This window comes from Ruegeria sp. AWH4_226, from assembly GCF_056159225.1.
The window spans coordinates 1-47,293 of sequence record NZ_JBSWUU010000006.1; the positions used below are offsets into that span (position 1 = coordinate 1).

General features: G+C 50.9%; 54 protein-coding genes. 29 read left to right on the top strand and 25 right to left on the bottom strand.

Translation table 11 applies throughout. The features are described from left to right. From ACXAET_RS22255 to ACXAET_RS22275, 5 genes are all read left to right on the top strand, one after another. On the top strand, window positions 1-792 hold a 792-nt coding region (locus ACXAET_RS22255), incomplete at its 5' end, for a hypothetical protein (RefSeq protein ID WP_475190858.1). Window positions 793-878: 86 nt separating this feature from the next. After that, on the top strand, window positions 879-1,916 hold the full coding sequence (locus tag ACXAET_RS22260) for a hypothetical protein (RefSeq protein WP_475190860.1): 1,038 nt from the start codon (window positions 879-881) through the stop codon (window positions 1,914-1,916). A gap of 493 nt (window positions 1,917-2,409) precedes the next feature. Next, window positions 2,410-3,708, top strand: a complete 1,299-nt coding sequence (locus tag ACXAET_RS22265) for a hypothetical protein (RefSeq protein WP_475190863.1) — start codon at window positions 2,410-2,412, stop codon at window positions 3,706-3,708. Window positions 3,709-3,867: 159 nt separating this feature from the next. After that, a complete protein-coding gene (locus ACXAET_RS22270) occupies window positions 3,868-4,179 on the top strand; it encodes a hypothetical protein (protein WP_475190866.1) in 312 nt (103 codons plus the stop codon). Then, window positions 4,169-4,414 (top strand): hypothetical protein, encoded by a 246-nt coding sequence (locus ACXAET_RS22275; RefSeq protein WP_475190871.1) that lies wholly within the window; start codon window positions 4,169-4,171, stop codon window positions 4,412-4,414. The genes ACXAET_RS22270 and ACXAET_RS22275 overlap by 11 nt, the downstream gene beginning before the upstream one ends. A gap of 44 nt (window positions 4,415-4,458) precedes the next feature. On the opposite strand, the gene ACXAET_RS22280 is transcribed toward ACXAET_RS22275, so the two are convergent. From ACXAET_RS22280 to ACXAET_RS22370, 19 genes are all read right to left on the bottom strand, one after another. Next, window positions 4,459-6,351: a type IV secretory system conjugative DNA transfer family protein gene (locus ACXAET_RS22280; RefSeq protein WP_475190875.1), complete on the bottom strand. Its 1,893-nt coding sequence runs from the start codon at window positions 6,349-6,351 to the stop codon at window positions 4,459-4,461. Further along, the gene (locus ACXAET_RS22285) at window positions 6,344-6,502 is read right to left on the bottom strand and encodes a hypothetical protein (protein ID WP_475190878.1); all 159 of its coding nucleotides are present in this window, start codon (window positions 6,500-6,502) and stop codon (window positions 6,344-6,346) included. Before ACXAET_RS22285 ends, ACXAET_RS22280 begins: the two co-directional genes overlap by 8 nt. 12 nt (window positions 6,503-6,514) lie before the next feature. Beyond that, window positions 6,515-7,528 carry an ATPase, T2SS/T4P/T4SS family gene (locus ACXAET_RS22290; protein ID WP_475190881.1) on the bottom strand — a complete coding sequence of 338 codons (1,014 nt, stop codon included), beginning with the start codon at window positions 7,526-7,528 and terminating at the stop codon, window positions 6,515-6,517. Between the two features lie 101 nt (window positions 7,529-7,629). Beyond that, window positions 7,630-8,463, bottom strand: coding sequence for a TraB/TrbI/VirB10 family type IV secretion system protein (locus ACXAET_RS22295; RefSeq protein WP_475190884.1), 834 nt, complete (start codon window positions 8,461-8,463; stop codon window positions 7,630-7,632). 11 nt (window positions 8,464-8,474) lie between these two features. Then, window positions 8,475-9,158 (bottom strand): hypothetical protein, encoded by a 684-nt coding sequence (locus ACXAET_RS22300; RefSeq protein WP_475190885.1) that lies wholly within the window; start codon window positions 9,156-9,158, stop codon window positions 8,475-8,477. Next, window positions 9,155-9,973, bottom strand: a complete 819-nt coding sequence (locus ACXAET_RS22305) for a TrbG/VirB9 family P-type conjugative transfer protein (protein ID WP_475190888.1) — start codon at window positions 9,971-9,973, stop codon at window positions 9,155-9,157. The genes ACXAET_RS22300 and ACXAET_RS22305 overlap by 4 nt, the downstream gene beginning before the upstream one ends. After that, a complete protein-coding gene (locus ACXAET_RS22310; RefSeq protein ID WP_475190891.1) occupies window positions 9,973-10,725 on the bottom strand; it encodes a VirB8 family type IV secretion system protein in 753 nt (250 codons plus the stop codon). The genes ACXAET_RS22305 and ACXAET_RS22310 overlap by 1 nt, the downstream gene beginning before the upstream one ends. Then, a complete protein-coding gene (locus tag ACXAET_RS22315) occupies window positions 10,634-11,686 on the bottom strand; it encodes a TrbL/VirB6 family protein (protein ID WP_475190894.1) in 1,053 nt (350 codons plus the stop codon). The genes ACXAET_RS22310 and ACXAET_RS22315 overlap by 92 nt, the downstream gene beginning before the upstream one ends. Beyond that, on the bottom strand, window positions 11,683-12,183 hold the full coding sequence (locus ACXAET_RS22320) for a hypothetical protein (protein WP_475190896.1): 501 nt from the start codon (window positions 12,181-12,183) through the stop codon (window positions 11,683-11,685). Before ACXAET_RS22320 ends, ACXAET_RS22315 begins: the two co-directional genes overlap by 4 nt. Then, window positions 12,180-12,926 (bottom strand): type IV secretion system protein, encoded by a 747-nt coding sequence (locus tag ACXAET_RS22325; RefSeq protein WP_475190898.1) that lies wholly within the window; start codon window positions 12,924-12,926, stop codon window positions 12,180-12,182. Before ACXAET_RS22325 ends, ACXAET_RS22320 begins: the two co-directional genes overlap by 4 nt. 133 nt (window positions 12,927-13,059) lie before the next feature. Continuing rightward, entirely contained in the window at window positions 13,060-15,426 is a 2,367-nt protein-coding gene (locus tag ACXAET_RS22330) for a VirB4 family type IV secretion/conjugal transfer ATPase (RefSeq protein WP_475190899.1), read from the bottom strand. Then, on the bottom strand, window positions 15,419-15,697 hold the full coding sequence (locus ACXAET_RS22335) for a VirB3 family type IV secretion system protein (RefSeq protein WP_475190902.1): 279 nt from the start codon (window positions 15,695-15,697) through the stop codon (window positions 15,419-15,421). Before ACXAET_RS22335 ends, ACXAET_RS22330 begins: the two co-directional genes overlap by 8 nt. Window positions 15,698-15,700: 3 nt before the next feature. Continuing rightward, the gene (locus tag ACXAET_RS22340; RefSeq protein ID WP_475190905.1) at window positions 15,701-15,982 is read right to left on the bottom strand and encodes a hypothetical protein; all 282 of its coding nucleotides are present in this window, start codon (window positions 15,980-15,982) and stop codon (window positions 15,701-15,703) included. Then, window positions 15,979-16,623, bottom strand: a complete 645-nt coding sequence (locus ACXAET_RS22345; RefSeq protein WP_475190908.1) for a lytic transglycosylase domain-containing protein — start codon at window positions 16,621-16,623, stop codon at window positions 15,979-15,981. Before ACXAET_RS22345 ends, ACXAET_RS22340 begins: the two co-directional genes overlap by 4 nt. Then, window positions 16,620-17,045: a TSCPD domain-containing protein gene (locus ACXAET_RS22350; RefSeq protein ID WP_475190910.1), complete on the bottom strand. Its 426-nt coding sequence runs from the start codon at window positions 17,043-17,045 to the stop codon at window positions 16,620-16,622. The genes ACXAET_RS22345 and ACXAET_RS22350 overlap by 4 nt, the downstream gene beginning before the upstream one ends. Beyond that, the gene (locus ACXAET_RS22355) at window positions 17,042-17,689 is read right to left on the bottom strand and encodes a hypothetical protein (protein WP_475190912.1); all 648 of its coding nucleotides are present in this window, start codon (window positions 17,687-17,689) and stop codon (window positions 17,042-17,044) included. Before ACXAET_RS22355 ends, ACXAET_RS22350 begins: the two co-directional genes overlap by 4 nt. A 102-nt stretch (window positions 17,690-17,791) precedes the next feature. Next, a complete protein-coding gene (locus ACXAET_RS22360; RefSeq protein WP_475190914.1) occupies window positions 17,792-20,110 on the bottom strand; it encodes a beta strand repeat-containing protein in 2,319 nt (772 codons plus the stop codon). Window positions 20,111-20,238: 128 nt separating this feature from the next. Beyond that, window positions 20,239-20,673 carry a thermonuclease family protein gene (locus ACXAET_RS22365; RefSeq protein WP_475190917.1) on the bottom strand — a complete coding sequence of 145 codons (435 nt, stop codon included), beginning with the start codon at window positions 20,671-20,673 and terminating at the stop codon, window positions 20,239-20,241. Between the two features lie 159 nt (window positions 20,674-20,832). Further along, window positions 20,833-21,174: a hypothetical protein gene (locus tag ACXAET_RS22370; RefSeq protein WP_475190920.1), complete on the bottom strand. Its 342-nt coding sequence runs from the start codon at window positions 21,172-21,174 to the stop codon at window positions 20,833-20,835. 339 nt (window positions 21,175-21,513) lie between these two features. On the opposite strand from ACXAET_RS22370, the gene ACXAET_RS22375 reads away from it, so the two are divergent. The 4 genes from ACXAET_RS22375 (at window position 21,514) to ACXAET_RS22390 (ending at window position 26,031) form a co-directional block, all read left to right on the top strand. Further along, window positions 21,514-22,323, top strand: coding sequence for an acyl-homoserine-lactone synthase (locus ACXAET_RS22375; protein WP_475190923.1), 810 nt, complete (start codon window positions 21,514-21,516; stop codon window positions 22,321-22,323). A 1,194-nt stretch (window positions 22,324-23,517) separates the two neighbouring features. Further along, window positions 23,518-24,795 (top strand): helix-turn-helix domain-containing protein, encoded by a 1,278-nt coding sequence (locus ACXAET_RS22380; RefSeq protein ID WP_475190924.1) that lies wholly within the window; start codon window positions 23,518-23,520, stop codon window positions 24,793-24,795. A 202-nt stretch (window positions 24,796-24,997) separates the two neighbouring features. After that, complete coding sequence (locus ACXAET_RS22385; RefSeq protein ID WP_475190927.1) at window positions 24,998-25,660, top strand: helix-turn-helix transcriptional regulator; 663 nt, start codon at window positions 24,998-25,000, stop codon at window positions 25,658-25,660. Window positions 25,661-25,785: 125 nt separating this feature from the next. Next, window positions 25,786-26,031 (top strand): helix-turn-helix transcriptional regulator, encoded by a 246-nt coding sequence (locus ACXAET_RS22390; protein ID WP_475190931.1) that lies wholly within the window; start codon window positions 25,786-25,788, stop codon window positions 26,029-26,031. Here ACXAET_RS22390 and ACXAET_RS22395 read toward each other — a convergent pair. Further along, complete coding sequence (locus ACXAET_RS22395; protein WP_475190933.1) at window positions 26,028-27,080, bottom strand: replication initiator protein A; 1,053 nt, start codon at window positions 27,078-27,080, stop codon at window positions 26,028-26,030. The genes ACXAET_RS22390 and ACXAET_RS22395 overlap by 4 nt on opposite strands. 933 nt (window positions 27,081-28,013) lie before the next feature. Between ACXAET_RS22395 and ACXAET_RS22400 the strand changes: the two genes are divergently transcribed. After that, window positions 28,014-28,682, top strand: coding sequence for an AAA family ATPase (locus ACXAET_RS22400; RefSeq protein WP_475190937.1), 669 nt, complete (start codon window positions 28,014-28,016; stop codon window positions 28,680-28,682). After that, window positions 28,663-28,992, top strand: a complete 330-nt coding sequence (locus ACXAET_RS22405; protein ID WP_475190940.1) for a hypothetical protein — start codon at window positions 28,663-28,665, stop codon at window positions 28,990-28,992. The genes ACXAET_RS22400 and ACXAET_RS22405 overlap by 20 nt, the downstream gene beginning before the upstream one ends. 276 nt (window positions 28,993-29,268) lie before the next feature. Here ACXAET_RS22405 and ACXAET_RS22410 read toward each other — a convergent pair whose 3' ends face one another. From ACXAET_RS22410 to ACXAET_RS22420, 3 genes are read right to left on the bottom strand one after another with little or no spacing between them, the layout of a single operon-like run. Next, window positions 29,269-29,754 carry a hypothetical protein gene (locus tag ACXAET_RS22410; RefSeq protein ID WP_475190942.1) on the bottom strand — a complete coding sequence of 162 codons (486 nt, stop codon included), beginning with the start codon at window positions 29,752-29,754 and terminating at the stop codon, window positions 29,269-29,271. A 12-nt stretch (window positions 29,755-29,766) separates the two neighbouring features. Continuing rightward, window positions 29,767-30,234, bottom strand: coding sequence for a GIY-YIG nuclease family protein (locus ACXAET_RS22415; protein ID WP_475190945.1), 468 nt, complete (start codon window positions 30,232-30,234; stop codon window positions 29,767-29,769). A 40-nt stretch (window positions 30,235-30,274) separates the two neighbouring features. Then, window positions 30,275-31,297: a hypothetical protein gene (locus ACXAET_RS22420; RefSeq protein ID WP_475190947.1), complete on the bottom strand. Its 1,023-nt coding sequence runs from the start codon at window positions 31,295-31,297 to the stop codon at window positions 30,275-30,277. Between the two features lie 696 nt (window positions 31,298-31,993). Between ACXAET_RS22420 and ACXAET_RS22425 the strand changes: the two genes are divergently transcribed. Genes ACXAET_RS22425 through ACXAET_RS22440 form a run of 4 tightly spaced genes read left to right on the top strand, consistent with a single transcriptional unit; the run spans window position 31,994 to window position 34,455 of the window. Beyond that, the gene (locus tag ACXAET_RS22425) at window positions 31,994-33,340 is read left to right on the top strand and encodes a DUF3560 domain-containing protein (RefSeq protein WP_475190950.1); all 1,347 of its coding nucleotides are present in this window, start codon (window positions 31,994-31,996) and stop codon (window positions 33,338-33,340) included. Further along, window positions 33,337-33,645: a hypothetical protein gene (locus ACXAET_RS22430; RefSeq protein WP_475190954.1), complete on the top strand. Its 309-nt coding sequence runs from the start codon at window positions 33,337-33,339 to the stop codon at window positions 33,643-33,645. The genes ACXAET_RS22425 and ACXAET_RS22430 overlap by 4 nt, the downstream gene beginning before the upstream one ends. Next, window positions 33,642-34,250, top strand: a complete 609-nt coding sequence (locus ACXAET_RS22435; protein WP_475190958.1) for a hypothetical protein — start codon at window positions 33,642-33,644, stop codon at window positions 34,248-34,250. Before ACXAET_RS22430 ends, ACXAET_RS22435 begins: the two co-directional genes overlap by 4 nt. Window positions 34,251-34,260: 10 nt before the next feature. Next, complete coding sequence (locus tag ACXAET_RS22440; protein WP_475190962.1) at window positions 34,261-34,455, top strand: hypothetical protein; 195 nt, start codon at window positions 34,261-34,263, stop codon at window positions 34,453-34,455. Between the two features lie 514 nt (window positions 34,456-34,969). On the opposite strand, the gene ACXAET_RS22445 is transcribed toward ACXAET_RS22440, so the two are convergent. Then, window positions 34,970-35,341, bottom strand: a complete 372-nt coding sequence (locus ACXAET_RS22445; RefSeq protein ID WP_475190964.1) for a hypothetical protein — start codon at window positions 35,339-35,341, stop codon at window positions 34,970-34,972. A gap of 780 nt (window positions 35,342-36,121) precedes the next feature. On the opposite strand from ACXAET_RS22445, the gene ACXAET_RS22450 reads away from it, so the two are divergent. The 7 genes from ACXAET_RS22450 (at window position 36,122) to ACXAET_RS22480 (ending at window position 40,912) form a co-directional block, all read left to right on the top strand. Then, complete coding sequence (locus ACXAET_RS22450; protein ID WP_475190967.1) at window positions 36,122-36,343, top strand: hypothetical protein; 222 nt, start codon at window positions 36,122-36,124, stop codon at window positions 36,341-36,343. Between the two features lie 240 nt (window positions 36,344-36,583). Beyond that, window positions 36,584-38,461, top strand: a complete 1,878-nt coding sequence (locus ACXAET_RS22455) for a ParB/RepB/Spo0J family partition protein (protein WP_475190969.1) — start codon at window positions 36,584-36,586, stop codon at window positions 38,459-38,461. Window positions 38,462-38,576: 115 nt separating this feature from the next. Continuing rightward, window positions 38,577-38,870: a type II toxin-antitoxin system RelE/ParE family toxin gene (locus ACXAET_RS22460; protein ID WP_475190973.1), complete on the top strand. Its 294-nt coding sequence runs from the start codon at window positions 38,577-38,579 to the stop codon at window positions 38,868-38,870. 5 nt (window positions 38,871-38,875) lie between these two features. Then, window positions 38,876-39,166 carry an addiction module antidote protein gene (locus tag ACXAET_RS22465; protein ID WP_475190976.1) on the top strand — a complete coding sequence of 97 codons (291 nt, stop codon included), beginning with the start codon at window positions 38,876-38,878 and terminating at the stop codon, window positions 39,164-39,166. A 22-nt stretch (window positions 39,167-39,188) separates the two neighbouring features. Beyond that, entirely contained in the window at window positions 39,189-39,731 is a 543-nt protein-coding gene (locus ACXAET_RS22470; protein ID WP_475190979.1) for a hypothetical protein, read from the top strand. Window positions 39,732-39,768: 37 nt separating this feature from the next. After that, a complete protein-coding gene (locus ACXAET_RS22475) occupies window positions 39,769-40,014 on the top strand; it encodes a hypothetical protein (RefSeq protein ID WP_475190981.1) in 246 nt (81 codons plus the stop codon). Window positions 40,015-40,714: 700 nt separating this feature from the next. Continuing rightward, a complete protein-coding gene (locus ACXAET_RS22480; RefSeq protein ID WP_475190983.1) occupies window positions 40,715-40,912 on the top strand; it encodes a hypothetical protein in 198 nt (65 codons plus the stop codon). Between the two features lie 187 nt (window positions 40,913-41,099). On the opposite strand, the gene ACXAET_RS22485 is transcribed toward ACXAET_RS22480, so the two are convergent. Continuing rightward, the gene (locus ACXAET_RS22485; RefSeq protein ID WP_475190984.1) at window positions 41,100-41,735 is read right to left on the bottom strand and encodes a hypothetical protein; all 636 of its coding nucleotides are present in this window, start codon (window positions 41,733-41,735) and stop codon (window positions 41,100-41,102) included. Between the two features lie 726 nt (window positions 41,736-42,461). Here ACXAET_RS22485 and ACXAET_RS22490 point away from each other — a divergent pair. From ACXAET_RS22490 to ACXAET_RS22520, 7 genes are all read left to right on the top strand, one after another. Then, the gene (locus ACXAET_RS22490; protein WP_475190986.1) at window positions 42,462-43,334 is read left to right on the top strand and encodes a DUF932 domain-containing protein; all 873 of its coding nucleotides are present in this window, start codon (window positions 42,462-42,464) and stop codon (window positions 43,332-43,334) included. A 58-nt stretch (window positions 43,335-43,392) separates the two neighbouring features. Continuing rightward, complete coding sequence (locus ACXAET_RS22495) at window positions 43,393-43,950, top strand: hypothetical protein (protein WP_475190987.1); 558 nt, start codon at window positions 43,393-43,395, stop codon at window positions 43,948-43,950. A 102-nt stretch (window positions 43,951-44,052) separates the two neighbouring features. Next, window positions 44,053-44,409 (top strand): hypothetical protein, encoded by a 357-nt coding sequence (locus ACXAET_RS22500; RefSeq protein WP_475190990.1) that lies wholly within the window; start codon window positions 44,053-44,055, stop codon window positions 44,407-44,409. 60 nt (window positions 44,410-44,469) lie between these two features. Next, the gene (locus ACXAET_RS22505; RefSeq protein WP_475190993.1) at window positions 44,470-44,757 is read left to right on the top strand and encodes a hypothetical protein; all 288 of its coding nucleotides are present in this window, start codon (window positions 44,470-44,472) and stop codon (window positions 44,755-44,757) included. Between the two features lie 41 nt (window positions 44,758-44,798). Then, window positions 44,799-44,957, top strand: a complete 159-nt coding sequence (locus ACXAET_RS22510; RefSeq protein WP_475190997.1) for a hypothetical protein — start codon at window positions 44,799-44,801, stop codon at window positions 44,955-44,957. Between the two features lie 876 nt (window positions 44,958-45,833). Next, entirely contained in the window at window positions 45,834-46,253 is a 420-nt protein-coding gene (locus tag ACXAET_RS22515; RefSeq protein ID WP_475191000.1) for a hypothetical protein, read from the top strand. Next, the coding region (locus ACXAET_RS22520; RefSeq protein WP_475191005.1) for a relaxase/mobilization nuclease domain-containing protein at window positions 46,250-47,293 on the top strand (1,044 nt) is incomplete at its 3' end. The genes ACXAET_RS22515 and ACXAET_RS22520, both read left to right, overlap by 4 nt.

The following is a 47,293-nucleotide window of genomic DNA, read 5'->3' on the forward strand; positions in this document are numbered from 1 at the left end:
CAAGACGAGGAAACAATCAGCCCTGATCTTAAAGCCCGCGTGATCCAGCATATTGATGATCATCAACACATTGAACAGGGCAGCGGAACGCTCTCAGCGATGGCCGATATAGTCGATCACAAAGCCTATCAGGCGTCAGAAAACTACTCGCTGCCAACAGAGCGTTACGAGGTCTATATGCGGGACACTTTAGGTGACGACGTGACCGACAGTTGGGTGTCAAAGTCAGCTACAATAATGCAGTCCATCGACAAGATGGAAGCGTTAGCGCGCGAGGTAGAAAACCCTCATTTGCGCGTCTCAATGGATATTCGGATAGGTGAACTAAAAGGCGAGGTAGCCAATATGCGGCCTAACGATCCCGAGCTTACAAACTATATCATCGAGGATAACCGCTATTCGACAATGATGGGTATGGGCACCAAGCAAATGGACGCACTAGATTATCCGGAAGCCGGAAAATGGGCAGCTATCCGCAATGACCTCAATAATACGGCCGAAAGTTATGGCCTGGACGGTGAAAAGTTTATCGCTCGCTTCGGCGATCATCATAACATTAGCCTGGGAACAACACTAAGCTGGCGAGCCGAGGATATCGAGACAGCATCCGCTCACTTTAAAGCTCAAGGAATGACTGACAGTCACAGACATGCTGAGGATGTCGTCACTCAACTGCATCAACATGCTTCTTCTCGCATCATTGAAATATCTGAAGAACTCTCGCAGGTTCATGCCCGAGAAACGCACCCGCTTGTACAAGGGCGCGGTGACGACGACGGACACAGTTTGTAAGATCACAACCGGTCTGCTCGATAAGCGCGCCAACGCTCAGAGCAGAACCATCATTGAGTTATCCATCAACTCGCAAAGGAAAAACTATGGTTTCTCGTACAGAATATCTCTTGGATGAAGTCGAGCATTTCGCGCCTTACTCTCGCTTCGATCAATCCAAACCCCGCGAAGATCGTGTATCCGATCAGCTAGCCACCATCATGCAAGAATATAGGGCCATGGGCTATGACAACGCTGCAATCGGTAGCCGACTAACTGAAATAGAAGAACAGGCATATAGCCGCGTAGACGAACATTCAGCGCAAAAGCAACTGGTTGAACAACTACAGGCGCAGATAAGCACCGCAGAAAGGGCAGGGGAGACGGTAGATCCAAGCCAACTACAAGCGTTGGTTTCACAACATATGAGCGATGCCCAGCATTACGAGCTGCATCATCCTTACTATTCGTCCCTTGCAGACTTGTCGGGCGATAAAAACTTTCAGGATTCCGACGATTACCAGTCTCCGGTGGAACGCTATACGCAATACATGCAAGTAACTCTGGGTCCCGACACTTTCGAAACCTACGAACATCATACAAAGGAAGTCGTAAACTCAATCGAGACCATGGAACGGTTGGCACAAGAGGTAGATAATCCCCATTTGCGCGCCGCTATGGACGTCCAGATCGGAGAGCTAAAGGCGGATGTCGCCAAGCTACGCCCTCATGATAACGACCTGCAGGCGTACACTCTGGCCGACAATAGTTTCACTACACCTATAAATGCGGCCGAGCTGAATAACCTGGACCCGACAGAAGCGGAAAAATGGTTAGCAGTCCGCGACGACATTGTTGCAAGCGCCAATAGCATCGGACTCAACGGCGAACAGTTCTTAGCTCGATACAATAGTCATGACGCCATTTCGGCCGGCACAACCGCAACTTGGCGAGAAGCCGATGTTTCTACCGTAGCCGCACATTTAAACAGCCAAGGAATTCCCGACAGTTACAAACGCGCCGAAGCTGATGTCGGAGAGCTACACCAGGTTTCATCAAGGAAGATAGCCGCTGTGGTGCAAGACATCGTTCACACCCGAGAGCAAGCGACGCATGTCCACGAAAACGACGGTCACAGTCTCTAGTTACGAGGGATTATGAATGCAAATCGATCAGTGTAACCACGACAAGCAACCTTTCATCCGAAACACTTCAATGATCGGCCATAATAATCCTCCACCAGAGAAGACTATAAGGCCCGACCCTGAAACCGTTTTTGGGCTGCGAGCTGCATGGCTTCGCTTTGCTGAAAAAAGGGAAATAGTGCGTCTTGCGCGGTTACACGTGCGTATCAATCGCAAAGAACAAGCCTTGAAAGACTTGCGAGCCGAACGAACAACAATCATGAACCGGTGCATTCGAAGAATGCGCCGCGCCTCTGGCAAAAATTAAGTGTATTGTACTTGAAGTAGCGACCAAAAATGACATTCTCCAACAGAACACAACGGGAAAACTGCACCCTCTGTTGAGGCTAAGAGGAACCATTTCTCCAATCACCATAGCCCAAAATTGCGCCTTGGAGGCGAGTCATAACTCGCCTATATATTGTGCTTGCTGCAATATCGGAAGGAAGTGATTGTGTCCCGTTGGTCTGATGAATTTCACAAACACCCCATCCATCAACTACTGATTCAAGCTGTTGAACACTTAGAAGTTGACGTTGCGGCGACAAATGCCGCTTTTGAGGATGAAAGACGGCGACTCAAGAATGTAATAGGTAACTTGCGCGCCGTGGTGGCCGAGTTGGATCCTGAGTTTTATCCTCAGCAGTGGCTGGACCAGATTTACCAACATTTTAACGCAAAAGTGTTGAATCAGCTACAAGCATACTCCACCCAGAAAGATATTGGTCCATTACGCGCAGCGAATGACGCAGCAACACACTACACGCCACATATCTTCCACCTGGCGGCAATGTCCCGACCTCAGGAAGTACAACAAACAATCGATAATGCTCAAACGGCGTTCACATCATTTACAGCATCAATAGAATCGAACGCAAAAGAGATAAAAGAAAGACTCTCATCACTCGACACACAGTTATCTGAAGTCAATGAAAAGGCAGCAAATCTAGAACAAAAACTCACCGATCTAGATACATCTCTAAGCGAAAAGCTAACAGAGTGGCAACAAGACTTCACTGAAAACCAAACGACACGCGCCGAAGAGTATTCCGAGACACACATCAAACGCGAAGAAGAATTCTCAAAACATATAGCCGAACAACGTGAGAAATTTGATCGTCACCGAACTACGATCGTTGCGGAGCAACAGCAACTCTTCGATACCGAACTGGACGCTTTCAAGCTAGTAGCGAAGACTGCCAATGAAGACATGCGCGAAAAACAGGAAACCATTCGCAATCTGCATAATTTGGTGACCGACGAAACGGTCACGGGTGGATATCATAGGAGCGCACAACATGAGGCATCAGCTGCAAACTTCTGGCGGTTCGGATCTATCGGATGTCTCATAGCCACAGCAATATGGCTTGGTATCAAAACCAAGACCGGTTTTCCGCCTCTTGAGGATGGTGGCTTGAATTGGCCGGACATGATTACGGCGTCATCACTCACAGCCATCTTTCTCTACACGGCAGGATACATGTCTCGCCAGTCGAAGATGCACCGCCAAAATGCGACTTTGCTGCGTTCTTATGCGCTTGAAACACAAGCCTTAGACCCATTTATTTCCAGCTTGGAACCAAAAGAACAACAGACAATCAAAGCAGAGTTGGTGCGGCGCATGTTTGGACAGCAGAACGTGAACGGTAGTACAGAACCAACTCATCTGGATGACGGAACGGTCAAGACTTTAGTTGACAAGGTATCAGATAACGTCGTCGACGTAGTGCGTAAGCTCATGGACAAGAGCTAGGCACTCTGTCGACCGTTTTAACTGTCATTAAAAAAAGGTTCAAACAAAGCCAAACGGACGCCCTGATAAATTACAACTGGCAGCTCACGGACTATTCAAATGTGTACTAACACCAGCAACTGTATGCTGAACCTATAGGCGACGAACAGGTACGTTTACTTGAATCGAGATACCGAAATCCTAGGCTTCCTAATCATCCTTGGCGCATTTTGTTGGTTTGTTTACATGATTGCTAAGGTGATTTTGCAACAAAACGAACGCAAGGAAGCCATCAGATCAATGCGGAAAAACTTAAAAGAACGACCAATCGATTTTACCCTAGAAGTTATTCAAGGAATTGCTCTGATGTCACTCTTCGGAAGCATTATCCTCTCAACCTTCAATTTAGTTAACCTTGAGAACGAACTCCTCTGGATCGGCGGGGTAATGACGGCATGCTTCATCCTCGGATTTTTTACGCATGGAAAATAGCACGAAACAAGGAACAAAGATGAACACACTCTCATATTTAGTGATCGAGTACGCCCCGTCTTTATTAAACGACCACAAGCCTACGCCCGTTAGGATGGACGGTCACTACTCTGAGCGTGGAGATGCAGAATTAATTGCAAAGGGATGGGCTAAAAACTCAATTGCTCCCGGAACACGAATAGTGGTTGTAGAGATCGTTGCTGAAACGAAGATTCCCGACTACTGGAAAAGCTGACAGTAGCGAAGCTTAGCATAACTATCGTCGTCAGTTATACCGACTCAAGCGGCGGTATTTCGCCTTACAGGCGACGTCTTGGTCTTCCCTCGCAACAAATCTTCTGCTGATCGGATGTTATCTTTAGCAACCTGATCCTGATCACTAAAAGAACTCATGACATCCTTATCCTCGTCAGTGAGTTCTTCTCTTGGAACAGATACCGGCGTGGTTTCGGACAGTGATTTTGCTGTATCCTGCGCTTGCTCATAAGAAATATCACGGTGCGAACCCCTAATTTTAGGAGCTTCACCACCTAAAAATTGAGTAAAATACGGGTCATCGAAGTATCGAATTTTCTTCGCTATCACTGGCATCTTGCCTTCTCGGATCAGTACAACCTCATCTTCTGGCAACCGACCGACATGTTCCGGACGAAGTAGGCGAATACCTTCCTCTCGCTCCGAAATGCTGCCCATTTCCATTTTACCAAGTGCCCGCGACTTCGATCTACTCATTACAGTTTTGTCACCGATCGATCTGGACACGTGTTCTCGTACCTCTGAATCTTCCGAGGCTGCGAACATCTGTGTGCCGGCATTGGCCAGCATCGCCCGTACACCTTCATGTCCATAAATGTCCTGAAGGCGCGACAGTGTTTGCGAAATCACGATGATGCGCCCGCCGAAGGATCGCATGGTGTCATATGCTTCCACGACACGCTCAAGATGGCCTAACCGTTGAAACTCATCGAGCAGAATCAAAACCTTGAACGGCTCATCCTCGCCCGGTTCGTGGGTTTCGATAGTGTTGACCAGATCGAGGAAGAATAGGCGAATGAGCGTCCGGAACTCTTTTACCTTTTTTCCTGGCACAGAAAAATAGATCGAGGTGGGGCGCCGACGCAGATCTTCAAAATTTATGTCATTGCCCTGCGTGGCCCTTGCAACAGATGGGTTGCGCCAGAGCTGAAGACCGGAGTTGTTCATAACCGAAATCGTAGACCGCAAAATTTTGGATTCTTCGGCTGCAAGATTCAGAAACTCATCTGCTGCCCGGGCATAACCTACTTCTTCGGCCATCTTTTCGTATTCCCTCTGCTTGGTCGTTTTGACCAGGCGCAGAACCTCAGAAACATACGGTCGATTTCTCTTAATCGCCAACATCGCCATCGCGCAGAACATACCTTCGACACCGCCCAAAAAACTCTGTGCCGACGAGCTGGGCGTGTCGAACATTTGTGTCGCGACCTGAATTACTTCTTCCCATCGCCTGTCCAGGTCATTGGTACGGGCTGCACGGCGTAGCGGATTATAGCTATGACTTTTTTCCGGATTTTCCGGATCGAACACAAAGACCTCATCGCCCATTGCCGCCCGTCGTGCGCCAGTTGTCTGGAATATCTCACCTTTGATATCCAGAACCACACAGGAGCCATTGAATCGAAGGACGTTCGGGATCACAAAACCGCTGGTCTTGCCGGAGCCAGAAGGCGCAATGAACATCGCGTGCGGCTTTTGAACGTCCGGGCCGGGTTTATAATAAACAGCGTTTTTGTCTTTGGGCTGACCAAATTTCGCAAATACGATTTCACTATCCAGCCGATCTTTCAGTTTTAACACCGAGGCATATCCCTCTTTGACGAGCTGAGGGGCCTTAGCGAATGCGGCATCACCATACTTTGTGGAAGGACCACGCAGCGCAGCCGCTACGAAAGCAAAAGTCAAAACACCCACGACCAACACAGCAACCCCGCCCATGACCTGTTGAGTCAATGCGGGTTGAGCCAGGAACTTTTCTGGGATTGACCAAATATCCAGGCCGCGAAAGCCTCTGGTATTGATGTATTCCAATGACAGGCCGATTACCAAAACCGCGCAAGAAGACGTAGCTATGAAGGCCATAGACCCAGCTATCGCTACCTTCTTATTCTTAGGTAACTCCTGAAAATCAGCCATCTGTCAGCTCGCGCTTAAAAAAACACCGGATGCCGAACGCCACTCGTACAACTCCAACCATTTCCCACCCCTGCTGCCCAAAGTTAGCCAAGGCATCAGATGCGCTATCTCTTTCCGAAAGAAACGCATCCCTGTACTCAAATTTTTTCATATCGCTTCCTCTTTATGTAAGCTGTTCCGCAGTCATCAGCGGCGGGAAGATCACCCCGTTCACCTTCCGCTCGTCCCCAATTTTTTTCATGTGAACGATCATGTGAATAGTTGATCGGATATCATCGACCACTTCTGCTTTTTGCACGGTTGGAGATCCGCGACGGACCATCTTGCTCAATCGTCCAACAGCATCGATCGGCGAGTTCGCATGCATAGTGCATATCGAACCGTCATGCCCGGTGTTCACCAATTCCAAGAACATATTGGCATCGTCACCACGGATTTCTCCGCAAATAAGACGGTCCGGCCGCAACCGAAGCGCTGATTCAAGCAGCTTTGTTGGCGATCGAGGTCCGTTGTCCTCCGATCGATCAGCTAACAAATTGACAGCGTTCGGTTGCTCAATGTCCAATTCGGCTACTTCTTCGATGGTCACAATCCGTTCTCCATGATCGACATTCTTTAACATCGCATTCAGCACGGTAGTTTTGCCCGAAGACGTGCCGCCGGCTATAATCACGTTCCATTTATTGTTCATCGCGAAGTCGCACAATTTCTCGAAGCTGATGTCATCGAGGATAACCGCTCCTCTTATTTCCTCTAAAAAACTGTGATCGTTCGTCTCTGACAGCGCTCCTTTGCCTTCAGCAAAACTGAATGCATCCAGATCTACCGACTTAACGCGGAGCAAGCGGATTGCTACACACCCAACGCCAGTCGTCGCTGGTGGAATAACAACCTGTACCCTTGCTTTGCCCTGTTGGGTCGGCACATTAGCCGTCGCAATGGGTTTCTTTTCCCCGAAGGTCACGCCACTGAAACCAGCTACGCTTCGCCCGATATTCTCTACATCGTCTCTCGTCAGAGTAATATCGGTCTTTGTCATCTGAGTTTTACCCATTTCTTCTACCCAGACTGTTCCATCAGGATTTATAGAAATTTCGCTAAGATTTTCAGCAAGTAGCAGGTGCCTAATCTTGCCAGTATAATGTTCCAGGAGGGTCTTGCCGTTCTGCACGTTCATTCATCAGTCCTTGATATCGGATAAAAAAAAGCCGCCACCACACTTAGAAAAGCTGGCAGCGGCCGGAAAAGATGCTGTCGTGTTCGCCTTACACTCACGCATTAAAAACTATCGAAAACAACGTCCCGTTGCAGGATCGCACTGATACGACTGCCTTGATCAACAAAGATAGTTGGAGTGATACGAAGGTAATCTCCAAGAACAGCCGACGTTGAGTTCTGCAGGTTCGATCCTACCTGAGTAGCCAAATCTGTCTGCACCGAGTTGTTGCTATCGTTATCCGCAACCAATGCCACAGGGGCAATTCCGATCACAGACAGTAAGGCCGCGGTGCCAAAACGCTTACCAAAATGTGTGTTTACGATACCAGTTGCGCCAGTCCTGCCTTGACCATCTGTAGCCGCCGACCCGATTTGCGCAGATAAACCATCAGGAGTGATAACCCGGCTCCAAACAATCAAGATACGTGTTTGGGCCAAAGTCGTGTCAGCGCGATACTCACCGTACAACTTTGTTCCTCGTGGAAGCAAAAGACGCGACCCGTCCATTGAATAAACCCCACGCGTGATCGTAGCAATCACACTACCGGGCAATTCTGAACTCACTGCTCCGCCAAAAACCGCTGACAGCACCGTCCCTTGAACAAGCGTCCTGGATGGATCGTCAATTACTGAAGCCCCGACAATTGGCGGGAATTCTTCGACCAGATTGTTTTGCCACGTCGTGTTTGGGTTTTCTTGATACCCACGCTGTTCTTCAGGCAAACGTGTGTCATCAACCTGACCTTGAAACGATTGCGGCGCAGTAGGGAAAGGTTGGAAAATTACTGGTTGTGACGCGCCGTTAATAGGCTCGTAGGCTTGTCCCGATCCATCCTGCGCAAACGCTCCTGAGGTCAAAGAGACCAGCGCAACGGAAAGTATAGATTTCTTCATCCTCAGCTCCATTAGTTCCTGCCATATGGGTTTTCGTCGAACACAATACCGTCCGATTGATTTTGCCGCTGGCGCAGCCTCTTAAGTTCTTCGAGTCTTATACGTTCATCTTCGGTTAACCCTTGCGCCTGCAGATGGCTTACACTCGCAAGAGCACGAGCTTCCGCATCGGCAACAGCCTGCGCCAATTCGGTTTGAAACTTCCTTTCACGTTCATCAAATCTTACTTGAAGGCGTTCGTTGCTCAGTTTGAGCATCGCAATTTCACCGTCTTTTTCCGAAATAGAAACCTTTGCCTTCGTTACTTCATCCTGCAATTCGGATATCCGGCCGTTCTGAAGCTCGATGGTTTTCAAAGCATCCTTCAACCCCTCTGAATCGATCTGCACTGGCACCGTCGCCGGCGTAGCTACCGCAATCGTTTCGGGCAATTCCTCTGACTCAGGTTCATCAACTTCAGGTCCTCTGGCCGTCACCAGCCCGTACCGCTCACCACCGTCTCGTTGCAATGCATCTACTCGGACCCCTGAACGGGTGTTTTCGCTATCGTTGCCAAGGACGAACCACGCAAAACCAGCGAACACCGCACCCGCCATCGCAACCGTCAAAAGTTTCTTCCCGTCAAACTTTTTACGATTACGACTGACAGGGCTTTCGGCCGCGGCGCGCGCCTTTACCAAATCATCGCGGTTCATTTTACACCCGACCCGTTATTTCCAACGGTTTGGACCGAAACCGGCCGACCAGCAGCAGACGCTTGCTGAAATTCGTCGCCATCATTTCGAACACAGATCGACGTATCTTCGATGCGCAAAGTCCAAAGATCCGACAAACCTTGAACTTGGATTACACCGCGCTCCTTTACCGTCGTGTTTACCAACAGTTCACGCCCATCAGGCAGGACACGAAAGATGCCGGGTAGCTCAGCTTCCTGGGGAATTTGCATATAAGTATGAACGCCATCATCCCATACGGCAGTGGGGGCAAAGTCGGCCTTCCCCGACCGTGAGTAATTTTGGTTTACGAACCGGCCTGTTGGTTTGGGTTCACTCCTGGCAACCAAGCCACGACGCGATGAAGCTCCTCCACTATTATTGGAATAGAACGTGACCCGAAACGGTACCTTTCTACGTTCAGCGTCACTCTCGGCCGGTACCAAATAAAAGTTGTACGTCCCACGGTTTGTCAGAACGGTCAGGTTTGAGTCCGAGTTCAAGATTTCAGGCTTGAACGCAATTACGCGACCCTCCTGCAAGCGCGTGATTTGAAAACTTTCAGTATCGCCCGCACCGATGCTGCGCACGGTTTCGCCCTGCGGAAAATGAACATAGGTAATAAGTCTTTCACCAACCGGAATGCGATACACTTGGTTCTCAACATAGCGGAACTGCGTAATACGATGATCTGCATTTCTGCCATCAGGTTGAGGTGTAATTTCGGCCGCCAAAGGCGCAGATAAAGATAGAGTAACAGCGCCAGCGACAGCGAAAGTATTGAGAAAGTTGAGCATCAGAGGTTCCCTACTGCATCTACGCGATAATTGGTGACGATGAAGCCGAACGGATTTTCAAGTAGCTCATCCATCGACGTTACGATTTTTTCCTCAAACCCATAGGTAACAGTGACAACGTAGCGAGCTGAGGCAGTAGCTTGGTTAGGCGTGATCAGTGACTTCCGAATCTCAACCTGAACCGTCTCATCATTGACAGCCGAAACACCCAGGATATCGGTCAGAACCTTTGTTTTCGGGGTATAGATTTCGTCTGGATGGCTGTCATTCGAAGCGTCCCATAAATCACGATAGGACGTTTCTGCTAGGTCATCAGAACGACGCAGAACGGATTTCAGCCGTTCATTGTTATCCTGGACATCATAGGTTTCCCGATCGCGCACATAGTTCGCAACTTCCCGAAACGCCATCGCTTCCGACGGTTCAAGTTTTTCAACCTTTTCCGTCAGCAAAACCGGCAATTTGGTTTCAGGATCAATGGAGAACGGTACCGCCCGAATTTCCTTCAAAGGAAGGAACATTGCCCAGCCAATCATTGAGGCTACACCCATGGTCATTCCAACCATTCCAAAGACCTGCCATTTAAACGCATCGCGGCGGGCACCCAGAAAGAGTTCTTTTTCATGATCCGTTACATGTGACACTTGCTCTATCCCTCGCTTATGAAGATTTTTCTCGCGCAGTCCGAATACTCTGCCTGTAGCGATCAGCAGCGTAGCTTTGACGAGCAGCAGAATCCTGATTGCGCGCATTATGCGCTATATTTCGACGCGCTTGCATGGCTCGCGATGCGCTATCACGCAATCCGCTTCCATCGCGCGCTGCCGAAGCCATCGCAGCCGCCGTCTTACCGGCCGCTACAGTCCCACGGCCACCGTCAACAGTAGAACCCAATGCGTTTCTTGCGGCAGACACCGCGCCGGTCGCAACGGCCAAACCTGAAGAAGCAGCCACAATTGCACCCGACAAACCCCCCGCAACAGAGGGTATCTGCGTCAGCATAACGATCGAGATTATGCAAACCGCCAAGAACCGGCCACTGGCTGTCATATTATTTACGTTCTCAACGTTGGTCAGCTCGGCAGCAAACAACGATTGTATAAGTGAGACGATACCCGTCAGAACAACGATAACCATGATCAGACCCACGGTCGTTTTCGCCCAGGCCGCAAAAATGCTGGCAGTCGCAGAACTTAACAGCGTTGCAATAAAGACAGGCGCAAGGCCTAGAAGCACTGCAATTCCACCTTTCGCTATTAAGGCGAGCCCCGTGCCAAAAGCCACAATAATAGCGCCTACAACCCACAGAACCGCACCTGTGATACTCAATCCCCATGTGGCGTTTTCTATGGCTGTTTGTCCAAGTGTGAAGCACTGATCCGCAATGTCATCAAGAGCTTGCCAAACATTCGTAGTGCCAGTCAGCGCCCCGGCAAGGCTATCAGGCAGGCTTTGAATGCCGTTGTAAATCGGTTGGAAATACGACCAGCTAGACGCCATGCTAATGATAATTGTAATGCGGATCGCCCATCCGATATATCCGCCTAAGCCGATTTCTCTGATCTGAAGTACACCGTTAATCAGCATCGCGACAAACAGAAGACCAGCAATCGACCATAACGCTATCTGAAGATCAGACGATAAATTGCTGAATGCATCTTGCGAAAAACTACCAATAGCCGTCTCAATCGAACTTACAAAATCCTGGATCATGAACCACACGCCTCCAACAAGGCTGAACTCATGCTGTTCAATCTGTGTTTCTGCTCAACTTTGACATCAGACAAATGAGAAGACGGAAGGCTCCAAAAGACAGAACTATCAGCACCAACAGCTTCCATAGCATCACGCCGGCTCATCTTTTCTAGCGGACACTCGTCGTCAAATACTTCACCTGCCTTACGCAAAACGCATTGTTCTAAGGTGTATTCATGAGCAGCGATGATTTGTTCGTTGGTGATCGCAACGGACCAGTTATCCACCAGGTATTGCTTATCGCGTGACTGGCCCGCTTCGGCCATACGAGACTGATCATCTTCAACGAATTTCTTAGCCACGTTGTTGATCGCAGAATTGCCGAAACACACACGATACTCACCAAACGGCCACATAACATTAGGCGTTGGACGCAATTTTACTTGCGCAACTGAAGCATTGCCAAAACTACAAGCCAAGCTTAATGCCGCTAGGAAACCCGTCGACAACCTCATTGCGAGCCTCCTCTGACATAATTACTAAGTGTTGATTGATCAGCCGCATTCGAAGCAAGATCAGTGCCGGCTGCCAAAGCACTAGCAGAGTTAACGCGTAAATTCTCGATTTGTACCTGTAGAAGCTTCAGCAATACCGCAGTGTTAAAATCTATGGCTTCTTTCAGATTTTCTTGCTGTCCTGCTTCCGAGCGCAACTGTTCCGCATCTTCGGACAACTGACTTGCGACATCATATCCATTCTCGCCCAAGGCCGATGCGGTCAAACCAGCACTGCCTCTTTCCGAAAGGATACGACGCGCTGGTACATCAGAACTGCTAAACTCCGATAAGATACCGCCATTCAGGCCGAGATTTATCGAACGCCGTTCTATAGATCGAGAAGCACCAACCGGAAGGCCTGAAATACCATCTTCGGTAGCGTCCAAAGCATATTCCAGCGTTTCGGCCGCAGACGCCAGTCTAAGAAACTTGCGGCTACTGAAATCATCAAGATCAGTAAGACCACTAATGGCCTTGAACGAATTTTCCAGCAAAAGACGCTGCTGCTCCAATTTTTCATATTGGTTTAAGAGCTGTTCGTATTGCCGTACCATTTCCGCTACTTCCTTAGCGGAATTGGCTATATTCTGAGTAATTGCCGCCGAGTCCACTACCGGCACTCCCTGCGCCATGACCGAAACCGGCGAACAAAACAAAATTGCACCGGTCAGAAATGACCGAAAATTAATCAAAGCCAACATCAGACAAGCTCCAAATTTTCGGGTGGGGCCAACCGTTCGAAATCACAGGCACATTTACTGCGATAACCTGAATAGGTGCTGGTACAACCAGCCACTGTTGCTAAAACAATGAGCGTAAGAATAACGCGCGAACTCATTTCATTTCCTTCCAAAAGTTGGGATTTTGCCGCCAGTCTGGGTCAGAGAAAGATTTTCCGTCTGATCCACTCAGAACACGAAGAAGCGGGCCGAGAGTACCCACATCGACATCCAGCCAAACGCTTTCGTCGCCTTTTTTCATAAGCATCACGCGGTCGCCAAAATGCGCCCTTAGCGCGCCAAGCTCTGCCTCATTCAACCCTATTGAACGATAATCCGCTTCATTGCCGGATCGAGAAGGGAACAAGAGCTGCGTACTGGTATTTTCCAGGATCGACTTGCTTGCCGCTGATGACAGGATGTGATCCGGGATCTGCGTCATCATCATCATCATGACGTTCAGCTTCCGGTACGTCGTATAAGCATTCTTGAGAATTTCAGCGCCGTAAGGATTACCAGCGATCACCCACGCTTCATCGATAACAAAGATGGTTGGTGTTTTTGTCGCGCAGCGACGTTCAATTTGACGCATGACATAACTGATCCATGCCAAACGCACCAATTCGTCGCCAAGAACCTCCGATATATCGAAAACAAGGTGTCGATCGTCAGAGGCAAACGGATCTGTACCACCTTCGCCGAACATCCAGGATAACCGGCCGCCATCTGCCCACTCACTCGCTCGCTTGAAAAGGTTCTTACCATCATCGAAGGCCCTGAATCGTTCCACCAGCGAGCTGAAATTCTGCAATTGCGGAGGCAAGGTCGCATTCACCTGGCAAGCCTGCGTAATTTCGTCTTTCTGTTCAGCCGACAGTTTCTCATCATAGCTCATCAGAGCTGTGACCCAATTTGCAAGCCAGCTTTGACCGGCCTCATCCGTTTCCGTTTGAAACGGGTTCATGCCTGTAGGTTCGCCCACCCTAACGCGAGTGTACTGAGCTCCGAGCGCCCGCATCGGGGCTTCCATTGCCCGATCTTTGTCAAACGCAATGATACGCGCCCCTTGTGCAACCGCACATGTCGCCAACAACATCGCAATAACAGTCTTGCCTGAGCCGTTCGGACCTAAAACGATCGTATGGCCCGAGGGCAGGTTTTCAGCATCGCTACTGCTTTTCGGAAGGTGTAGCGAAACATCGTAGCTATCCCCTTGCGTCGTCGGGAATGTCGCCAATGGCCCCGGCCAAGGCAGTTTAACCGCGTCCAACCCCTTGGGACGCATATGGAATGCAACCATGTCCGCAAAGTTTTGATCTGTGATCAGTTCTTCACGCGGACGGAACGAGAAATTGCCGGGATGTTGAGCGAAATATACCGCCCGTGCCGACAACGCTTCACGCTTGACCGTACCGCCTGAAATCTGAACTTCACCAATAATGTGCTTCTCCGCAGTTTTCAGATCTTCTTCAGACCCAAAAACGCAGATCGATAGGTGATGCTTGCCCAAAGACATTGTGCCCGAAGCAATGCCATCGGCCAGAATGGACAAGTCTTCTTCAAGTGACTTTGCCTTATCGCCGGCCGAACGCATCTGGCCCGATTTTCGACGTTCCATTTCTTGAGCTTGAGACCGGCTGATAGGAAGGAACGATTGTGAAATCACGACATCGACCGGCAGGTCTAAACCGTCGAAGATGCCAGGGAAGGAAACAAGCGGATAATTCTTCAGCGAATAAACGCGGATCGCTCGCTCCTGGTCATCGCCAGACATGAGCTTGGCGGACTTGCCCTGAAACAGCACATCTTCTTGCGGCATGTTGAAAGCAATAGGCTCAGCGATGTTCGTATGAACGATCGGCTGATACCGACCGTTTAATAGCATTCCATAGTAACCGAGCCACCGGCCGTCGCTAAGCTTCAACCGCTGAACACGATTTTCGCCAAGAGTACCCGCAAGCGTCAAGAACACGCTGTCGAGCTGTTCAACCATTTCGCGCCGTTCTTCATCGATCGAACCAGACGAAAAACCAAAGATCTGTTTTGTTCGTTCATCCTGCCGTTTTTGAAGAATGGCACTGATAACGATTTTACGTTCCTTTAACTCCGCATCGAGCGCCGACGTTCGCATGGCTTCTGCCACTGCACCCGCGAAGCCGCTTGTATCTGAGACAACGTGACCAGTGTTTGCCGGAACAGTCAGACGATGAACGTAGAAAGCAACTTCATTGGGCGTAGCACGTAACACCCGCTCAAAACGTTCAGCCAAAAATTCGAACTCGTTTTCATCAAGCGTGTTCGCATTTATACCCGTGATTTCAGCAGCCCCAATAAGACCGCCATTTCTTGTAGAAATAGCCTCGTCATCGACAACGTAGCCATAGGGCAACATTTGGAAGAGGCTCATTTCTTCCTTGCGCCAGCTTGGTTCCACCAACGACCGGGCAAGAGTCCACAGGTCTTTTGCTGCAGGCTTAGGCACTATAAAAATCTCCCCCATGATGACGACGGTTTTTGGTACGTGGAGTTTTGGAGAGGGTTACAGATAAGACCCGGTAGAACGCCGGTTCCCATTCGTAAAAAAGACGAAGTCCCGTATAGAACACAAAACCTGAGATTATCGCTGCCGCCATACCGAGTACAAAGAACGACAACATGGTCAGACCAAGGATCACCAACAAATAGATCACAGGTAAGCCGCCCCATTCAGCGGAACGGCTTAGACCGCGAAATATTGTATTGCGACGCGGCATTCATCAGGCTCCGATAAAAGTATCAGACAAGCCAATAACAGCGCCGACAACGATAGCGATCACAGGACCTTTCAGAGACCCCCAACCAAAAACGTAAGCCAAGCAACCCCAGATAAATCCAACAGCGGCAAGGCTAACGCCGATGATTTTTGAATCCGCCAAAGTTTCGTTGATGAAGTCACCAATAGCATCTTGCAGCCAACCGGCGGAGGCGGGCGCTGCGGTGATGATGAACGCAGTGATCGCGAAAAACGCCATCTGCTGATAGAAGTGGGTTCTTTTCATAGGTCTTTGCTCACTTTGCTTAGAATAGTCCGCACGTAGTTGCGGGTTTCGGTGAAGGGGGGAATGCCGCCAAACTGGACGACGCGATGGGGACCGGCGTTGTAGGCGGCAAGCGCCAGTTTCCAGTCACCAAACTCACGGTACTGTGCTGCCAAATAACGAGCGCCACCGTCGAGATTTTCTGCAGGGTTCTTTGGGTTGACGCCCAGCTCTTTCGCCGTTCCCGGCATGAGCTGTGCAAAACCGTAGGCACCTTTGGGTGACAGAGCATCAGCCCGATACCGGCTTTCTTGCCAGACCAGCGCCAAGAACAACTCGGCCGGAATGTCATGGCGTTCCGCCGCTGCTTGGATTTCTTTGACGATGCGTTCCTGCGACCAGCCGCCCGAGGATCTGCGAGGCCGCGGTGCTTTACCTGCAATCTCGATCTTTTCTTGAGGCTTGGCCTTCGGAGATTCTGGTATTTCGTCGAGCGTGTACTCACGTATCCGGATTGGGCGAACGATACCGTTGACGATTTCTGCTCGCGCACCGTTCAGGAATACGCTGCCATCCGGCTCGTATTCGATGACCTGGGCGCTTGCATCAGTCGCCACAATTGCCGTGTACACGAGAAAAAGGGGCCGAACTACTGCGATCATTCGGAAATCCCCCTTCCATGTTTCTGCACAGAATTGGAGGGGCTTTCATTGTCACCCATCGCGGCAACATACTCATCCGCCCATGACGGTGGACTGTTGACAGCATCAAGCAACCAGCCAGCGAGACTGGCGTATTCTTCACCACCCAGGACGGATGTTTTACGAGAGATTGACCGAGATAGAAAAGTTGCTGCTACGCCGTGTTGCAGTAGTAATGAAATCAGAACACATAAATCATGCAGATGGTATTCCAGGTCACTGCCATACCTAAAACCACCACTGTAAAACACTTCATAAGGCTTGATAGGGGAGGACGGGTCATACCCAACCGTAATAAAAGCAGTATGACCTTGCGGAGTAACGACGCGGCGTGTCTCAGCTAACCGCCGATCTGGAAGGGTTTTGCGCGCGGGATTATTCATGCGGAAGCCCCTAACGCATCAAGCTCCGCCAGACGGATTTCCGCCCCCAAATCAACGTCGAAACGAAGATCGTTCACCACGTCAAAAGGCACCGAAATATCTAGCCAGACACCCTCACTCACCAAGTGAACATGATAGGTTTTATTGGGGTAAACGAACCAAATGCCATCGTGGCGGTTCAGCACGAAACGCACTGTTTCTGCATCTATCTCATCGTGCAATTCACAACCGAACTTAAGCGCGGCATAGAAATACAGGTATTCTAAATGGTCATTGCTTTTCGAAAGAGCCAACGCTTTGTCAGGAGACGCAAAGCGAAACAACACACTTGGACATACATCTTTATTAACCTCGACGTATGACCTTAAAGACTTGAAAAGCCTTTTCGAAGCATCAAACCCAAACTCGCTGAGTATATGAAATACCTCAAGCGCAATGCCGAAGGCGGTGCTACGCGCCTCGCTTTCCAACCAAAATTCACGAGCCTCTGACTTGATACTTGTGCGCTCACCAGACAGATGACGAACAACAGTCAGAATGTCCTTTCGCGCTAGATCAAAGCTCTGCGCACCAGGAACCCATCTTCGGTCAATTCTGTTTTCAATGGAGTCGAAAACGGCCGCAATCATCTTTCCATCTTTCATGGCAAGTAGGTCAGTGGTTTTTACATAATTACTATTACGAGAGATTTTGGCCGGACGCCCAATCGGGAGAAAATCAGACGTCCGGCCGCTGCTATGAACCCGTCACCGGCTCCATAAGAGACCCATGCTCAGACCAAACTTTTCAGCCCTAAAGCCATACCCAAGCGTTCCGAAGACCTGCCAGTTCGTGTCTTCCAATCGAGCTGTACCGCCCATTGAGAACGCCGATGAACCAGAGTAGTAGCCGAAACCCATAGTAACCGCCTGAACGGTACCTTCAGACAAAGTTGGAACTTGAGCAGCCAAAGCGATAGCCACGCCATCATTTGCAATAACCGAATTGCGATCAATTTGTCGCTGGAGGTCGTTAACGCGACGATCTGTATAGGCTTTCGCTTGGTTCAAGGTACCCGCATTGTTGCTGCCAATAAATTGGCGAACCTCACCGTTCAGATCTTCCAACAGTATCGAGTCATTCTCAACGGTATGACTATTGACAGAACCTTCCGCCAAATCTTCGTTTTCGATCGTACCGTCAGCGATATCTTCAGAAGTTACACTATTGTCGATAATCTGATCTGAGCCAACAGAGTCGTCGGCCAGATCTGCTTGTGTCACCGAACGGTCTACAATTTGGTTTGACCCTACAGAATTGTCAGCCAGATCAGCCCTATTAACCGACCGATCAATTATCTGGCTTGATCCAACAGCATTGTCAGCCAACTTATTCTGGGTCACCGAACGATCAATGATCTGGCTGGAACCAACCGAACCAGCCGATAAATCGCTTTGGGTGATCGACCCATCCCGAATATCATTCCCTGAAACAGAATTATCGGCGATATCCGTCCCGGTGACTGATCCATTTTGAATGTCGTCACCGGTCACGCTGTCATCAGCTATGTCGGTGCCGGTCACGCTACCATCTTGGATATCGTCACCAGTAACACTGCCATTTGCGATGTCAGTCCCCGTCACGCTGTCATCAGCGATGTCAGTACCAGTCACGCTGCCGTCCTGGATATCGTCGCCAGTCACGCTGTCATCAGCGATGTCGGTGCCGGTTACGCTGCCGTCTTGGATATCGTCACCAGTCACACTGTCATCAGCGATGTCGGAGCCGGTCACGCTGCCGTCTTGGATATCGTCACCGGTCACGCTGTCATTTGCGATGTCCGTTCCGGTCAAGCTGCCGTCTTGGATGTCATCACTCGTCACGCTGTCATCAGCGATGTCGGTCCCGGTCACGCTGCCGTCTTGGATATCGTCACCAGTAACACTGCCATTTGCGATGTCGGTGCCGGTCACGCTGTCGTCTTGGATATCGTCACCCGTTACGCTGTCATCAGCGATGTCGGTGCCGGTTACGCTTCCGTCTTGGATATCATCACCAGTTACGCTGTCATCAGCGATGTCGGTCCCGGTCACGCTTCCGTCTTGGATATCGTCACCGGTCACGCTGTCATCAGCGATGTCGGTGCCGGTCACACTACCGTCTTGGATATCGTCACCGGTCACACTGCCATTTGCGATGTCAGTCCCGGTCACGCTGCCATCTTGGATGTCGTCACCAGTGACACTGTCATCAGCGATGTCGGTCCCGGTCACGCTGCCGTCTTGGATATCGTCACCAGTAACACTGCCATTTGCGATGTCGGTGCCGGTCACACTGTCGTCTTGGATATCGTCACCCGTTACGCTGTCATCAGCGATGTCGGTGCCGGTTACGCTTCCGTCTTGGATATCATCACCAGTTACGCTGTCATCAGCGATGTCGGTCCCGGTCACGCTGCCGTCTTGGATATCGTCACCAGTAACACTGCCATTTGCGATGTCAGTGCCGGTCACGCTGCCATCTTGGATGTCATCACCAGTGACACTATCATCAGCGATGTCGGTCCCGGTAACACTACCATTAGCAATGTCAGTTCCTGTCACGCTGCCATTTTGGATATCGTCGCCAGTAACACTCCCGTTTGCGATGTCGCTTCCGGTCACGCTATCGTCCTGAATATCGTCACCAGTTACACTGTTGTCGATAATCTCAGATGAACCAACGCTGTCCGGACCAGGAGCACCACCCCCGCCAGCCTGAACTTGATCGTCAATAGCTTCATCAATCCATTCTTCTCTAGTACACGGAGCTGTTGTTTCATCGTCTTCACCTTCGTTGAAGGTACAGTTTCGAATTGCGCCGCCCCCAGTAAAGTTGTCATTGCCAACAACAATCGGTCTCAAACTAGGAGCAACTGCCAATGCAGGCAGAGGACTTAATGTCACATTGAGCGTTGCAGCCAATAACAAGAATTTCGCAACGCTGAAAAATTTGCCAAACCCTGCACCGTCCTTGCGGCGCTGGTTGACTCCCCCCATGCAGACATGATTCTTGAGGGCAGCATTGAATGGTGCTGTTTTTACCATAGTACAGTGTTCCATTGATGTGTGAGGAATGCCTCAGATGGATTAAGAGGCGTTTCAGGTCCTGTCGGTTGTTGGCGCAACCGACAGGACCGCTTAATGCTCGATAGATTTCCTCCTGACTGCCCTACTCACTTTTTCACCATTTCACTTTCCGTACACCAAGGCATACGTTTGCCGCCCGAGTATTCCCGAGCTAATCCCTCGTTAATCATAAGATCCTTGATTTTCAGAGCGCCCACACGACCTTCCGCAAGAAAGCGACCGTATCTGTCCAAGTTCGGTTGAACGATCAGTTCCACTTCTCCAGAGATATCAATGATTGCTCTCAGCTTCCGACTGGCTTCAACGCCCAGTTCTTTTTCGGCTGCACATTTTGCTCGATAAGTTTCAGGCGTATCAAACCCAACAAGCCTGTAACGATCGCCGCCATGATCAATCGTATCGCCATCAACAACTCTTATTACCGACGCGTCCAACCAAACAGTCCGCGTATTATCGGAAACATACCCATCGAACCAACCCACAAAACATAACACGACAATAAGTATCAGGAGAGAGTGCATGCGCCCTGCCCTCCTAGCCGAACCGACAGTACGCTTAACAAACCCACAGACGACAGACTTCCCCTACCCTGCTGATCACAGTCCAGGAGTAACGACGAAAACGTTTTTAATGGAGGGGACTCAACCGACCTAATGGCAGGTTCACGAGATACACGGCGGCTATTTTCCGACGCTATCAAAAACGGTGTCAGGGTTAATCTTACAAACACCGATTTCGCCCTCGACCAAAGGAATGGCAACAACCGTAGCACCTAAAGAAGCGGCTAAACTGACTGCACCCATCACGGTTTTCACGACCCGATGTTCTATATTTCGTTGAACAACAAGAACTTGTCTTATCTCGTCTTGCCCATCCATCGATTTTACGAAAAATTTCCATTCCCCGCTGATGGTATTCCGAGAATGTACGACGGATGCCGTGCAGACTATTTCCAGAATACCGCCGTCTTGCAGCTTCTCCCGAAACCCGTTTTCCAAAAGCACCGGTGTTAGTTCTCTCATAGGTTGCGGACTCCCGTTGAACACAGGAGTCTCTACTAGGGCATCGCGCTAATATGAAGTATATAGCTGTCATCACAGGGTCGTAGCTATCATGATGAATGCTGTAAATCAAATCATTTGCATTGATGTAATGTATATATTTCGCATCAATTAAATGTCATCATATTGCGTATTTTGAATTACCCCACTTCGTTAAACAGCAAGCTTGTCAAGTCACAAATTTATTAACCTAACCAAAGTATAGGTTTGACAAATCAATACTTTACCCACCGGAATTTTCGCCCGTACACCTCTCGTTAACCAAGCTGCAACCGTCGTCAGCAACGACAAGAGAAGGTGGTGAAAGTGGAATCTGGAATCGAAGTTAAAGTAATACCTTTCAACTGCACTGCAGACGATGAAGTGTATCGCCACCAATTTCATCGAATGCGCAGTTCGGTCTTCTGTGAGCACATGGGCTGGGATTTAGACAGCATCATGGGGACGGAATATGACGAATATGATTGCCATTTAACAAAATACGTTCTGGCGATCGACAAGAAGACCAAAAAGGTTCTTGGTGGCGCACGTCTCCTCAGAACGGACCGAGAAGAGTATATTAACGCGTTAAGCCCCGACCCGCATTCCTACATGATCCGTGACGCTTATCTAGAGCGTATCGAAGGTATTCCGTCAAACCTATGCTTCCTACCGCCACCGGTATCGGCCGACACCTGGGAACTGACACGTATAGTTTCGAACGGAAAAATTCGAATTGCACCGCATGTTCTAATCAAGGCCAACGAATACCTTTTATCTGTTGGCGCCAAGCGTTGCTTGTTTCTCGGCGCACCAAGTTTCATGAGAATGGCAAAAATGATGGGTTACTCCCCAAAACCGCTCGGTAATCTGGTCTCAGATCAGCATTCGACCTTCTTGGCGTTTTCGACAGAAGTCTGTCAAACGCCGAAGATTCCGGAAAATATCAAATCCAACGTGACAACCAACAAGACTAGTGGCGACCCGGTAGCCGAACTGTTCAACGACCAAAGCGATCGAGTTGGAATAGTCTACAAATGGAACACAGGCGAAGAACAGGTTCATTGGACCATCCCTTGGAAACGCCACGAACCTGATGCAACCACGTTTCTGCGTGTAAACTTGCCCTAACTGACACCAAGGACAATGCATTGAGATAGAAAATATGCAAACGTGTCAGTATAACCGCGTTGACCGATTGCAACGTTCATGACATCTTCAACCATGTCGTGCTTTCAAGTCACGGAGAACAGTTATGGCCAAAAAGTCGAAATCTATCAAGCTAGCACTACTGGTTATGTCCTCGACAATCGGCGTTCCAACAGCTTCGCAAGCATATCCAATAGATTGCGCAATATTTCTTTGTCTTGCCGGAGGTTGGCCAAGCTCTGCCGATTGTAACGCAGCCAGAGACGAGTTTAACCGACGAATAACACCTCACCCGGTCGAGCCTCCACTACAAATGTGGCGCTGCCCTTTGGATGCTTCTACTGGAACGTCAGAACAAACGTATATGCAGCGGTTAGATGCGATCAAACGCACAAGCCTTAAACCTTATCCAGAGTTGCCAAAGTCCATCGATGAATTACAGACAACAACAGTTAACTATACGGATAAATCCTGGAATACGTTGGCGCCCATCCCCGCAGCAGTAGACCTGTCTACAGCTGACTACGATGTAATCAGATCGATACGCGTCATACACATCAAGCACTATAGCAACAGAGTTCGAGAGAAAGACGGAAGATGCGAGGTCCAACTAGATCTATCCGTAGGCACTTATGACGAGAACGCCAATTTTCATTGGTCCAATCGTATCCCTTCTCAACTGCCGAATTGGCTTCCACTACGGAAGCAGTGTCCAAGCAGTTTCAGAGGCGTTGGCGTCGAGTGGTCAGACACATTTGATCGATATGGCTTTGAATTAGTCCAATATTGACCGCCACAACTTGTAGCTAACGATCATGACCAGCCCTACCAAGTCTAGTGACGTAACCATGATACTGATAGGGTCAGCCACATACGACAAAGAGAATCGGAAGGAGTTACCAAGACCCTTAAAATAAGAACCCCCGCAAGGCGGGGCCTCTACGGGGGGGATCTCTATGAATACGGTTTGGTCACCTAATTCATAGCGCACCTCCCACAAGACAGGCAAGAAAAAAACGCATTTGTGCGAACAGAAAAGTTTTGCCAGCTTTTGGGGCCCGTTTCGCCTTGCTTCACGACGAGGAAGTAGAGCATGAAAACGAAAAAACAGGCGAAGTGCGCCCTCAACAATGACGCGCAAAATAACAACACAACTCAGCGTGTGAGGTCTCAGGCATGAGTTTCCGTCACGTTGCAACGGCTCAGGCGCAGCCCACAACGCGCTATCACAATGGATTGCCCCAAGCCTGGAACCGTGACCGGTTTCGTCAACTGTGCGTTGTATACGCACAGATCATGGGGCTGTCTGCTCAGTGCATTCGAACACTTGAAATCATCATCGACCTGATTTCTCCGACTGCCTTTCGGGACGTTTCACAAGAACCGTTCTGCTATGCCAAACAGGAAACGCTCATAGCCATGCGCGGCCTGACAGACAAAACCATCTACAACCACGAGCGCGAGCTGGAACGCATCGGCCTGTTGGCTCGCAGGCTTGGCGCGAATGGTGCCAGATGCAAGCGCAAGGGCCTTGGCCTCTACCTGACCCCTGCCCTGAACCTCATTCCTGATATGCTGGATGTCGAGGAACAGGATCGGGCAGAGAAGAAGCAACACGACGAGCTGCGTGGAGACCGCTCACGGCTGTATCGCTACGTCAAAGTCACTCTGACCGCTCTGACGGCGCTCCCCTGCCCTCCTGAAGCTTCTGACGAGCTTATGGATGAGTTTCGGTCATGGCCGCGCGCTGACAAGCTGAAGTACATGACGCTGGAACGCCTCGCTGCGCATGTCCAGGCAGCACATGATCTGTGGAAAAGAGCAGAATCCTTTGTGAAGAAACCCACTAATATTTCGGGTGAACCCGAAGCTGGTTTCGGGTGCCATATACAAGACCAAATAGAAGATAATATTTTGTCCTGTAACGCCGATGGCGAGATAACAAGGCCCTCGGCTAACGCCTCGGAACCAAATTGTTCAGGCTCCGGGCCTGACGGCCCTCCGCGTTGCTTAGAAAGCAAGTATGAAACGGATTCCGAAGCGCACAATCCCGAAAAGCTGCCCAAGATCAGCAATAGGCTGTTTTATGAGCTTGCTTCACCAGAATTGCGAATGCACATCGACATCGCTGGTGGCGGGACGGAAAATCCAACTCCTACGTGGTACGACATCGAGACAGGCACATGGACCCGATTGTCTGAAGTAGGAACCAATTTATCAGCATGGCAGGAGGCATTACAGCAGCTTCAACCAATAGGCGCGATGGTCGCCGGCCTGATAGCAGATGCAAGGTTGTCAGATCCAAAGCAACCCCCTGTTGTAAGCCCCGGAGGTTATTTTCGTGGCATGGTAAAAGCAGACCAGAAAGGCGACCTGAACCTAATTTCCAGCTTCATGGGACTCTTGGCACGCCGCGCAAAAGAGGATGAGCACATGTTGAGGTCCGACAAATGAAACGTAACGCCGTTTTGAGCGATCCTTGAGTTTCGCGCATCGGCACTCGCTCAAGTATTTGTAAACGCGAAACAAAGGTGCACACAAAAAGCGGAAGTACCCTACCCTATCGGATGAACCACGCTGGACAAGCCAAGAGCTGACTCTTCCCAACGAACTATCAAAAATGTAGTTCTGCTTTGGTTTTGCGGAGTATCAATGCTTGTACGATCCTAGCGAAGTAAACGGCCCGATAGTAACCGTGGCTCAGCCCACGAATATTGGTAACTACGTGGAAGATCGAAAATGGTTATGCAGCCTAGCCAACTCTGGCTTCACCCTTATCATCAATTACACACCGCTGGGATTCAAATACTACGACAGTACCTACGACAGAGACTGGCAACGTGAGTATATGGAAAATAACTATGTATCCAAAGATCCAATCGTTTTGTCTGCACTATCCTCTATTTCGTTGACCAAACGATGGTCAGAGATACGTGTCCCTGATCCATGGAAGATTTTTCGAGCGAGCGCAAAATACGGCTTGATATATGGTGCATCCTTCAGCCGAACACGTAAGTTTAGAAAGTCCCTTCTAACAACTTCCCGGTGGGACCGTGAATTTACCGACCGAGAGATAAACGAAATTTCTCTATGGTTTGACGCTTTTGTCGACTTGGCGGCCGAGATAGTCGAGCTGACCGACAAAGAAGTGTTGGTAGTACGTAGGTTAACTCTGGGCAAGAGCGTTAAAGAAATTGCGGATGAGCTGAACATTACAACGGCGGCCGTCAAAGCAAGATTAAAGTCGGCACGTAAACGTGTCGGTGCCAGGAGCAACAGTAGCCTGATCGACAAAGCCACTCGTGCAAGTTTGCTGTAAGCTAGGGTCAGGATGCATTGATTTTCAAAGCGCTGCATCCTGACCCTACGTTCACTCGCACCAGGGCAATAAATAAATCTCTCCTGTCTATGGTTAGGAGTGACCGGAAATTTACAGACGATGAAATGGCGACCCTTTCGACCTGGTTCGACAGTTTTCTCACCGAGGTCGACGGCGGGCAAAATCTTACTGAGAAAGAAATAGAAGTTATTAAGCTACTGGCCCGTGATATGAACATCGAAGAAATCTCCAATGCCCTTGGCGTTACTCAGTTGGCTATAAAAACTAGGCTTCGACAATCGCGCGTTAGGACCGGATGCAAGAGCAACTACAGCCTGATCGCTAAAGCAAGCCAAGCGAAGATACTCTAAGGCGACCCGCGTTTTTCAAACCATTTGCGGCAGAAGCCCTCAAAAGCCTTGTCTGCGTCTCGAGGAGCGTCTAAACCGCCGTCGCTCATCCATTCCCGCCAGCTTTGCTCAAGAGAATAGATATCCCAGCCTGGGGCAGCTGCACGAGCCATATCGTATCCTCTTGACGACACGGTGATATTCTGGCTTTCCAAGACCCCCTGCCCTGCCGAGTGCATTGTGCCCCGATTTTCAAAGCGAACGATGTCACTCTCCGGCGCAAAACTTAGCGTGTAATCTGGCAGATGGTCATGATCGACCAGGAATCTGATGGAACGCCGAAACTCCTTTACCGATGACTTTGACCCGGATTTCTTGTGCAGTTTTTCAAGGCTTATTGACCAGCTTGACTGTCGGCCGCAGTGTTTCCGCGCAATCTCATAGACGCGTCGTTCAATAGGTTTTCTCAGCCGAAAATAATCCCGATGCAGAGTGAGGACTTCCTGAGCGCGGATAGCATTAAACACCCAATCGGAAATTTGCACTTCACACCAAAGCAAGCGACCGTCTTTTCCGTGCTTACGGCGAACTGAGGCGGCATCTATTAGCCCAAAAGTATCGAACTGTTCTTCGTCGCCTGTCTTGATATTGGTGCTGATCCTGGTGCCGGCCAACCGATCCAACGCCTCTACTATAGCTTTGTAATCCTTCCCAGCCGTCCCCCTGTTCGTGAAGATGAGCAAATCCCGAGTGTTCAAGCGAACGCGGCGGGATACCTTTTCCCCAGCTTGGTATTTGTGCATGATCTGACTGATACAGTAGATCAGGATATCCTTGTCATAGATACTCGCCAAACCTTTGACGCTGGGCGTGATCTCAAGCCAGTTACCATTGTGGTCATACCGCTTGACGGCAAGATCTGGTTTTTTGGAAAGCGTGAAAACAGGATGCTCCATGTGTGGCATCACGTCCTTCAGAACCGCATCGGCAACGTCACAGATAAATAGGTCATCCTGTGGACGCCTTTCTGGAAGAAGATGATCTTCTGGATTCGGGGTTTCACACACCATATCGGTGATATTCGGGGTTTTACACACCCTGTCAAGAGATTCGGGGTTTCACACACCGCATTTCGGGGTTTTACACACCATTAAAGTCTCTTCGGGGTTTTACACACCATTAAAGTCTCTTCGGGGTTTCACACACCCGTCGACTCAGCCCTGACCTTCAAAAGACAGTAAACATCGTCGTTAGATCCTTCGCAGACTCGATAAGATGACCGGTTATGAAAAAATCTCCGTTATAAGCGACATTTAGAGTTCTTTTTTAAGAGATGAGGAGAACACCCCCACGTTTACCAGACTGATAAAGATTCGGGGTTTCACCCACCAGGTTTCGGGGTTTCACACACCGGTATTCGGGGTTTTACCCACCACCGTATTAAATTTTCGGTTTAAGATCATGCCGTTAGAAACGATTTTCCACAGCTTAACACCTATATAACACGAATCTAACACACGCTTGCGGTCTCCCTACCCTGACAAATTGAGACCCTTTGGGTGTGGCACAGAGGCTTAGAAACGGACTTAAGTGGGTCCGACTAGATAACAGGTAAGTGGTAAGTGTTATTAGATATTTGTTAACTACTGTACGTTGAGAACTAGTATAAAACTGTAAACATTATATAAAACAAAAGAGCGGGTTGGTCGCGAGTGTTAACACATAACTGATACTAGATAACACGTAACAATAAACTGTTATGTGTTACCTGTTATTACGTGCGACGAAGGCCACGGGCCGAGATGATTCAGGTCCAATTCACTTAGCGCTGTATCTAAAGTCTCGGAGTGTTCCGGAAAGCCAACCCGATATCTAATAACTGTTATCTGTTATTTATGCCTTGCGTATTGACTGTTATCTGTTATTTGTTGGGAGTTATCGGTTATCTACTATGGGTTACCTATGACCCACTATAGTCTAACAAAACATATAATGAGGCAGTCATGACGCAGATTATTACGGTAGTTCAGGAGAAAGGTGGCGCAGGAAAAACAACCCTACTTATATCCCTTGCATCACTGATGGTCGCGGATGGAGCAAAAATTGCCGTCATCGATACTGATCCAAAAGACGATCTATACGATTGGGCCGCCATGGGCGTGACAGACGTGGATTACTTGTTCGTTAAACACGATGAGCAACTGATGCCGGCAATCAAAAAGCTAAAAAACTCTAACGACAAGTATGACGCAATCCTTATCGATACTGCAGGCTTCAAGAGCGCAATGGCTGTGTATGCTATAAACGCAGCAGGATTGGTACTTATCCCATCAAAGGCGAACAAAGGCGACGCAAAAGGCGCGATCAAAACATACTCGCACGTCCAAAGCGTCGCCGAGAACATGAACAAAGACATCAAAAGCTTTGTGGTCATGATGGATATCGACACGACAACGAACATCACTCAAGTGGTTCTCGACGCGATCGATGAGCAGGGAATACCAAGACTTAACGCGGTCTGTGCACATCGCACAGGGTTCAAAGAAATGACGACGACGGGTAGGGGGCCAGAAAGGTCTGCAAAGGAAGCAGCGAAGCTTATTCTGGCTGAGCTACAGATTCGAAAAGCTCTAAATTTCTATGGAGGTGAAGATGGCGAAGTTGCAGCTTGACCTAAGCGAAGCCGTCAAAGAAGAAAAAGGCACTCATGTGCCGACGACGGTGGAAGAGATCTCAGAGAACGAAACACTCAGGAAAATGGCTATTGGGCTGCCTTCACCCGGACGCGCCGAAGCGCAGGCTTTGAAGAATGCCCCCAGGACGCAGTTCAGCTTTACCAACTTCCCAGTTCCAATAAAGGAAGCTTTCGACGACGAGGCTAAAAAGCGGGGGATGGGAAAAAAGGAGTTTCTATTCCACTGTTTGAGGGCAGGGGGCGTTGAAATTCCCCCATACGATGAAATCGATGGAAGACGTAGATAGAGGACACTCAGGGAGTGCAAAAAGAACCAAGCATAGTAGGTGTCGATTGCTGTAACGCGCTTTATCGCGCTAGTACGACCACAACTGCAATGCATTCCTGCGGCGCCAAAAGGTTCTGATAAGTACCCCTTATCACGTGTAACTGAATAGACGCCAAACGCGCGTCATGATAGTGCAATTTGAGTATCTTTTTCGTGGTGAAAAAGGCAAAACTGGCCCACTTCGGTGGGCCTTCTTTTTAGCTCAATATCATATCAGTATCATGAACCAGCGACTTCAACATCGCTTAGACGGTAAATTAATCTCCACTGGTCCACCTTTGCTCTCCGAAGCCGCTTTCCATCCGGCGTACCGCGTAGCATCAGTTAAGCGATCGAACGGATTATCAGCATTCGCGTTCCCTAGATCAAAGAAACCTTGCTCAACACCCTCCATAAACTGTAGTTCCTCAGGGTTGAACTTCTCATCTTCGTCTTCTTCTTCATCCCAGAAATCATCAGGCATTGGTTCAGTATCAAGTTCAACTCGCATCCAACCCTCAACCTCATGTTCCGCAACCAACCAACAGTATGCATTGAATTCTTTAACAGCAGCTCTTGCAAATTGATCCATGGTGGTTTCATTCGGTAAATCATAAAACCACGCTTTTCCGTCAAAAAAAACACGAGCTAGACTACTGTTCGTCCATCCTTCAGGATCATCACCTTCAACAGCAGGAGCATTGAGGCAGCCAACCAAATAATTTTTGAGACCTTCGATCATAACTATGTACCTTTAATGGAGTCTGGGTTTTTTAGCCGTTTCAAGCACATTTAGGCTTGTGTAATTACGGATTCCAACACCTTTGGGCCACGACAACTTAATACGCGCTTCCAGCTCAGTTAGCCTGGCTACTCTAGTTATTCGCTTGCACACGCCCTGAAGACTTTCCCAACGTCTAAGACGAAACCACTCTGTTCCTAGCTCACGCGCAGATCCGCGCAGGCGACGACGATAGAACAAAAGCAATCGCTGTTCGGCAGTATACGCCCAGGGCATTGAAACAGTATACGCAATAAACAGCCTTTCACCTGATTCACTCTCCAGTTCTCGGCGCCTATCATTTGTCAGTCGTTGAGTGAAACCGATCTTGAATAACTCCGGATTGTTTCTACTGACCATAAGATATACGGTACCAATCTTGGTACGGGTATCTAGCCAGCGAATGCCGGTTGATCTTCTACGACTTCGGCTCTTTCTCATCAATCGATCCTAGTGAAACCAAAAGGTCACTTACCTTTGACTACTGTTCTCTTGCTGAGCGCGGGCCCATGACCCGTGTGGGTATTTCGCTTGACACAGGTTGCCCGCGTTTATGTGCTTTAATCTTAACAATTTTTCCGTTCGCATACCGTCTTTCATGCTCACTAACCCAATGTTCAACTGGTCCCGATCGCGGCCCACCTCGTGAATTTTCAAATGCACGTCGAGCCTTTTGCTCCGACAAATGTTGTTCTGCTTCTTTGCCTATTCGGATCGTCACATGAGACCGCAGCGCCTCCGTCATCCATGGTTTGTTAAACTTCCTAGCAGTCTTTTGCTCCTTCGTGGTTAGAGAAGCTTTTTCCTTTTCCACGATACCGTTTTCGGGAGAAGCCAAAAGCGCGAAAAGAACAAACCCGATCACCATTTCATAGGTTACATCTCCGCGCTCCTGATCAAATATTTCCCGCATGATCTCATCGGAGACCCGCATCTTAGTGTAAAAATCAACCATGTGTGGACTAGGGACGATATTCGCAGTTTCAAACGTGCTATCAACTCGAACCTTCTTAGGGAATTCAGCCCAAAGAGCAGGATCTATAACCCTCATATCTCCATCGGTACGGAACATTTTCACCTTCAGATGGTCCTCTGACCTGTTGTCAAACAGAAGACCACGCAGCCCGAATTCATCAGGGTTCGTGTAATCTGGATCAGGAACATGCCCACGGTTTATTCTACTTTGCTGCAACAATCGTTGATCGTATTCTACCCACACCAGGTCAGTTGGCATTTCCACGCTTTGAAGGAACTTCGTTACCTTCGGAGAGCTTGCCTCATCAAATTTAAAGTCCTGTAATTCTTCCCTGAAACTGTCTGCATAGTCACAAGCTGCCCCGTCCAGCAGATACACCTTCGCACCGGAAATGTCGTCAAATGCCTCTTGACGAAAAGCCCTCGTAAGCTCGGTTGAACCCACCATATGAATAGGATCAATTGTCGGGTTTACCTCCTCATCTGACAGCGACTTTCGATATCGTAGAAGGATCTTCTTGAACAGCATGGGCAATCCTGTAGTTTTGTTTTTCGTAGCATGTTTGCGGATATCTTGATACGGGCAAATCCCGCGCCTGTGGCGCGTGACCGCGTGCTAGTCGGACGCCGGCACGCCGGCCTCCGACCCGAACCAATCACGCCCTTTCTCCCTTTGGCCCAGGTGACGGTGAATCCGTCTCGTCCCGAGCCAGCTTAACCGCGGCCAAATGGTCGCCAGCACATGCTTGTTTCGGCCCATAGGGTAACGCCCGCTTTTGCAAGGGGTTCAGGAGACCCGCGCGAGGCGCGCAGCTCCCATTGATTTTTGGACAGGGCAGGGGATCGACGCGCTAAAGCGCGCTCACCCCAACCCTGACATTATCCAATAGTGGGGCTGCTGTGACCGACCCTCGGCCGGCCCCATCATCCCGATCCGCCCGCATCCTGTGTCGGGCCGGTCAAGGGGCAAGCGCCGCGCTGCGCGCGTCGTCTCCACGTCAAAAAAACCGGTTCCTCCCACGCGCAAGCGCGCGGTTCCCTCCCATTTTTTTGCCGCTCCGACCCCATGACAGTCCCGCCCCAGGCCACAGGCAGGGCTTTGCCCTTCCTGTTCTGCCAGCCGAAAGACACGGGGTCTTTCAGCTAACAGATCAGAAGGCCGCGCCCATAGCGGATAGCCGGGACACATCGGCAACCGCATCGCCACGATAAGGAGACGCCACGAATGGCTGATATTGATATTGATATCACTGCAACTTACTCCCCCGAGGACAACAAAATCCGTTTATATCCATCTGTTCGATTGGATGACGACACATTCAAGCGCGTCATGGCCGCAGGTTTCAAATGGGCACCTAAGCAGGAGCTTTTTGTTGCGCCCATGTGGACCGTTGCCCGCGAAAACCTTGCACTTGAACTTGCAGGTGAGATTGAACCCGAAGAAACCACAATGGCCGAACGAGCGCAGATCAAAGCGGATCGCCTCGACGGGATCGCACAGAAACGCGCCGAACAGGCAAACGCATTTCACCGGGCAGCTAACGAACTGTCCCGCGCCTTCGAATTTGGTCAGCCTATCCTTGTCGGGCATCACTCGGAGCGCAAAGCCCGCAAAACTCAAGAGCGGATGCACAACGCAATGGACAACGCCGTTAAGGCTCATAGTGCAATAAGTTATTGGCAATATCGCGCGGCGGGGGTCGAGCACCATGCAAACCGGAAAAATGACCCCAAGGTGCGCGCGCGCCGGATCAAGAAACTACTGGCTGAACTGCGCGGCCTTCAGCGCCGAATTAACGATGCGCACAAGGCCCTAGAGATTTGGGACAAGGCTGAAACAGACGAACAGATAAAGGCCCTTTGCGGCTTTGGGCATCTAGCCTCGTATGGATTGTATTCAGAAGTCGAGAGCGGCGAAACCACGCCAGCCGAGGCAAAGGCCCGCAGCATCGCGGCAAACCGCCGTGTGATCGAAAGCGACAACCTTTCGCGGTGGATCACTCACACCTTGAACCGCCTTTCATATGAACGCGAAATGCTGGGCGAAGTGCCACGTTTTGAGGGCGAAATCACGCCAACCCTGTTGCAAATGTTTGTCCGCGAACACGGTGCAGACAAGCCGAAGGGTAAGAAGGTCGATGATGATCTATTTTCTATCGAGTGCGACGCCCCTTTGCCCGCTCATATTGCCAATGGCAGCACCGTCGAGCTATCCGCCGACGAGTGGCGCGACTTGATGCAGTCTTGCGGATATGTGCCGCCTGAAAAGAAACCTGCAAAACCGCCTATTCTGAATTTCAAAGCTGAAAACGGTCAATTCCTGGTGCGCAATCCTTGGAACAAGACAGTTGAGTTTGTGCCACAGGTGGAAATGACGAAGGCCGAATTTGCCAAAATTGGCACCGACTATAAGGGAACGCGGCTTTCAGCTTGTGGCGCTTTCCGGGTCCGGATCGCACCGAACCCAAACCACGAAGGCCCGCGTTTCTCGGCCGGTTGGGCTGCTATCCTGATCACCGATCAAAAGCAGCATGAAGCCCCCGCCGATTTTGACGAGGAAATTGCGCAATGACCCGTCATTGGGAAACCCACCTTTACACCTACGCTGTCGCGCTCACTCAGGGCGCGGCAATCTTACCCCAGAATTTGCAGGGGATGCGGCGAAAGGCAATCAAGCACGGCCACACTGAGGGTGAATGCCAGATCGTAGAAGCCGACCCATTGGAATACGTGCAAGAGGGTTTTTCGCGCCTGTCCGTTCTGGGCAAAGCGGTTACGATGCGCCGCTTAATGGAGACCGGTATTGAGGCCAATACGGCGCAACGGATTGTCAATCGAGCCACGAACGTCCATGAAATTGAAAGGCTAGCAAGATGACTCAGAACCGCCCAAGCATCTATTACCGCCCAAAAAAGCCCCTAACCATACCGGTTAGGGCGCGACAAGACGCGCCCAAGCTGGACGAGCTGAACGCCCCTGAAATCATCGCCGTTGATAAGTTCACCGAATGCCATGTTACGCCTGATCCAGTTGCTGCGCGAATGGTCGGTTATCTCGGGCCGCAAGGTGATTATCTGACATTGGAGCCAAGCGCAGGCACCGGCCAGCTTGCAAAGGCGCTAATCGCATCAGGTCACAGCACTTGCGAATTGACCATGATCGAGCGCCACAACACGCTTGCGACAAAACTGCGCGCCATTGGTCCGACGATTAACCGTTGCTTTCTCGAATATGCAGAGGACGTCACAGGCCGCGCGCAGTTTCCCCGCATCATCATGAACCCGCCATTTAAGCAAGTACGCGCCCACATCCAGGCAGCTTTGTCCCTGCTAGCGCGGGGTGGGCATGACGAACCGGCAACCCTTGTTGCCCTGGTCCCAGTCACTTTCCACCACGATGAGGCCGAAGAACTCGAAACCTTGCCGCCAGACACCTTTGCGACGGCCAGCGTTCATACGAAAATAATCAGAATCCGCCGCTGAGGGAAAACCAATGTCTACAAAACCCATCGTCAGGATCGCTTGCGATGCAATGCAGTTTTTTGAGATCGACTTGCCGGATGGAGCTGATCCGGCCACATACGCCGATTCCGACGAAGCACGCCAACAGTTTGCTGATCTTATTTCGTCCGGTTTCATTGATTTTCAATTAGTACGCCGGTTTGACAGCGACGGCAAAGAGGTTTGACGATCAGTAGCGCGCCGTCATGTACGGCGCGCTTTAGTCTGTTCCCCCTGATTGTCCCGGCGAACAGGGGCTAACAGCCCCAATTGGCCAGGACTGCGCGCTACCCGCGCATGGGGCCGCGATTGCGGCCAGGATCGGCGGTTTACCACAGCCAAGCCGCTCTCAATCTGGTGTGTTCGCTTAGTTGTCTGCTCCGGTTCCGACGAATTATCTCCCAAGGTCGAAATTGTCAGAACTGGAAAACCGCCGATCCCGCCTCAATGACCGGCTTACAGCATGACCGCCATTCTCGAAGAAAGATTTGATGGAGTCCTATTGGAGATCCGCGCGAGCCGCGCGGCTCGCATTGGTTTTTGGTCAGGGTAGGGGATCGATGCAATAAAACGAGAACACATACATCCACGCATGTTGACTAGAGCATCGCCCACCGGGGCGGCATGTCCCTGATCCGGGATCTAACAAACTAGCAACCGTTCCGATCGTCCTGCCACTGCAGCACCATGATGTAGAAGCGTCAAAACCTAGTGAAGTGCTTATGCAATTCGGCTGTCAAATTGATTATCGCGCCGTTGATAATTTCTCTTTCCGCTTCAGCCCGAGTTAAAGTTTCCCAGTCATTCGCTATAGCTAACAGCTCTATTACAGCCTCGTCCTTTTCCTCTATGCAGTCTAAAGTGACACGCCAAAGCACGTGGTTTATTTTCTCGATGCTAACAATATCTTCTATATCTTTTTGTGTAAAAAAAATGTTTTCTTCGCCACTGGTAACAGCGTCAAGAAATCGTACAGACAGACAAAATTCATACACATTGTTTGCCCCTCCCGCACTCGAAGAAACTGGTGCAACGCCGAGCACAGCAATTATTGCCATAAGTAGTTGTTTCAATGAGAACTCCCCGTTTCTTAGCTGCTAGCATGCAAGTTGAAATCTTGATAGAGGAACCCATGAAGCCACGGCAATTCACAATAAGCGGCACACTATTTTTACCGAGAAACCGGTAGTATGTTGGCGGGTATCTCGATACGGGCAAATCCCGCGCCTGTGGCGCGTGACCACGTGCTAGTCGGACGCCGGCAGACCGGTCTCCGACCCGAACCAATCACGTCCTTTCTCCCTTTGGCCCAGGCGGCGGTGAATCCGTCTCGTCCCGAGCCAGCTTAACCGCGGCCAAATGGTCGCCAGGACATGCTTGTTTCGGCCCATAGGGTAACGCCCGCTTTTGCAAGGGGTTCAGGAGATCCGCGCGAGGCGCGCGGCTCGCATTGATTTTTGGACAGGGCAGGGGATCGACGCGCTAAAGCGCGCTCACCCCAACCCTGACATTATCCAATAGTGGGGCCGCTGTGACCGACCTTCGGCCGGCCCCATCAGCCCGATCCGCCCGCATCCTGTGTCGGGCCGGTCAAGGGGCAAGCGCCGCGCTGCGCGCGTCGTCTCCACGTCAAAAAAACCGGTTCCTCCCACGCGCAAGCGCGCGGTTCCCTCCCATTTTTTTGCCGCTCCGACCCCATGACAGTCCCGCCCCAGGCCACAGGCAGGGCTTTGCCCTTCCTGTTCTGCCAGCCGAAAGACACGGGGTCTTTCAGCTAACAGATCAGAAGGCCGCGCCCATAGCGGATAGCCGGGACACATCGGCAACCGCATCGCCACGAAGAAAGAGTTGATATGACTGAATATCGTCTTGGATCATCCAGCTTGGTTCACACACCGGGCATCATTGCATGGGCCATAAATGGCTATCATTTTGCAGATGACCGCCCCCAATTGATGAACGTGATTTCCAGCACGTTTCCTTCGATTCCACCCACCGCCATCGAACAGCTTTTATCCAAGGCCGTACCCTACACGGTCGAGGATGAAACGGTCGTTTTCAGCGTAGACGAATAGCCCTGCTTTGAAACGGCCACTGCGCAACTTGCGCACGAAAGGAGGTGAATACCATGAGCATCGAAATGATCGAACAGCGTAAGCGCGAAGCCTATGCACTGATCAAAAAGGGAGGACTGTCCGCCAAGATCGGCCTCGCCTTTTTGAAAACCCAAGCAGCCGCCTAAGCGGCCCCGCTCTACCCCGAACGGGGTAGGGCACCAATAACAAAACTTTAGCCACGAAACAAGGACTTGCCCAATGAGCAAACATGAAACTTTCACCGCACCGGAAACCATCGAAACCGTTGCACTGTCCGACCTGTACCTGTCTGACATTAACCCGCGTCAGGACGTATCTGACGAAGGAATTGCCCTTCTGGCTGAAAGCATTGTCACATGCGGATTGATCCAAAACCTCAGCGGCTTGCGGGATGCAGACGGTAAAGTCGCCATCGTCGCAGGTGGTCGCCGTTTGCGCGCCTTGAATATCGCAGTGGCCGAGCGCGCCGATCTAGCGCAGGTGGCGGTCAAAATTACCGATAACCCCTTTGTTGCCGAGCAGTGGGCGAACGCTGAAAACACTGCGCGTGAAGAACTGGACCCGATTGACGAGGTACGCGCTTACGGAAAAATGGCAGCTAAATCTCTGTCAATCGCGAAGATCAGCAACGCATTCGGTGTAACAGAAGCCCATGTACGTCGCCGCCTCGCGCTGGCCGATCTGCCCGAACCCGTCTTGGACGCAGTAAAAGCCGGTGAAATCAGCCAAGGCATCGCTAAGGCGATGACTATCAGTGACGACGAAACCAAAATCCTTGAAGTTCTGGAAGGCGTGAAGTCGCGGCGGCTGCACAATGAATATTATGTGCGCCAAGCCCTGACACCCGACTCGGTGCGTAACACAGATCGAAAGGCAAAGTTCGTCGGACAAGCTGCATTTGAAGAAGCTGGCGGAACAGTCACCAGTGACTTGTTTCAGGACGAAACCCTGTTCAATGACCCTGAATTGCTCGAACGTCTGTTTACTGAAAAACTGGTCAAAGAAGCCGAAAAGTTGCGCGAAGCGGAAGGCTGGTCATGGGTTACAACCACCGACGAAAGCAGCCCTTACTTCTACGAAGTTCACCGTACATATGGTTATGATCAAACTTCGCCAATTGAAGGCGTTTTGACCGAGGAACAGGCCGAACGGTTTGATGAATTGGCCGAACTTGAAGATTGCGACGCATTAGACGAAGCCGGTCAGGCCGAACTGGACGCCTTGCATAAGGTTCTGGATGGTGAGTATCAACCTGAACAGAAAGCCCTTGCCGGGATCATGGTCTATGTCCGTCACAATGGAGAAATCTCCGCATTGCGCGGCCTCATTAAACCAGAGGATCAGGCAGAGGCAATTGAACAGGAGTTCATCGACGCCCCTTCAAAACCGTCAAAGTCCATAGCATCAGAAGATGAAAAACCGGCATTCTCGCAGAAATTCATTGATGACATGAAAGCGATCCGGTTGGCGGCTGTTCAAACGGCAATGCTGGACAAGCCCGACTATGTTCTGAGCCTGTTTGCCTTCTATGCAACACCGGCATCCGGTCACTACACCAGTCTGTTCGGCTTCGGCTACGGTGGGGCAGAGAACAACACCCCTGAGATTGACGAACAGTTTGCTCTTGATCCGCGTCTTGGCGGTAAAAGGGACGAGGCCGCAGAGGAAGCCTATGACCAGTTTCAGGAAATGGCCGGAAAAGGCAGCGTCGAAGCGTTCAAGGCATTCCGCGATCTGGGCAAAAAGGTCCGCAATGGCGAAATCACTGCGTTTCTTGCGCGTCGGTTTACGACCCAGAACCCAGATTTCATGGCAGAAATCGCGGCTGACGTCGGTGCTGATATTCGCTCGATTTGGACGCCATCGGCTGAGAACTGCTTCAAACGGCTGAAAGCTGTACAGTTGGACGAACTGTACAAAGACCTTCTGGATTTGCACATGGATACCGACGACTACCGCGCATTCAGCAAGTCCAAGAAAGGCGAGAAAAACGAAGCAATGCACAAGCTGTTCAACGATCCAGAGCATCAAAAGGCTTTGCGCGTTACCGCCGAGCAGAAAGCCCGCATCGATGCTTGGGTTCCCGAGTGCTTCTGAAACCAGAAGGGCAGGGCGAAATTCGCCCTGCCTTCCATCGGTGTTTTGTGCTTTTAATTCATCACTTTACACTGTTTCGGCTTGAAAGGATGTAGCTTGCAGGCTACATTTAGGTATGATAGAAATTCGTAAGACTGACCTGTTCGACAATTGGCTCAAGAGCTTGAAGGACCAAAGGGCGAAGACCAAGATTTTGGTTCGCATCACGCGATTGAGCCTGGGCAATCCCGGTGACGTGAAGCCGGTTGGTGAAGGTGTAAGCGAACTGCGTATCTCTGAAGGTAAGGGGTATCGCGTTTACTACGTATCGCGCGGCGAGGTTTTGATTATTTTGCTATGCGGGGGAAACAAGTCATCCCAGCAAGCGGACATCAAAACAGCCAAAGCGATGGCAAAAGAGTTGGAGTGAAAAACATGGGTGTTAAAACAACGAAGTTTGAAGCGGCTGATTATCTGGACAGCCCCGAAGCTATTCAAGCCTATCTTGAGGCAGCTTTTGAAACCAGTGACACGGCCCTGATCGCAGCGGCGCTTGGCGATGTTGCCAAGGCAAAAGGAATGTCGAGTGTGGCCGACAAATCTGGCCTGTCTCGGGAAAGCCTCTATCGCGCACTTAGCGAAAACGGCAATCCCGAATTTGGCACAGTGCTGAAAGTGCTGAGTGCTGTGGGTGTGACGCTCACCCCGAAAATGCATGTGAGCTAATCCTTTAGGAAGGCAAACGACCATGTCCACCGATGCAGCTCCTTCGACAGTCGAAAAGACCATTCGCCGTGTCTGGAAATCCGCGCAAATGTACATTGCCTTTCATAAAGACCAGAACAAACGGCAGCGCAGCGAGCCGAAATTCTGGCCGCCGAAGAACGGCAGCGCGTCTATTCATGGTGCCCCTGCTGAGCAGGAGGCAATTGTTGTCGTCAAAGCCGCTGACGCGGAGGACACTCAAGACGTACAAATCAAGCTGCATCCCAATCGGATTGTTGTGCGTCGTGATGCCGAAATCTGGTGGCAAGGTGTGGCGGTCGATGATCATTCTGTGACCGTTCGTATGGCCGATGGCACAATCATTGAGGTTCGCCATGATGGTTCCGTCAAACGCCGTTCCGCAGACGATGAAACCCACGTTGAAGCCGATGGCAGCATTTTCAAATGGACCGAACACGCCGAGACAACGATGACAGGTGACGGTATAGAGATGACCCGTCGCACAGAGGACCGGATTACAGCCATCACTTATGATGGCGTTGTCGATCGGGCGCGCAATCGATAACCCACTTGATCCAAATGACACCAAAAGAGGTCGCTAAATGATCGAAGCCAAAACCACCGATGGCATAAACGTACAATTCCGAGCATCACAAGTAATGGATTGGAGTGTTAACAATTCTGCGGACGCAACACTCGACGACCCTGAACTAGAAGTCGTGTTTTCGCGCGGAGAAACCGAACAGCTTACACAACGCGTCTATTTCTCAGAATCCGACGCCGCAAGGGTCGCCCTGGCACTTGTAAAACACAAGTGGCCGGAATGGTCACGTCCAAGAACAGATTGACAGTCTTTACCTCTCGTGGCGAGAGACACTGGCCCGCTCCGGCGGGCTTTTTCTTTTTCTTTTCACCTGAATTGATGTGCCGGTGTTGTCCCTTGGCACCTGGGGCAAATGCCCCACGCGCCAGCGCGACTGGTCGCTTCGCTGTGACGGCCGCCACCGCGGCCGGCGCCCAACTCACGCATCGCAACCGGAACTACCAGAGCAAATTGAGTCCGGCTGTTAACCTGGTCCGCGAAACGCGGCCCAGGGCCGGACCATCCAGCCTTACACCTCCGCCACCAAAAAAGGGCGACTTGCGCCAACCCGCACATTACCCCTGTACCGCAAGTCATACCGCTTTGGGAAAGCCACCAGCTCGTTGATCTACTCTAACCGCTCGTCTCGGATCGAGGTGATGTTGCCGCCTTTCTCATTCTTCAGGTATTCCGTGCGCAGCGGTTCCAGTAGTTCTTGCTTTTCCCACGGTCTGACAGCCTCAAACCCGTTGCCAGTGAAGATCCTCGTTCACGTGTTTCTTATCTGATGAACATAATCGGGCAGTCGGGGTAGACGCGCAGCCCCCGTTCCGGGCACTCCGCTTCAACAGGTAATTTCCCCTGCGCCTACGGCGCATTCCTCGCGAAACAAATTACCTGCTGACAACCCCTTTATGCCCGCTTCTTCCATGTTCATCGAAACACTCAAAAACGAGGATCAAACAATGGCAACTCAAACTCTGAAACTGAACGTCAAAACCGGCGAAAAAGACGGCAAGAACTACTGGAACCGCTGCGGTGTCGCCTTCGTAAATACCGACGAGAACGACAACATCACCTCGATCCAGGTCAAACACGATATGTTCCCCGGCGTCGAAATGGTGGCTTTCCCAAAGCGGAATGACGACGACGACCAAAACTAACGGAAGGGAAGGGCGGCACAAGTCGCCCTTTTCTGTGCTCCGGCTCCAGGCCGGACCCAAAGCGCCAAAAGCTAGCTTTTGGCAAGCCCTCTCTCATTCTCGTTGTACAGTTGAGCGCACTGCACACATGACAATCCTTTTGCCATCAAAATAGCATTGGTCTGCACATCCGCTATCCGCCCAACAATCAAGAAAGTCTTGTCTTGTTGGATTCGGCAAGAAACGCCACCGCCATCAAAACCGGATTGAGAACAGATCCCACGGTTTCAGAGTCCGGTTGATGCGACCAGGCTATCACCGATACTTCCAGCGTAGATCCAAGCGGTTGTTGCGCAATCAACGATGTATAAACCAAAAAGTTCTTGTTCTTCGCGGCAAACAAAAGTTCCGTGATTTGCAAAGTTCCGTCTAGATTACGCAGAACGTAGTAAACCGAAACGGTCTCCTTAAAGGTCACCTCATTTGGGTGAGTGGCTACGAATACAGCGTCAGGACCATCCCAAGGCAGTTCCTCAATCGGATGTCGCTCCGCTTTTTGAGCCCACATAGCAATCATATCGTTTGTCACGACACCTAAGTCATATACGGTGCCTTCACTTACCGCTCGCTGCAAATCCACTCCAAGGGCGGTCACGAATAGATCCCTGTCATCATCGGCTGTCTCGAATTCTTTTACAAAGCCCATCGTTATGCCGGTCTCATCATCGGCGCACACTTTTCGAAGAGCTGCTAAGACCTTTCGATGTTCTCGATAGACTTTAGTGTCTTTGTTTCGTTCGGTTAATTCCAAGGTTCGAATGGATTTCTTGACCGGCCTAATCATGTCTCTGCCCTGTTTTGGCTGCTTATTACGCCTTATTACTGCATCGAGTTGAATGGTCCAAACAAAGGTTTCTAGATGGGCAAATCCCGCGCCTGTGGCGCGTGACCGCGTGCTAGTCGGACGCCGGCACACCGGCCTCCGACCCGAACCAATCACGTCCTTTCTCCCTTTGGCCCAGGCGGCGGTGAAGCCGTCTCGTCCCGAGCCAGCTTAACCGCGGCCAAATGGTCGCCAGGACATGCTTGTTTCGGCCCATAGGGTAACGCCCGCTTTTGCGAGGGGTTCAGGAGATCCGCGCGAGGCGCGCGGCTCGCATTGATTTTTGGACAGGGCAGGGGATCGACGCGCTAAAGCGCGCTCACCCCAACCCTGACATTATCCAATAGTGGGGCCGCTGTGACCGACCTTCGGCCGGCCCCATCAGCCCGATCCGCCCGCATCCTGTGTCGGGCCGGTCAAGGGGCAAGCGCCGCGCTGCGCGCGTCGTCTCCACGTCAAAAAAACCGGTTCCTCCCACGCGCAAGCGCGCGGTTCCCTCCCATTTTTTTGCCGCTCCGACCCCATGACAGTCCCGCCCCAGGCCACAGGCAGGGCTTTGCCCTTCCTGTTCTGCCAGCCGAAAGACACGGGGTCTTTCAGCTAACAGATCAGAAGGCCGCGCCCATAGCGGATAGCCGGGACACATCGGCAACCGCATCGCCACGAAGAAAGAAAGGAAGTAAGTCAATGGGTTATAATCGTTACATGAGCGGAATGTCCTGCGGTGGTCTGGTCACAGGAGAAGCCCTGACCGACGATCAACTGCGCGCCGCCGTACCTTCGATTTTTGCGACTGAGGCCCATGAAAGCCGCTCTGATCGCTTTGTTGCGGTCCCGACAATCGACGTATTGACCGGTCTGCGAAAGGAAGGCTTTGACCCGTTCTTTGCACAACAGGCAAATACCCGAATTGCTGGCAAGGCAGAGTTCACAAAGCACATGCTGCGCCTGCGTCACCGTTCCATCACCAATGCTGAAGGCGAAGCCTTTGAAATCATCTTGGTTAACGCCAATGACGGAACATCGTCGTACCAGATGGTGCCGGGGTTCTTTCGGTTTGTCTGCGCCAACGGCCTGATGGTCGGTGACAGCTTTAACGAAGTGAAAGTTCGCCATTCCGGTGACGCCATTCACGAAGTCATCGAGGGTGCATACACCGTTCTGGAAGATGCCCCGCATGTGGCCGAGCAAGTTGAAGCCTTCAAAGGGATCACGCTGGACGCCGCCGAGCGCAAGGTTTTTGCGGATGTGGTTCACGAATTGCGTTTTCCCGATGCACACAAGGACGAAGGCAAGCCAGCGCCCATTCAGGCCGATGCACTGTTGAAAACCCGTCGCAACGCTGACCGCCTGACCGATCTGTGGACTGTAGGAAACGTCCTGCAGGAGAACGTGATCAAAGGCGGACTGCATGGACGCGTGAAAGATGTCAATGGACGCACACGTCGACAGCGTACCCGTGGGGTCAAAGGTATCGACCAGAACAAAGCCCTGAACCGGGCAATCTGGTCCCTCACCGAAAAGATGGCCGAGCTGAAAGGCGAAAACCTCGCAGCATGAAGCACAGCGCGCGGCTCGATCCGGGCCGCGCATACCTCACGAATTTGGAGCAGAGACCATGAAAGCCGAAATCATCGCCATGCCCGCGCACCAGCGTTTCAGCAATTTGTGTGAAGGTGACGCATTGGATCAATTTGAATGGTTCGAAATCACACCATGCCGCAACGACGAAAGCGAAGGCTGCGTTGTTCAATGCGAAGCGGGAGAAGTCGAGTTCTGGAGCATCTACGGCAGAAAGAATGAAGGCACCAAAGACGCGCCTGAATATCTGGCAATTGCCGTTCACGATGAATGGAATGTCGAGGACATTGTGCGGGTTGCGCGCCAGATCGCCATAGAAACCGGAAAAGGGTTTCTCGCAGGTGACGTCGCTTTTGGTCAGTTTCCACGAACGCACCATCACCCCGTACCGGCAGTCGAATTCACGGAGCTAGCCGAGGATTTGACCTTCGCTATCCACGAGGACTTGGACGACCGCAACCCGCACAACTCTAAGCGGAGTGACGATTTTGACAGTCATCCATTGGTCTCGCTACGCGAAGCAATGGTGGATTACTCAAACTATTCGGGTGCCGACCAGCTCGACCCGTATCAGCCAAAAGTAATCACTCACTGAACACTGCGCTGGCCCTAACAGGCCGCGCGTCCTGAATCCGTCTGTGTCTTGGCTCATCCCAGACGGTCCTCCTCTCAGAGCCAACCAAGGAAGGTAGAAACCATGAACATCAAAAAAGTAGCGATCATTGGGGCCGCAATCACAGCCATCACCGCAACATCGGTTTACGCCGGTCGCGTAATTGATCACAGCGCAAAGATCGAATTCTGGAACCAGTACGAAAGCTCGATCAATGGCACCGTCCCCGGTGTCCGCGTCACTCACGGCGGAACCAGCACCATCTACCAAGTTGGTACTGCGCCCGGTCTGACCGCAACCATCGTCTACGACGACACCGGCAAGAAGCAGGTCGCCTGGGCCAGCGAATTTCTCGGTATCGAAGTTGATGCCCTGAAATGCAGCGGCGGCGGCCGGGACGGAAACGGCGGCGGTGGCGGCGGCAGCTTCATCGATTGCTAAGCAAGCAGAAAAAGAGAGACCGCAAAAGCGGTCTCTCATCACTCATCCAGGATCGAAACGATGTACCAGCTTGACCTCATCCCAATGGACCCCTGCGAAAAAGGCCAACCCGGCGCACACTGGTGGGCTGGTGCATGGGAGTGCAGGAATTACGACGGATACTTTCAGACTCGTGAACACGGACGTGGACCATGGAAGTTTGTCATCTACGGGTTTCGTGACGACGAGGTAGCAGTCTATGGCGTCAATCCGTTCGGCGAACTGATCCACAAGAACGCACCCATTGACCAACACGACCGCATCAAGATTTTAGGTCGAAGATATGGCCGGGACAACTGGCAGCACTGACCCAACAGCAACCAGAAACTCAGACAAGAAGGAGGGACCCAATGCAAGACCCGACAGCAAACTTTGCCACCAAAATCGTCGCCATCGGCTCACTCCTTGTAGCCGTCATCTCCGCCTTTTTCTGGCACATCGAGCATCGGCATAACATCGAAAAATGGAAGTCAGACCGGGCCGCTCATTTTACGATCCAAGCCCGCTGAAATCAGACTTTTCCAAGCCCTTCAAAGCGTCACTTTTCGGATAATCTAACCAGATCAGGATAGCCCGCACCACACCGGTTGTGCAGGGCTAAACCGTCTTTCTCGCGCTCACACGTCTTAGCAATAATCTTAAGCGCAGCCGGCAGGGGAGTGTCCGCACCAACCAGCTCAATGAACCGCTTTTTCGGATACTGCCCAGACCTTCCACAGATCTTGCAATCGATCCGAACAACCTCTAGCGGATAGTCCCAAGCCCTCACAGCGTACAACCCCCGGTAGCGCGACTTCGCACGACATCTGAAATCTCACACTTCTCATTCTGAGCATCTATCCCACCGTACAGGTTAGAGCCAGCGTAAAGGCTCGTCGCTCATTCCCCATTTGCGCCACCCAACGCGAAGCCGCGTGACAGCCACAGTACCGTAACCACGATTCAAGATCCTCGACCAGATTTGTAAAAGCCAACCAGCTCAACAAGTCACGCGGCTGCAGCACAGCCGATATGTTACAGCAATGACCTCACCGGTAGAGCAATGACCCACCCGTCGACACCCGACGCTAAAGCGTCGGGAAGCGGAGCGCGCCACGGCGCGCAGAAAATGCAGAATGCATTTAACGTGCCGGAATGTGACAGGCGCTGTTCGGGCAGCCCACGCTTTGCGTGATTGCCCTGCGCCAGTCCACCGGCACCCACGCCTATTGGTTGGAAAAGGGACGGAACCCTTTTCCCGGCGTGGAAATAGCCACCAAGAGCAAAGTTGCTCCGATCACGATTGTGGGAAAATACGAATTTCCCAAATCGCATCGGTTTACTCTTGGTGATTATGACAGGATAAGGTGGTTGTAATACAAATCTAAAATTGCTGAATCAACAACATGAGTAAATCCGCCGATACGACCGTGTTTTCCGTCCGGCTAAAATCCGATGCGTTATCAAAGCTAGACATTTCCTGGCGTTCACTTGGACTTCGAAGCCGCAACCAAGTTATCCATCGTCTCATCTATCGATTAATCGGATATCTCGATCCTGACCCGGCTTTGATCGCGCTGTGGCAAAAACATTTGAGACAAGTGCAGGGCGGTTACTCGAACCTCAATCAGCTAGCGAAATCAGCCAAGCGCGGCACTGTGATCTGGACAGATGACGACCGCCACGATGTCGAAACTCTACACAGAGCGATTATCGAACATCGCCGCGACTTAAAGGAATTGATCCTAGCGGCACGCCAGAACAGGCAACCAAACTCTGCAATACGCCGGCTCTTGCGTGATGATGATTGGACGCCTGAGGAATGAACATAGCCGCCCGCGATATGACCGCAGCAGACTTGTTGGAACTTGCCTTTCACGACGCACAGAAAGGTTCTGATCGGTCCAGGCAGATCAATCATCAGTTGCAGACCGCCAAACGTGTGCAGTTCATGGTATCGCGGGCTTCGTCCGTAAAAGCACGGCTTGGAGCTGTGTACGGGAAGCCAGAAGCCGTTGTAAAACATGTTCGAAAAGGAGGCGTGAAAAACGCCCAAGAACTGCGCCGCCAGATCAATTATCTGACCGTCAGGGCAGAAGGCGTGTTGGACATTCGAGAGAACGGCGTCACGCCCATGAACGCCGATGAAGTCGCGGATCTGATCGAAGAATGGGAAGCCGGTTTTTCGGGTAAAACCAACTACGGTTACACCCGTCATATGATCGTTTCTTTCCCCGAAGGTACCTATCCGGACGCGGCTCATGAAGCCGGTTTGGAGTTCGCAGATCGACTATTCGGCAGCGGCGATTTCGGAGATAAATGGGACTATCTGACCGTGTTACACAACGACACTGATAACCCCCATGTCCATATCGTTGTGAACAACAGAGGTGTCGAACACGGTAAGTGGCTTGCCATGGGAATGAGCAGCGAAATGAACATCGACGTACAGCGAAACATCCAGGTCGAGGCAGCAGCAGAATACGGAATAGAGTTGACCGCCACCACCCGCCTAGAGCGGGGATTAAGGCAGGAAGTCGAGACCGATACGTGGAAAGTTCAAAAGGGAATGTCCGTCGTAGAGACCACTCCGGAAATCGAAGTCACGGCCCGCGATAAGGCGGCCGATGTGATGCTTTTATCCATCGCAAGAATGTCGAACGTCTTTGATGAGCGCGCCAACGCCATCAAAGACAAGATCGAAGAGTACGCCATCAAGCTCATAGAAGGACAAGAACCTATGGTATCAAGAATGGAGCATCTGTTGGATCAAGCCCATCATTTCGATGATTATGGTGAGCCGGGAGATCCTGAATACAAGTCTCCGGAGTTAATGCGCGAGCTGCGTCAACACATCGAGCAAGGC

Bases quoted from the DNA above. Each gene is read 5' to 3' on its own strand.
- ACXAET_RS22260 (WP_475190860.1), top strand. From the start codon at position 879: ATGGTTTCTCGTACAGAATATCTCTTGGATGAAGTCGAGCATTTCGCG.
- ACXAET_RS22275 (WP_475190871.1), top strand. From the start codon at position 4,169: ATGGAAAATAGCACGAAACAAGGAACAAAGATGAACACACTCTCATAT.
- ACXAET_RS22280 (WP_475190875.1), bottom strand. From the start codon at position 6,351: ATGGCTGATTTTCAGGAGTTACCTAAGAATAAGAAGGTAGCGATAGCT.
- ACXAET_RS22285 (WP_475190878.1), bottom strand. From the start codon at position 6,502: ATGAAAAAATTTGAGTACAGGGATGCGTTTCTTTCGGAAAGAGATAGC.
- ACXAET_RS22290 (WP_475190881.1), bottom strand. From the start codon at position 7,528: ATGAACGTGCAGAACGGCAAGACCCTCCTGGAACATTATACTGGCAAG.
- ACXAET_RS22295 (WP_475190884.1), bottom strand. From the start codon at position 8,463: ATGAAGAAATCTATACTTTCCGTTGCGCTGGTCTCTTTGACCTCAGGA.
- ACXAET_RS22300 (WP_475190885.1), bottom strand. From the start codon at position 9,158: ATGAACCGCGATGATTTGGTAAAGGCGCGCGCCGCGGCCGAAAGCCCT.
- ACXAET_RS22305 (WP_475190888.1), bottom strand. From the start codon at position 9,973: ATGCTCAACTTTCTCAATACTTTCGCTGTCGCTGGCGCTGTTACTCTA.
- ACXAET_RS22310 (WP_475190891.1), bottom strand. From the start codon at position 10,725: ATGCGCGCAATCAGGATTCTGCTGCTCGTCAAAGCTACGCTGCTGATC.
- ACXAET_RS22315 (WP_475190894.1), bottom strand. From the start codon at position 11,686: ATGATCCAGGATTTTGTAAGTTCGATTGAGACGGCTATTGGTAGTTTT.
- ACXAET_RS22320 (WP_475190896.1), bottom strand. From the start codon at position 12,183: ATGAGGTTGTCGACGGGTTTCCTAGCGGCATTAAGCTTGGCTTGTAGT.
- ACXAET_RS22325 (WP_475190898.1), bottom strand. From the start codon at position 12,926: ATGTTGGCTTTGATTAATTTTCGGTCATTTCTGACCGGTGCAATTTTG.
- ACXAET_RS22335 (WP_475190902.1), bottom strand. From the start codon at position 15,697: ATGCCGCGTCGCAATACAATATTTCGCGGTCTAAGCCGTTCCGCTGAA.
- ACXAET_RS22340 (WP_475190905.1), bottom strand. From the start codon at position 15,982: ATGAAAAGAACCCACTTCTATCAGCAGATGGCGTTTTTCGCGATCACT.
- ACXAET_RS22345 (WP_475190908.1), bottom strand. From the start codon at position 16,623: ATGATCGCAGTAGTTCGGCCCCTTTTTCTCGTGTACACGGCAATTGTG.
- ACXAET_RS22350 (WP_475190910.1), bottom strand. From the start codon at position 17,045: ATGAATAATCCCGCGCGCAAAACCCTTCCAGATCGGCGGTTAGCTGAG.
- ACXAET_RS22355 (WP_475190912.1), bottom strand. From the start codon at position 17,689: ATGAAAGATGGAAAGATGATTGCGGCCGTTTTCGACTCCATTGAAAAC.
- ACXAET_RS22360 (WP_475190914.1), bottom strand. From the start codon at position 20,110: ATGGTAAAAACAGCACCATTCAATGCTGCCCTCAAGAATCATGTCTGC.
- ACXAET_RS22365 (WP_475190917.1), bottom strand. From the start codon at position 20,673: ATGCACTCTCTCCTGATACTTATTGTCGTGTTATGTTTTGTGGGTTGG.
- ACXAET_RS22370 (WP_475190920.1), bottom strand. From the start codon at position 21,174: ATGAGAGAACTAACACCGGTGCTTTTGGAAAACGGGTTTCGGGAGAAG.
- ACXAET_RS22380 (WP_475190924.1), top strand. From the start codon at position 23,518: ATGAGTTTCCGTCACGTTGCAACGGCTCAGGCGCAGCCCACAACGCGC.
- ACXAET_RS22390 (WP_475190931.1), top strand. From the start codon at position 25,786: ATGGCGACCCTTTCGACCTGGTTCGACAGTTTTCTCACCGAGGTCGAC.
- ACXAET_RS22395 (WP_475190933.1), bottom strand. From the start codon at position 27,080: ATGGTGTGTGAAACCCCGAATCCAGAAGATCATCTTCTTCCAGAAAGG.
- ACXAET_RS22400 (WP_475190937.1), top strand. From the start codon at position 28,014: ATGACGCAGATTATTACGGTAGTTCAGGAGAAAGGTGGCGCAGGAAAA.
- ACXAET_RS22405 (WP_475190940.1), top strand. From the start codon at position 28,663: ATGGCGAAGTTGCAGCTTGACCTAAGCGAAGCCGTCAAAGAAGAAAAA.
- ACXAET_RS22410 (WP_475190942.1), bottom strand. From the start codon at position 29,754: ATGATCGAAGGTCTCAAAAATTATTTGGTTGGCTGCCTCAATGCTCCT.
- ACXAET_RS22415 (WP_475190945.1), bottom strand. From the start codon at position 30,234: ATGAGAAAGAGCCGAAGTCGTAGAAGATCAACCGGCATTCGCTGGCTA.
- ACXAET_RS22420 (WP_475190947.1), bottom strand. From the start codon at position 31,297: ATGCTGTTCAAGAAGATCCTTCTACGATATCGAAAGTCGCTGTCAGAT.
- ACXAET_RS22425 (WP_475190950.1), top strand. From the start codon at position 31,994: ATGGCTGATATTGATATTGATATCACTGCAACTTACTCCCCCGAGGAC.
- ACXAET_RS22430 (WP_475190954.1), top strand. From the start codon at position 33,337: ATGACCCGTCATTGGGAAACCCACCTTTACACCTACGCTGTCGCGCTC.
- ACXAET_RS22435 (WP_475190958.1), top strand. From the start codon at position 33,642: ATGACTCAGAACCGCCCAAGCATCTATTACCGCCCAAAAAAGCCCCTA.
- ACXAET_RS22440 (WP_475190962.1), top strand. From the start codon at position 34,261: ATGTCTACAAAACCCATCGTCAGGATCGCTTGCGATGCAATGCAGTTT.
- ACXAET_RS22450 (WP_475190967.1), top strand. From the start codon at position 36,122: ATGACTGAATATCGTCTTGGATCATCCAGCTTGGTTCACACACCGGGC.
- ACXAET_RS22455 (WP_475190969.1), top strand. From the start codon at position 36,584: ATGAGCAAACATGAAACTTTCACCGCACCGGAAACCATCGAAACCGTT.
- ACXAET_RS22460 (WP_475190973.1), top strand. From the start codon at position 38,577: ATGATAGAAATTCGTAAGACTGACCTGTTCGACAATTGGCTCAAGAGC.
- ACXAET_RS22465 (WP_475190976.1), top strand. From the start codon at position 38,876: ATGGGTGTTAAAACAACGAAGTTTGAAGCGGCTGATTATCTGGACAGC.
- ACXAET_RS22470 (WP_475190979.1), top strand. From the start codon at position 39,189: ATGTCCACCGATGCAGCTCCTTCGACAGTCGAAAAGACCATTCGCCGT.
- ACXAET_RS22475 (WP_475190981.1), top strand. From the start codon at position 39,769: ATGATCGAAGCCAAAACCACCGATGGCATAAACGTACAATTCCGAGCA.
- ACXAET_RS22480 (WP_475190983.1), top strand. From the start codon at position 40,715: ATGGCAACTCAAACTCTGAAACTGAACGTCAAAACCGGCGAAAAAGAC.
- ACXAET_RS22485 (WP_475190984.1), bottom strand. From the start codon at position 41,735: ATGATTAGGCCGGTCAAGAAATCCATTCGAACCTTGGAATTAACCGAA.
- ACXAET_RS22490 (WP_475190986.1), top strand. From the start codon at position 42,462: ATGGGTTATAATCGTTACATGAGCGGAATGTCCTGCGGTGGTCTGGTC.
- ACXAET_RS22495 (WP_475190987.1), top strand. From the start codon at position 43,393: ATGAAAGCCGAAATCATCGCCATGCCCGCGCACCAGCGTTTCAGCAAT.
- ACXAET_RS22500 (WP_475190990.1), top strand. From the start codon at position 44,053: ATGAACATCAAAAAAGTAGCGATCATTGGGGCCGCAATCACAGCCATC.
- ACXAET_RS22505 (WP_475190993.1), top strand. From the start codon at position 44,470: ATGTACCAGCTTGACCTCATCCCAATGGACCCCTGCGAAAAAGGCCAA.
- ACXAET_RS22510 (WP_475190997.1), top strand. From the start codon at position 44,799: ATGCAAGACCCGACAGCAAACTTTGCCACCAAAATCGTCGCCATCGGC.
- ACXAET_RS22515 (WP_475191000.1), top strand. From the start codon at position 45,834: ATGAGTAAATCCGCCGATACGACCGTGTTTTCCGTCCGGCTAAAATCC.